This window comes from Nitrosopumilus sp. K4 (genome assembly GCF_018128925.1).
Lineage (GTDB): Archaea > Thermoproteota > Nitrososphaeria > Nitrososphaerales > Nitrosopumilaceae > HKST03.
Genome location: NZ_CP067007.1, coordinates 1071896 through 1126236, shown reverse-complemented (window position 1 = coordinate 1126236; position 54341 = coordinate 1071896). Strand labels below are relative to the sequence as shown.

Here is a 54341-nt window from a genome sequence, read left to right as displayed (position 1 = left end):
AAGTAATCTCCTGTATCCCATGATATGATTGGAGAGTCAATTACTGTCATTGCAAGTTCTGGATCTTCTCTGATGCCGCTGTACTGTATTGCTGTCTCAAAAGTTGTCTGGTACGAGTTTTCATTTGTAAATGATACAAAGAACAATTCATGGTATGGTGGCAAAAAGAATCCATTATGATCATCTGCTGCAAAAATTTCCACTGACTGGGAAATGTCATTTCCATTCTCATCAAAAATTCCCACTGACACAAATGGATCAGATACAAAGAGGCTTGTCATGTATGGTGTAGGTAACCAGTACTTTGATGTCTGTCCTGGTCTTAATGTAATGTCTGCCTCTAGCAGTCTTGCAACATTGTCTGGATAACTGGTAACTTCTGCGGTGTCTTCAGATGTTTTGACATCAAAGGAACCATCCAGATTCTCAATCATATGATGTGTGTTTAAAATAGAATAATCAAACAACTCTTCAATTAATGTTGGAACCTTGATCTTTGTAATTGTCTGATGTGGATCTGATGATTCTATTATTATTTTGATGTCCTCGTACTTGACGCCGACATTTCGGTCGTCTATTTCAGTATCTGGATTGTATGTTGGATTCCAGATAAAGTCAGGATGGGTTCTGGGATTCTCATCTATTGCCTGCATTGAAAATAAGTTTACAGCCTCTGTTGCCTTGCGAATTGCATTGTCAGCTGCCTGTTTGATCTTTCCTACTGCTTCCTGATATTCTGATTCTGTGTTGACTGAATCTATAGACTCTGATTCAAACTCTACTGGCATGTCTGCTGATTGCATGTAGGCATCATTTGCAGCCTCGGCAATATTGCTAATCTTGTTGTAGTTTTGGACTGCAGCTGCTGCCTCATCAGCTGCCTTTGCAGCTTTTTCTTTTGCCTCTAGTGCGCCTGAGAGGTATTGAGGCTCTTTTGTAGAGTCATACAATGAGAATAATTCATCAGATTTTTCTTTGTATATTTTTGACTCTCCGTCTTTGATCTTAAACAAAAGCGATGATGCAAGCTTGTTCCACTCTTGTGCTTCATTGATTGCAGAAATGGTTCCGCGTTTTAAAACGATATCAGTATACTTTGGAATGCCTGGCATCTTTCTTACTGTAATGTCTTCATCTCCATCACGGTACTCGATATCCTGCTCTTCAATTTCCAATCCTGAAATCTCTGAAAATGATGGAGTTTTGATGATTCCTTCACTGACTAGAAAACCAAGTGATGTTGCAATCTCTGTATCTGAAACATTTCCATCACTCCAGTATCCAAATACTGTTTTGATGTACTCTGGGATCTTTTTTGCAGGTTGCACAAACGTGCCGCCTTTCTCCATTCCTCCTTCATGTTCTATTCCTGGGTGCTTTTTTGTAAACTCCTCAAGTGAGATTACATTTTGTTTGATTAGTGTCTCAAGTGCATTTACAATTTCATCATCTGAGATTATTCCGTCTTTCCACCACTTTGCATTGTTTTTGAACCAATCAGGAATCAACATTGCAGTTTTTGGTTGAACTGCTGTATCACACTGGCCTGTGTTTTCAACTTCGTTTCTTAGAATCTTCATCTTTACTCCGATTGTTTCATCCTCATCTAGTTTCAGAACAACTTCTGCATCATAGTACCATCCTTCAGCTGAGCTTCCGCGAAGATTTCTTGTGTCAAATCCAATCCATTCGTCTTCTGACTCTTCAAACTCTTGCTCTGCCTCCAGTGGTCCTGTGGAAATGTCTCCGTTCTGGATTACTCTTTTCATGATTCTATCAGTGTCAAGAGTATTTTCCTGATCAGACTCTGCGCCCCATGCATACACTCTCAAGTCTCCTAGAGGCGTACACTCATCATGATCCATTATTGTTAGATCAAGTGGAATGATTCCACCATCATCCAAATCAAGATCATTTCTGGCATATGTGCCCGAACCTGTTGCATCCTCATGTCCTGATAATTGAGCACGCCATCCTAGGACTAGGTCCGCACCGCTTGTCCAGTCTTCTAGATAGTCTGCATCAGAATTGAATTCTATTCTCTCTACAATTACTGTAATGTGGTATGGCTCCCCGCTTGGAGGCGTATCCCAATGGGCATACACGTCTGAAAATGAGCTGATAGAGAACAACCCAGAGAATGCAAATAATATCACAAAGAAACTAAATCTGCGTTTCACAAATACCAAAAAAACTGACTTTACTTAAGGGTGTTCTTGATTATGGGTTTGAAAATTTGCTGATTAAAAATAGTCTGCCCATCCTCTTTTTAGCAGTACGTTTGCAGTGGCTTCGCTGACACACACTGCCTTTCCATTGGTGCTCTTCATTAGCAACTCTAGTCCCTCGTTGCACGTTACGTCGCCTGCATCAATTCCTTTTTTCATCTGCTTTAGTGGGGATTCAAACTCTTTTGGTGCAAGGCCGTATTCTATGCGCAAAAACAGGTTCTTTGCATCAGGACCTGTAATCTTTACCGTGTATTGCCCAAAGTCTCTTAGCACTCCGCTAGTAGAAATTGTATCTGAAAACTTTGTAGTGTCTGGAAGTGGAATGTTCTTGTGATACACGGTATTTTCTTTTGGACCTATGATGTCAAGTGAGATCTGGCTTAACTGTACTGGGTTTTTTATCTCACCTGATACTACAATGTCTTCGCCCATTGTGTAGAATTTTTTATCTGTCACGCCAAAAATCTGGTTTATCAAAACAATGTTTTCTGGAACTGCCTTGCCAATCACGCTGGTTCCTACAACCCTGACTTGCTCTGCAGAATCATTTAACAAAACTGAAAGCTGCGTCATTCCATTCATCTGTTTTAATTCAAAGTCAGTTGTCTGCTTGTCGTTTATCCATACTGACTGGGGATTTTTGATTAGTTTTTCATCTAGTCTTACAACAAAGTTGTCGTTGTTTACCTTGCCTTCAAAATTAAAAATCAACATGCTTCTTGTAGGATCAACTTGTATACTAACAAGATTTCTCTGTACTTTGTAGGCAACATCTACTGGAAAGTAAGACACATCAGAGCCAACGTTGTGAATTATCTGAAATTCTTTAGACAAGTCAACTACGTTTACAATTCCAAACATCCACGGATGAATTGTACAAAAGTATAGGTTCTCTCCTAGTTGCTCTTTTTGGAATATAACGTAAAACTTGGCACCTGGGCCCATGTGTCCGCTATCAAACAGTCCTGAAGGTCCTGCATACAAAGAACCCGAAGTTATAGTGTGTACAACTGAATCTGCGTTTCCCCACTCTACCTTGTCTCCTGGCCTGACAGAAACTTCTGCTGGCAGAAAGTGATTTGGAAAATTGGGGTCAGATGAGCCAGATGGGATTTGAACCTTGACTGTATCTGCATATGCAGAAGACAGGGGAACTAAAACAAGTGCAATTATTGCAACAAGCATGTATCTTTTCAAGCGTGATTAACTGAGCTATTTTTGGATATAAAGGCAGGATACCATTCTCAACTGTTGCAAAACACATGGGCACAAAACAATCTTGTCTCAAAAATGAGTTTTAGCGCAATACACAAAAAGGAATTTGCTCAAATCATGTCATGGCAACTTTGGATCAGCTGCGAATTTGCAAATCATGTGGAAATGTATTTTCAAAAAAGGCAGGCGCTACAAACATTACAGAATGTCCTCAATGCAAGGGAACAAGCTTTGACCAGATTGTGACTGAGACAGACTCTGAGGATGTTTACCTAGATGAACTAGATTAGTCCTTTGAAAAAAGTTATAGACAATACCTAAAACGTATCAATATGTCCTTTTTCAAAACAATTGAAAAGAGACGCTCATCAAGATCCTTTTCAAAAAAGGCTGTTGAAAAATCAAAGATATCTAAGATTCTCAAGGCAGCATGGATGAGCCCCTCGTCTATGGGAACGCAGAACTATCAGGTGTACGAGGTTGTCAGTGCGTCAAAAAAAGAAAAACTAGTCAAGGCAACACATGACCAGGGATATGTCGATGCACCGCTGGTTTTGGTATTTTGCACTGATCCAAAAAGAATCAAGGACATGGGAGCACGTGGAAAGAACCTGTTTGCAGTCCAGGATGCAACAATTGCAGCAGCATATGCACAGCTAGCAGCAACTGCACAGGGATTGTCAAGCGTATGGATAGGCCATTTCAAAGAAAAGGCAGTTGCTCAAACTCTAAAGACAAAACTGCGACCTGTGGCGATTCTGGCAATTGGATATTCTACTGAAAAGCCAGGACCAAAAGAATTTCAAAAGATGAAAGACCTGTTCAAAAAAGTCTAACCTGCTTGTGTTTGTCTAAAGCCATTATTTTTACTAAATTTGGATATTATTTGGAAATTCTACTTTATACTATCTTTTCATAGATTCTATATCGGGCCTCATCATACCTATCTCCTCTATGTTTAGACCTATTTTTTGAGGCCTGATAAAAAAATTAATTCATGAAAAGTTTGTGAAGGTTTTCTTTTGTCACATGCAATTTATGCAATTCGTCACCCTTTAGAATGAATATCTGATCATGTTGCACAAATAAATCCATAATGTCCTCAATCCCTGCACCCAATAATGTATTGGTATGATATAGACAAAACATCATCCCGTTTATTCGAAATTTGTTGTATGACTTTTCTATTAACAACGCATCTTTAAATGAAGAACGGGAAATGTCCTCTAAAATAAAATCAGTACAACAAACATTGTTTTCTTTTGATTCCTTGTCGATGTTTTGAATTATACTTCCGCAATATTTTGAGATATTCTTTTGGTCTGTCTTGTATGGTTTTATTGTTCCATCAAACCACTTGAGTTTTGATAGTAGTTTGACTGCACTATTTGTTGGAGGTCCACAAAATGCTCTAAACCAATTTCCTTCTTTTGCAAACCTGTCCATTGATTTTAGTAAGTTCTGGAGTGCTTTCTCATCTCCATAAATGATAAGATCGTGCTTTTTTGGCATCTCTGATCTGTGTTTTATCCATTTGTCAAGCGCATCTTTTGCAATGGAGTTTAATGAAACTCCCAATTCGTTTGCGATCTTGTTGAGTTGATTGTGTATTTCATCGTCTACTTCTCTTACTAGGATCTTTTTTGGCATGATGTTCTTAGAATGAATTAGTATAAAAATGTGATAGCATGCTAGCAATTTGGCATAATACTTATAATTGAAAGCATGCTATCATTTATAGGTCTAAATGAATACACTTACGCTTCGATCAATCCAAACAGAGTCTCATCCTGAGACAAAAATGACATTTTGGTACCTGTTTGCAACTTCAAAAGGTGCAAAAACACGAATTAAGATCATGCGTCTTTTGCAGAGTCATCCTTACAACACCCATAGGATATCTCAGGAATTGATGATGGATTACAAAGCAATAAAACATCATATGGACATTTTAGAGAAAAATAATCTCATTGACAAGTTTGATGCCAACTATGGAGCAACATTTTTCCCATCCACGATATTTGAAGAAAACAAAGTTCTCTTCGATGAAATTATCTCAAGAATGTCTGTATAATTTTTTTAAAATACAATTTGGGTATTACTCTGTATTTACTTGGTAAAATTGTCTTAAACAATTTTGTAATTTGATTTTACAATGACAAGAACAAAACTCATGGGAATACCAACAGCAATTCTATCAATAGCTTTGATGGCCTTGTTTGTTCCATCTTCAGCAGAACTATTACAAGATGTTTTTGCAGAACAAAATACTATGGAACAAAAAAACATGCAAATGACAACTCAGATTCAAACACAAGAAAATATTTCACTAGAATTCAATGTTCCTCAAACAATCACTGCAGGGAAATTAGTTCCAATTAATGCAAGAGTACTTGATTCAGATCTTGGTGCAAATCTATCTCATACTGATTGGGCATATTCTGTTAGCGGTCCAAATGGAGAGATTGTTCACAAATCAACTACGCTCCATGGACATTTTGGTGTAATGAACTTCAAAGATAGTTTTCCTGGATCTGGAACATATACAATAAAGTACACTGTTTCCTCATCAGGCTCCTTTATGCTTGGAATGCCAATTCCTGAGCTAGGTCAAACTAGAGCAGTAGTTTCAGGGGATATTTTGAAGTTTGAACAAGATCCAAAAAATAATTTTGGCACAAGAACCTTTGAATTTACAGTTGATGTGGTAAATCAAGAAAAAACTGTTGTTCTAAAAGGCTCTCAGCCAGACACTGAAGTTTTGGTGAAATTCACTACAAAACCTGAACGAATTGTTGTAGGTCAACCAACCACCATACTCATTGATGTGGATGATGCAAAAACTGGGGAAGACGCAACACATGTAGACGGTCAACTGACAGTACGTCGTGGATACTATCATTATCCATCTGCATCTGGAGAACAGCCTTCAGCTCCTATTCCGTTACATGGTGCATACCATGGTCACAAAGGTGCGATGGCAACTACCCACACATTTTCCCAGCCAGGAACCTACATAATTTCTGCAGATTTGAGCTCTATTCCGTACTCGGTTCCAAATTTTGGTGAGTCATCAGCAATTTTTGTAATCCAAGTACATGAAAACGAAATGCTCCAAAGCATGCAAAACATGAAACCTGTAGAAAGTACAAAAGAAAACACTGTGGGCATTGTAGGGCTAGAATCTCCATTTTATGTCCCAAATATGATCAAGGTGACTGCTGGTCAAACCATTACCTTTGACAACGTAGATGGAAATCAGCATACAGTTACATCTGTCAAGCAAGGAACTACCGAATTTGACGGTAGATTTGATAGCGGTCTTTTGCAGCATGGAGAAAAATTTGAACTTGCTCTCAATGAGAAGGGAACTTATGACTATTTTTGTGCATTGCATACTAGTATGCGAGGAACAATCATAGTTTCCTAATTTTTTTCTTTTAACAATAAAAAATTGCAAAAAATATTTTTTGAATGTCTAAAAATCCAATCGATGATTTTATAACAGGTTGCATGATAATGTTTTGCCAACATGGGCAAGACTAACATAAAATATTTTACAGATGTTTCTACTCGACATCTTCCTTTACCTCAACTACATAACACATTGAAGACGTATGCATCACATTGTGAATTGCTTGTTCTGGTATGAGTTCTCAGGACAAGACGTGTCTTAGGTGCGGAAAAAATTCCCTTGTGACTGACATAGAGTCCCAGGAGATTGTTTGCTCAAACTGCGGATTGGTAGTGGATGAAAAAGTTACTGACAGAAGACCTGATAGGACCTTTAGCGATTCTGTAAACAAATCTCACACAGGTGACAAATCCACCCTGATTCGACATGATCGTGGTCTGAGCACTGTGATTAATTCTGCTGATAAGGACTCTTCAGGAAATACCTTGTCTGCATCCATGAGATCTTCTATTGGCAGACTGAGAAAATGGGATAGTAGAAGCAGGGTTAAAACCAGCGACGATAGGAATCTTCGACATGCATTAGGTGAAATTCTAAAACTCAAGGAAAAACTTTCCCTCTCTGATGCAATAGCTGAAAAAGCAGCATACATCTACAGAAAAGCCTTAGACAAGAGCCTCATTAGAGGCCGTTCTATTCTGGCAGTGGTTGCAGCATCCATGTACGCTGCATGCCGTGAGTCTGAAACACCACGAACGCTTGATGAGGTAGCTGATGCTATTGGGATTAGAAGAAAGGAAGTCACAACAAGCTACAGATTGATTTTCAGAGAACTTGAACTTAGAATGCCTGTGGTGGATTCTGTTTCATGCATTTCAAAGATTGCAAGCAATGCAGATGTATCTGAAAAAATAAAGCGTGATGCAATAAAAATTCTAAAGAAAGCAGAAAAAGAAAACATTTTGGCAGGAAAACATCCGATGGGTGTTGCAGCATCTGCATTGTATCTGGCAGGAGTTTATGCAGGAGACATTCGAACTCAAAAAGACATTGCCGATGCAGCAGGAATTACAGAAGTGACTGTAAGAAACCGTTGTAAGAGTCTCAGACAAGTTGTCTAGTACAATGCTTAATAGATTTCAAATGTATATTGTATCATGGTAAAAGCTGATCTTAGAGTCTGTGCTGACTGTGGTTGTGTTTTTAATCGTGAAATTGGACTCAAACCAATATCTAACTGTCCAGCATGTGGTTCAGAAAACCGTGAACCTTTGGAACTATAAACATATTTTGTAATGTTCTGCATGCACAAACATGCCATGGTGCATTTTTGAATATTTTCTCACCGATGGCAAACAAGTCAGATTATTATCCATGTATGTTGCATTAGATTGATGGAAAAAATATGCTGGGATAATTCCCAATACGTTGACAGTGACGTTGTTATTATTGGAATTCCAGACGAGTCCCAATCACATTCTATGAGAGAGGGAACCTCAAAAGCTCCTGATCAAATTAGAATTGCGTCCAATCTCATGGACTCTTACACAAGAAATGAAAAGAAATCACTTGGTCTGCCTGTAAATGGAATTTCCAAACATGTTTGTGATTATGGAAATATTGCTAGAAATGAGATTCCACAAACATTTGAAAAAATATTTTCTGATTCTAAAATTCCGATATCGATAGGAGGTGATCATTCAATGAGCTCACAGATTATCCGACAACTCTCACACAAATCAAACAGAACATCGCTTGTGTATTTTGATGCTCATCCTGATTTTGTAACTTCAACTAAGAACTACTATGGCTCTGTTTTTGGAGATGTTTTGGATTGTATTGAACCCAAAACCAGCATTCAGATAGGAATTAGAACGCCTGAACAAGAAGAACTGGATAATCTGCAAGAGAACCAAATTCACGTGATAACTCCTTTTGAAATTGCTGAAAAAGGCATATCAAAAATATCACAACAGGTACTTGATATTCTTGGAGATGATGTCTATGTCTCATTTGATATGGACTGTATTGATCCGTCTTATGCACCTGGCGTCTCTGTACCTGTTCCAATGGGACTGTCTAGTGTAGATACCATGTATCTGCTCAAAAAGATTGCAGACCGTGGAATTTTGGGAATGGATCTGGTAGAGGTGTGTCCGCCATATGACATCAACAACAGAACATCGCATCTTGCATCTAGAATGATTGGTGAGGTAATATCCTCAATCAAATAGTATTGTGACTTTAAATTCAACAAATCCCAACTATAGGTATGTTTGAAAATGAATATACTTGGGGCAAGGCAGTTTCACAAGGAAAAGAAAATGAATTTCACAACAAGTTTGATGATGCCGTAGACCGTGTTAAAAAAAAATTTGGCAAACAATATCCTTGTATAATTAATGGCAAAGAAATTTTCTCAGAAAATACTTTTGATGTAAGATCCCCTTCTGATACTAGACTTGTACTTGGCACTTTTCCAAAACTAGATGAATCACAAACAAAAAAAGCAATATCTTCTGCAAAAAACGCCTTTGAAAAGTGGAGTAGCCTGCCATATCAAAAAAGATCTGATGTTCTTAAACAAACTGCTGATGAATTTTCTAAAATAAAGTTTGAACTTGCAGCCTGGATGTCTTTTGAAAATGGAAAAACTAGGGTTGAGGCAATAAACGATGTGGATGAGGCAATAGACTTTATGAGATTTTATTCATTTCAACTTGAGAAAAATGAAGGATTCTGCAAACAAACACCTCATCCAAACCCTCATGAAAAAACCAAGACTGTTCTAAAGCCTTATGGTGTCTGGGGAATAATTGCCCCGTTTAACTTTCCATCTGCAATAGCAATTGGAATGACTACTGGTGCACTGCTTACGGGAAACACCGCTGTCCTAAAACCGGCTAGTGCTACACCTCTTTCTTCATACTTTTTTGTAGATTCTTTAGTGGGCAAGATTCCCCAAGGTGCAATCAATTTTGTTACTGGTGATGGGGATGTTGTTGGAAAAACTCTCATTGAAAGCAATGATGTTGACGGAATTGCATTTACCGGCTCTCAAGCAGTTGGAATGTCTGGTTTCAAAAAATTTACCGAAAAAACATCAAAACCATACATTGCTGAAATGGGAGGAAAAAACCCTGTAATTATTACAAAAAATGCTGATTTGGACAAGGCATCTGAAGGCGTCATGCGTGCCGCATTTGGGTTTGGGGGACAAAAATGTAGTGCATGCTCTCGAGTTTATGTGCAAAAGGATGTTTCCCAAGAGTTTCTCAAAAAACTTGTCGAAAAGAGTAATTCGTTGAAGATTGGCATGCCGTGGAACCGTGAAACATTTTTGGGTCCGGTAATTAACAATGACTCTGTATCAAAATTCCAAAACGCTGTAAGTCTTGCAAAAAAAGACGGCAAAATAATTTTCGGAGGAAACAAAATTGCAGACTCTGAGCATCAAAACGGTTACTTTGTTCAGCCAACAATTGTCACTGATCTTCCAAAAGATCACAAACTTGTAACTGAGGAACTGTTCTTGCCTTTCTTGTGCATTGATACGTATGATGATTTTGATCAGGCAATTGCACTTGCAAACAAATCTGAATATGGCCTTACTGCAGGAATTTTCTCAGAGGACAAAAACCAGGTAAACGAATTCTTTGAAAAAATTCAAGCTGGGACTGTCTATGCAAATAGAGAGTCAAGTGCTACTACTGCTGCTCTTGTGCAAAGTCAGCCCTTTGTTGGTTGGAAAAGTTCTGGGATTACTGGCAAAGGAGCAGGAGGGGAATATTACTTGCAACAATTTATGAGATCTCAGACTCAAACCTTGTGCGATTGAATAAACGAACTTCCCAAAAGCAGTATGTTTCTCTTTCTTTCCTGCAACCTCCTGATTGAATATGGGAGCCAGTTTGTTCCATATGGGATGTAATCTGATACTATGAACCCTTGATTCACAAGTTCTGGTTTTAGTTCGTCTCTTACTCCTTTTAGCAACTGAAATTCAAATTTTTTCTGGTATTTTTTTGATAATGAAATGGCCTCGTCGATTAGTTTTGAGTCATGAGTAGCAACGCCAAACTCATTTGCATCTTTAAACAAAAGTCTCATGATTTTCAAAAAATTTTGATCTACTTCGTCTCTTGTCTTGTATGCTATTTTGCCATTTTCTCTGTATGCGCCCTTGACGATTCTGATTTTTGCTCCATGTCTTATGAGATCTTTTACATCATCAACACTGCGCTTTAGATTGGCCTGAATCGCAACACCTAGCCTTTCATATCTTGAAAACAAGTCGTAGTAAAGCTGAATTGTGTCATCTGTATGATCTGATGACTCCATGTCAATCCATACAAATACATGGGATTTTGAAGCCGAATCAATCAGTCTCTCAAAACTTTCTAGACATGTTTTTCCATTAATTGACATTCCAACCTGTGTGGGTTTTACAGATATTGCCCCTCTGACTTTCCACTTTCTAAATGATGAAATTATCTTCTCATACTCTGTGATGGTTTTTTCTATGGGTTCTCTTGTCTTGTGATACTCTCCAAGCTTGTTGACTATTGCATGTCTGCCATTTTCGTATGCCTCTTTTGCAGATTTTAACGCATCATCAATTGTGTCTCCTGCAATCCATTGTTTTGCAAATTTGAATAGAAATTTCTCCATCATCTTTGTTGCATCCACCATAGTTGTATTGTTGTCAAAGTATGATATTAGCTTGACACAAATGAACAATGTGCTAATCTGAAATTGCGGAAGTAATTGTCAGAGGGGAATCTGACATGGCAATAGTGGTAGCCTACTTCCGCCCTGAAAATTATTTCTCACTGAATAAAAACCCCCTGCGATCCAGTCATGCTCTGTGATTGAATTCTTACATTTCATTGATTCCCATCTTTTCTCCTAGCAGATTCTTGCTAAATGACAGCCCTGATTGCTCAAAACCAAGACCGCTGTAGAACTTGTGGGATTCTTTTCTCTGATTGCCTGACTCTAGACGTATTCTGTAGCAACTTTTCTTTTTGCCAATCTCGATGCACTTTGAGATTAATTTTTTGCCTACTCCTGAAAACCTGTGTTTCTTTTTTACAACTAGTTCTGGAATGTACATCTCAAACTTTGCATGATTTAGTCTCCTAAGAAGTATGATGCTTACCAGTCCTATGACTTCTGAATCTGTCTCTGCAACTAGGATAAATTTTGATGGATCTGAAAAATAATCCTTGACCTTGTTTTTGAACACTGCAATCTCCTTGTTGTCGATTGGCTCTGGTCTGCCAAGCTCGTAGAGAAGCTCTAAAATTGATGGAATGTCTTTTTCTGTTGCGTTTCTAATGTTCAATCTCATATACTATTGTCTTTGAAATTTTTAAACTGCTCCATTAACTCAAAAATTGGATTAAAAAACAAATTGCTATTTGGATTTGTTATCTACATGGATTGCCTTTATGATATCTGTCTTGCTTACTACTCCAGCTAGTTTTCCATTGATTCGCACACCTACTCCGTTGATCCTGTTTTGAACCATGCTCTCACATGCCACAACAAGGTCCTCTGTAAAGTCCACTGTCTCAAATGTTTTAGTCATCACATCTTTTGCCTTGATGGTTTTTCCAAACCCAGATTCTGATAGAAATCCCTTTCGTGTAAAAACTACAGATATTGCATCATCTGAGTTATCTAGCACTGCATCAGAATTTCCCTGCTCTAATGCAACATGAAACAAATCCCGAAACGTCATAATTCCTACCGGCTCGTTGTTTTCGTTTTTTAGAAATACTCTAGAAATTTTCTCTTCAATCATTTTTGCAACAACGTCTTTTAGATAGTCCTCATCGCGCATAGCAATGTAGGTTACAGTCATTAAATCCCCTACAGTGTGCTTGCCTGCACATTCTTGAATGTAATATTGTGCAATGTCTGTTTTTGTTATTATTCCAACAATTCCCTCATTGCTTTTTGTAACAGCTAAGGAGCCTATTCCTCTTTCAAGCATTATCTCAATGCATGTCTCAACATCCATTGCGTCATTGACAGACGTGATTCGATTCATTATTTGAGAAACTGGAATCTCATCTAGGTTCTTTTCAGATTCATCGCCTAGCAAGAATAACCCAATGTCTTTTTCAGTGATAATTGCGTGGTGTTCATTGCCTTTGATTATCAGCCTGCTGATGTTTTCCTTCAGCATCTTGGAAATGGCATGAGACAGCGATGCAGTATCTTCAATGAAGATAGGCGTTTTCATTATTGATCTTAGTTGAGTCATTTTATCAGGTAAAGCAACTTTCTGTCCCCTTAATATTAACAGTGTAATTAAAACCCACACAGGACATTGTGCTTTTGTAATCAAAAATAAGACATGAAATGAATTTATTTTTTATTTTGTGAAACCAACTTGTTAAACTGATCTAGATACTGTGTATATGACTCCATCATTGAAAGCAGGAATTTATCGTATGTTTTAATCCCAGATACTTGCATTTTTGTTAGTTCTTGCCTATATTTTGCATACATGTCAAGCTGTTCAATAACTGACTTTGAAAATACTTGTGATGTTTGTTGAAATAATTTAAGGGCATTTTGGTCAATGTCTAGACCCTCGAAGAATTTTTTTTCAGACAAGTAACAAGAACTAAACATTGTATCTAAAGTATGCAGATATGCTGAGTAAAGATCAGAATACTCTTGTATTCTTGAGGGGACTTGAGATTCCATTTTTTTTATTATTTGTGAAGTATTTGACTTCATGATGTCACATACAGAAATTTTTTCAGAAGAGTCCGACTCGGTTTCATCCATGATATTATATGCACTTGATAACTTTTAACCCCTGCTGAAATCTTGGCTTGATTATGATGCTGTATTGATTTGTTCAGTAGTGTTCTCTAAACAACACTTGCAATACCTGTCAAGCTTGCCGCATTTCTTGCAAAAAAACCTCTGGTAGTGCTCCATGTTTACTGTTCCCACTTGTAATATTATCACAAAATAATATTTTAGTTTGATCTTTGGATCTGTGAACATTTGTTTAGTTTGAACTTTTCAATCCTAGTTTCTATGCCTTTGTTGGATCGCCACTTAGAATATTGAGTACGTGTTCAATGATCTGCTTTTGTCCTCCTTCGTGAAGATCCATCCTAATTGTATCTGAACCTAAACTGACAAAAATTAGGTTGGTGTCTTCTAGTGGAAAAGTGATTCGGGTAATTTTTTCAAATGCAGCAACTGCATAAAGACCCCTTCCAATTTTTGGACTGAGTTGTTTTCTTGCCTTCCATGCACTAGCTGCTCTCTTCAATGATGCTGCAGTCTCCTCTGTAGATAGATAATTTGTGATTCCCTCACGATGATTCACTGCAATGATGTTTCCTTCCAAATCTGTTACAATACTGTGTCTGATGTTTACATCTGAATCCATGATTCGCTGCAACAGGTTTTCAAATGCCATGCTATGTGAATTCCATCATTTCGCCTTTCTCAATTTTTTCTTTTAGTTTTTCTTTCTCATCTTCTCTCTTGTCTTTCATGTGACATATTGTAGTTGATGACATTTATCATAGCTTATGCTTTTACTAAAAAATCATTTAGAAAAATTACGATAATTAAACAATCTTTTAGATCAAATAATTCGAGTTCTAATACAACTGTGTGTATCATATTGTATGGAAGAAATTCTAAGATGTGAATGTCCACCTGGTTCACAAGTATATGAAAATGAAGACGGTATGATGATCTGCGTTTCCTGTAACGGTTGGGTTGATCAATGAGGTTCTGTGATGAATATTTATGATACCAGGCCCATTAGATGTTCTAAATGTAAACAAACCATAGGTGAGGTAGATTATGATGCAGAGGTAGTAAATCCAAAATGTGGACAATGTGCAAATCCAACGCCTCATGTCAAAGACAAGATGAATTACCTAATGACACACTAGTGAGTTTTATTTTTGAAACCCTTGATTGCCTACAATATTCAGGGTCGTAGTTGATTTGATGTTTTTTATTTTTCTTATCTTGTTTGCGATCACTTCTGAAATTTCATTGTAGCTTGGTGCAACAACCTTGCAAATTATCTCAAATGAGCCTGTCAATTCACTTGCCTCAATTACCTCTGGAATATTTTTCAATTCTTCAATAACTTCTGATTCGTCTGAAGAGCTACAATGAATCATAACATATGCAACCACTGAGTGCATTTCTAGAATTTCATTTTCAACCTCGTTTGTTTTTCTAAATCCAACTCCGTTTACTTCTAAAGTTAACGTTGAGCGAACTTGGGGGATTTTTCGAATTTTGTTGGTTATGTCCTGCTCTGCTTTTGATTGGTTGTCTGATTCAATTTTTGCAATGACATCATACTGACCAAACGCACCATGTGCTGACTTGACAGTATCTATGTTTCTTAATTTGGATATTACCGAATCATCAGTTCCAGTTTCGTTTGCAAACAATATGTAATATTCAGACATTTTGCGCTAATTTTGTCCCTCTATGCCCATAAGAGTCAGTGTAGAACGTACGTCTTCCATTTTTCTAATACTCCATGTTACAGTTTCGCGTACCTTGTCTTTTTGGTCATTTTCAATTTTTGCAATAACATCATATGCACCAAACGTTCCATGTACTTCTTTTACAGAATCAATATGCTTCAAATTTTCAATTATGCACCCTTCTTTGCCTAACTGACAATTTATCAAAACATATGCTGTAGCCATCACCTAAAATGGTCATGAACATTATTTAAGATAATCCATAATTTTGATTAATACTTGTTCAAATTGTTTCCAATTTATTACACATATATATAGAAAACATTGCCATTAGTTTTTTCCATAGATGTATTTCCCAATAATGTATTTTTGATTTGTCTGCCCTATTTGATTTTCTCTGAACGCTTTAGTTCAATTACACAAGTGTTCATGTCTGGATTAAATGGTGTTTCATGTTCTTCAATGATTGTCTCTCCTGCATGTGTTTCAACTAGGATTGCCTCTTTGGATAACGGCTGATCGTTTTCGTCATTTAGTCCCAAGTGAATCTCTAATCTATAGTCTTCATCAAGTTTGTTTTCTATGGCAAATCCAAAAACTACTGTGTCTGATTCTATGGAGCATTGTATCGGATTTATCTTAAAATCATCTGGGGTGCTGCTTAGAACAATAATTGGCGGCGGCGACTTGGGATTGTATGAACCAAACTCGTTAGTTGGAATGAAAAACAATGCTACCATTACCCCTACGATGGAAATTCCAATTATTATTGAGGCTTTAGACTTCACTTCTTTTCTTATTTTCTAGTTGTATGTTTGGTATAGAATCTTGTTGAATTCTGCTTTAGCATTTGTGATTTGCTTTCTTAGCTCAACTATCTTTGAGACCTGGGCATCAAGTAATTCTTTAAAGTTGTCTGGTCTGTCTGAATTGTGAATCAATGCCTTTAGGCGTTGTTTTTCTTGGACTAGCTCGTTTTGAAGGCTTCCTATCATCATCTCAAGATTTGCAGCCTTGTTAGATGATTTCTCGTTTCCTGCCGGCATTACGCTAATTGATGACTTGTCATTGGCCTCAATTTTTGCTGATGTCATCTGGCAAGAGTTTGCAGATATCTTGTCTCCCAGTTTTATGTTGGCAGAATTTGTATCTGAAATTATTGTAACTACTGGTAATCTGACAGTTGTCTTTCCTGCGCATGCTTCAAAGACTACGTCATACAGTCCTGGTGTCTGTATTGATTCAGTTACTGAAAGAAGTGTTGAGGACTCTCCTTCAATTACCTTACCTGAAAAAGTATATTTTTCTAGCTTTTGTTTGTCTGTTTGTGGAGCATGAATCGTAAACAATAATCTGTGAAGTTCTTCTCTTTTATCGTTGACTTGTTTTCTCAGGTCTGCAATCTTTGTTCCTTGTTTTTGTGAGTCAGAACCTTGTCCGCCTTTGAATCCCTGTCTTGTTTCTGATAGCTGCTGCTTTAGCATGTTTAGCTCATTTTGCAAGTCCATTACTTTTTGTGAAACATCGCCTTTGTTTAGCAGTGTTGCAGTAATTGTACTCTTATCGGCTGCCTTTATTTTTGCCACTCCTAACTCACAAGAGTCTGCACCGATTGATTCTACCATTTCAATTCTTTTTGTCTCACTGTCTGAGCGAATAACAATGTCTGGTGCATAGATTGGTTTAGTTGCACAGACCTCAAAGACGATGTCGTATCCGGAAATTGGAGTGCCTGATGCAAGCTTGCCAACATTTACTCTGACTGGAACTTTTTCTAAAACGGTAATAGAGCCAACCTCTATGCTTTTTCTATTCATTGCATCTGAAAGTAATTTCTCATCTACTTTTTTTGCCCATCCTTTTGCAACTAGTTTAGACACGTTTGCAGGATCTACACATGCTACTGTGTTTGTTCTTTCTCTGATAACCTTGAATAACCCGCTATCACAAATGACATCTTCTGCTGGAATGCCGATTTTTTGTTGGTGTTTTGGCGGAACAATGTCAGCATATGATGAAGATGCAATTCCTGAAAACAACAATAATGATGCTGAAAATAATACAAAGAAAACACTAAGTGATTTCACGAAACTCGTTAATTTTTCAAGTAATTAAACATTGAGAAAAAAAAGTAAAGAGGCTTAGAAATAGTCACAGAATCCTACCATCATCAATCTCTCAACTGAAGATGGTTTGAGGCATACTGGTGCGCCGTTTGAGACTCTCATCATCAGTTCCATTCCGTTGTTGCATGTAACATCCGATGGGTTGATTCCGTTTCTTACCTGCATGTGTGGAGGGTAATGTCTCATTTCTTGTCCTTTATGCATCATTTGTCCCTGATGCATCATTTTTGATGATGTTTGGGATGGCTCTACTGTTTCTAAGATCTCTTCTATTGATTCAATTTTTTTCAAGATCAAATCTACTTTGGCATTTATCTCAGATGCAGGAGCATCAGTCTTTATCATGTTTCGAAGCTCTTCTCGAAGCAAGATCTCAACTTCATGCATTAGTTCTGCGTTGCCAGACTGTGCCAATGGTCCTTCGATAAACTCATAGTTGTCAAGATATGCTTTTGTAGCAAGACTTAGTGCGACATCAGAATTACCTGCACTGTACTCTGTTTTTGTCTCCTCTAGCAGATCCTCTATGGTATCAACATATGCTAGCAATCCCGACTCTTCGTCTTCAATTCCAAGAATCTCGTCAATTTCGTGAATTATTCCACCAGCCAGTGTTTCTACATCTACTGGATTTGCCTTGTTGTCATATGCTGACCAAAGTGATTCATACAGTTCGTCAATTTCTTCGACTTCGTGTTCTGGAAGTTCTGACTCTACCTCGTTGAATATTTGCTGAGATCTCCAGACAAATGCAGAACCGTCCTGAAATTCAGCCATCTCAGTTATCATTCCATCAGATACTGCTTCACCGTATTCTGCAATGGATGTCTCAAGAAGGCCCTTCATCAAAACTAGTTTTGTTTCTACGCTACTGCTTAGTTCCTCTCCGACAACTGCATTTCTAGCTGACTTTACTGCCTGCTTTGCATCATCAATTGCACTCTGAGCTTGCTCTCTTGAAACTTTGGTGTTTGCCTTGTTTTGCAAATCCAACAAAATTTCTTTGATTTGAGAATCCAGTTGAGGATCAACTGTCTGCAGTTGTGGCCTCATCAGGTCGTAGAGCTCTGCAATTGGATGTGTTGCATGAACTAAAGCCAGTTCTGCATTTTTGTCATCTAGGTTTTGCTCCAGTGCCCAGAAATGTCCAAGTGTCTCTTCTAAATATCCAGCAAATTCTATTTTTTCAGAATCAGCAAATGCAATTGGTGCTGTTCCTAAAACAATCATTCCGAAAAATATTGCTGTTGCTTTAATCATGTTATGAAAAATTTATGTTAGTTAATTTAACTAATGGGCAATTTTTGATTCTTGTTCTAGAATCCTAGAATGATTCCTTTTTTACATCTATTTCCTTTTATGTGATTTAGAAACTACATTTGATGTGTCTTTTAATTCAGGGGCAAAAAACTCTGGCAGAAGTTCGTTATATCTCATAGGTGGGGTGATTGGAGCAGGTGCGATTATTCTCTTTGCATATCTGATGTGGTATGTTGCACCCGAAGAAAATATGGAAAGAGTAAGAGTGATTGCAGTTACTGCAGATGGATGCATTGCTGAAACCATGGATGGTTTTGCCGTAAACATCGGCAGTTGTGATGCAGAACCTGATGAATACCTTGTAGTTCCAGTTGACAAAAAGGTCAGAGAGCGAGCTGCAATGATGAATCCGACAAGATGACTGTTTTTCACATCTTGTTTCTTTTTATCCTAAAATAACAGGCATCTTGCTGATTTAGGAAAATACTTTGTGCATGTTCCTGTACTGTGGCAAACAATGCATTTAATTTTTTTAATGTAATTCAAGATGTTGCTTGGAGATTATTGAATACGTCAAAGATTTTGATCCTCTCTATCTGGCAATTTTAGGAGGAATTTTTCTTGCATCGATGAATGTACTTGGTGCTACAAGTGTTTTTGTTGTAAAAAACATCTCATCTAGGATCATCAATGCATCACTGGGTCTTGCTGCAGGAGTAATGCTTGCTGCAAGCTTTACCAGCTTGATCATTCCTGCAACCGAGATGAGTGGATTTTTGCCTGTTTCTGTGGGGCTTGGATTGGGAGGTCTTTTCATTTTTCTAGGTGACAGATGGGTTGGAAAAGCAGGCGTTCATAGCTACAGCCCCACACACAAGTTCTCCCCACGACAAATGCATGGAATCATGTTGTTTGTGTTTGCAATAACACTGCATAACCTTCCAGAAGGATTGGCAGTTGGAGTGGGTTTTGGAGCTGAAAACATCGCAAACGCGTTGGTGCTAATGTTTGCAATAGGGATCCAAAACATACCAGAAGGGTTGGCAGTAAGCTTCTCTTTGCTGTCCACTGAAAAATATTCTAGGCGAAAATCTTTTTTTTATGGGTTTTTGTCAGGCGGAGTGGAGATTCCTCTTGCCATTATTGGTGCGATTTGGGTATCTGTATTTTCAACATTGTTACCTTATGCAATGGGGTTTGCAGCAGGCGCAATGGTCTTTGTTATTGCACACGAGATAATTCCTGAGACACGAAAGGAGAAAACAAGTTCATTGCCTACTGTCATGTTGATGATAGGCTTGATAGTCATGCTGATTCTTGATGTTTCTTTAGGATAATCAATTTCTTGTTTTGCCTTATCCAAATTGCAAAAAACTATTTTCTTTTCTTCTTGCCATAGATCAAATACACGACACAACCTGCCCCTATAATCCCTAAACCTACTACAACTATTTCAAATTCAAACTGAAACATCATGTATACTGTAATTGCTAATCCAAATAGTGGAAGTATTGGGAATCTCTTGATATTAAATGGGATCTTAAATGGTCTTTCGATGTCTGGTTCGGTATACCTCAACACAATAACTGCAAGATTAATCATTGCAAATGTAATGACTATGGCAAACACAGTGATGTTTGCAACAATAACAATATCTCCTACCAACGTAAAGATGGCAGATGCAATCATAATTCCGAGCACTGCTATCCAAGGTGTCTTAGTTTTTGAGTGTACCAATCCTAGTTTTGACGGTAGTGAACCATCTCTTGCCATACCATAAAAAATTCTTGCACCTGCAACCAATGTTATCAATACTGTATTTGTAGTAGCAAACAATGCGATAGACGACAGTAGGATGTTTCCTTTTTCACCTAGTGCCTTACTTGCAATGTCTGCCATTGGAGCTGCTGAAAGACCAAGTTCGTGCCAATTTACAACTCTAACTGCAGCCAAAGCAACTAGAATGTATATTGCTCCTGATATTACTACAGAAAGGATAACTGCACGTGGTAGATTCTTTTTTGGCTGTCTTACTTCTTCTGCAACATTTGCCATGTCCTCAAATCCGATAAAAGCAAAAAACACCAAGACAAAGGCAATGACAACTCCTGATAATCCAGTAGGACTGTCAAAGTAATCAACCGGTTCTGGAGATACAAATGTAAAACCAATAACTATGATCAAAATAAGGCCTGCGGCTTCAACTATCGTAAAAACAGTATTTGTCCAAGCAGACTCCCGTATCCCTATAAAATTTACAACAGATAACGCAACAATCAATCCTGCTGCAGACAAGATAATTGGGATGTCTATGAACTTTAACAAGTAACCGCCAAAACCTAATGCGACTACTGATGCAGTTATTACAGATGTGATGGCAGTTAACCACCCTATGAGGAATCCTAGAAAATTATTCTTGAATGCTCTTTTTACAAAAGTATATTCTGCAGCAGCTTTTGGAAATACAGATGTAAGCTCAGCGTAACTTAATCCTGCAAAGATTGCCACAATAGTTCCAAGCATAAAAGATATCCATACAGAATCCCCTGCAATACCTGCAGCCTCTCCAATCAGAACATAAATTCCAGCACCTAAAATTAGACCTACCCCATACATTGTCAGATGGAACAATCCCATATGCCGTTTTAATTCGGACATGAAATTTTCACCCTATGATGGAATATTATGTGATTCATGATTATCAAAGATGAAATATTCACAATACAAAAATCCCATATTGGATAAAAGATCATAATACAAAGTGATTAAAAATATTTTGCCTTGTTTTTTGAAGACTCTTAATTATTATATATGAAAATATGTATCATCTTAAAATATTACCAAGACAATACATGTCAATGACTAGACTTGTTCAAGTAATAATTCTAACAACTGTTCTGTTAACAAGTTCATTTGCGGGAACTTTTAGCTTGTTTGATGATTCCTATGCAATGAAAAGCAAAGGAAACCCAAATCCTGTGACTGGGTCTGACAAAGTTTGTGGAGATCGTTTGTGCTCTGAAGCAGGTGACACACAAACTAAAACAGAATCTAAAAAGAAAGAAGAGGTAAAAACTGAGAAAAAGGCTGAAGAGAAAATAAAATCTGAAATCACAAAATCTGAAAAATACACAGAACCCTCAGAATCTCATGAAGAAGAAGCAAAGCAGTATGCTGAAAAACGTCTGCAAGAGCCCGTATGGAAGACAATGTCTGGAACAATCACCTCGCAAAAAGATCCTGGAATAGGACATGAGATGCACCAACTTGCAATAATACTTCCACCTGGTAAAAATATCTACAAGGGACACTTGACATATACTGCATCTGAAAATGTTCAGCTTGTGGCATTACACGGTCCTCTGGCAAAAGGCGATGACAAGGGACAATTGTTTTGGACTACTGATGGAAAGACAAAGTATGGTCTGTCTCTGATTGATCAAAAATCTGATTCAGGAATATGGACATTTAATGGAAAAGCAGTTGCAATACATTCTATGAGTTCAGAACCATTCACTGTTACATACTCTGTTACATACAAGGAAATCACACCATCAAAGACAATACATTCTGCAAGCATGACTTCAAGTAAAAGCCCTGCATTAGGACATGAAGGACACCAGATTGCAATGATACTTCCACCTGGCGATGAATTCTATCGCGGAAGGGTTACATTTGTTGCATCCGAACCAATCCAGTTTGTTTCACTTATTGGTCCTCTGGGACCTGGTGATAACAAAGGACAGCCTACATGGACTGCAGATGACAAGACATACGGATTTACGTTCGTAAAAGCTGACAGAACTGGCGGAACTTGGGAATTTTCAGGCCATGGAATAGCATTTCATAGCATGAACACAAATCCATTTACTGTGTCCTATACAGTAGTACTAGAGCCTATTGAGAAATAGGTCTCCATATTTATTTTTCAATCTCGACAAAGATAAATTCTTTTTTTTGATTTGATTATTGTAATCTATTGTTTGAGTAATCTATGATGGAATATTTAGAGCGTTGTGCTGCGAGTTCTACTATGCATATTCATGATTTTAACAATAAAACTCCCAAAAGCATGCTTAATCCTACAAAAATAGTGATTGCAACTATCATGTGGTTTCGTGCTTTTTCCTTCTCGTAAAACTTTCTGGGTGAAATTCCGTCCATAAAAAATACCACCATCATTCCAAGAACCAGTCCTATGATGTTTGCAGCAGTCAGAGTCAACGCACTGGAAAAAATATCCAAATCCCAAAGTGCAATTCCGATGCCTGCAACAGTTGCTGGTGGAACCAACGCTGCAGCTATTGCAACTCCTACGAGAATCCCGGGAATGTCTGTAGACATTGCAATCCCACCTGCCAAACCCAATGCTATTGCCACACCCAGAAAAACAGGTGATATTACGGTTCTGGATAATATCTCATCGGTGAGGGGCAAGTCTGCAAACTGCAATGCGATAATTGTAATTAGTGCACCTGTACCGATAACTGCTACTAATAAAATCATGCCAGAGACTAACGCCTTTAACATCTTGTTTGTTTTACCTACTGCCGTATTGAAAGAGAAAGCAGAGATTGGACCTAACAGTGGTGAAATCAACATGGCCCCAATAACCAAAGAGGCATTGTTTGCAAACAAACCTACTACTGAAACTCCTGCAGCTATGACGATCATGAAGAGGAGATTTTTGTTAAAATCCACATTTGGATCTATCAGTGATTGATACTCTTCAAGTAATTTCTTCTTCTTTACCTTGATTTCTTTCTCAGAATATTCTTTTTCTAAATTTGTAAGATAGTCTGATAGTGTTGCCTCTATGATTTGGCTTGTTACGTACAGTTCTTTTTTTCTAGAATCAATTATTTTGTTTAACTCATTTGTAATTGAACTTGATATTGAATCGGGGGCAACTCCTATGTATCTTAACAGTTTCTGATCATCTGAAATTGCAAGCTCCATATGAAAGGGAATTTTGTATTTTTTGAAAATATACTCCGCACTTGCCCCTTGTTGTTCATAACACACAATCTCTATTCTACGCAAACTGTTGCTTTCCTCCTCTCTGAAATAATACTCTTTTGCAGAACTTCATGCTGTATTTGAGGTTCAGTAATTTGCCTTTCTGGTTTTGAATGTTTTATTTTATGATTAGAAGGGGGCATTTCAAACCTTTTGTGAGATAGTTTGCCATGCTCTCATGGTATTTTATATCTGATTTACTTAGTTGTGTCTGGCCTACGATTACAATGTCCATTTTGTTTTTTTGAGCATACTCAACGATGGTTTCAGGAGCAAAAGACGACTTTAAAATTACATGTTTTATTGGTCTTATCTCCTTAATCTTGGATTCTATTTTTCTTAATTCGTTGTCGATGATCTTTTTTTGTTCTATGAATTTTTCATTTTTCCCTTTTTTAAAAAATGACAGAATTGACTGGTTTTCAACACATGTGATTAATGTAATTTTCCCATCGACTTTTTTTGCAAAATCAACAGCTGCCTTTAGTCCTTTTTCAGCACCAAAAGTTGCATTGTATGGTACCAAAATCTGCTCAAAATCAAATCTTTCATTCATGATTTCAAATACCTTGTCATGAATTTAAACTAGATATTAAAATCAAAAATTCAATTTATTGGAAAAATCTAACCCTCTCTTATTTTTCAAATTTGTGAATTGCTTTGGTTTCTTATAATGTTCATTTGTTGCTTATGATTTTTGTTCTTGAATAATTTTTGCTTGTTTTGTTCTAACCTTGAGTGTATGAGAATTGTTTATGCAGGTGTGTAGTCTTTTGCCTGGCCTGCAAGTGATCTTGCCTGAGAGTCTGCCTTTTGCAATATCTGCTCTTTTGTTTCATCTGTCATGAATCCAGACTCTACTGATACAGAGCGTGCTGCTTGTGCTGCCTTTGCCAAGATTTGTGAGATGTTATCTGGTGTGACATATGCTGCCTCAATTGATAATGAGACTGCCTCTTGGTGTGCCTGTGCAAACTCGTTTGCAATCTTTTCAACATCGATGACCATCTCTTCTTGAGCATACTTGAGACCGTCCTCAAGTGCAGTGTATAGTGAAATTCCTGCCTCTACGGGCTTGATGTCTAATTTACCTAAAATTGATGCTAGCTTCTCATTGATTGCCTCTCCTTTCTTTACTGGAGTGGTGTCTTTTGCAATCCAGATTGTACCTTGGTCAATCTTTGTTGGAATGCCTGCTTCCTTGAATTCTGTAAGCATTGGTCCTGGGGCAATTCCTGTGTTCTTTGCTGGAACTACAATGTCAAAACTTGCAGTGTCTCCGCCTCTTGCTGCCATCATGATCTTGTTTTTGGCAAGCAATACGTTTAGCTTGAATGGTGACATGTTTGTAAACAAGAAAAGCAATTGTCCTTTTAGCTCATCTGTAATGTCTTTGATTCCTGGAACATCAAGTGTCTCCAGTGCTTTTTTTGCAATCTTGTCTTTGATGCTAAAAAACAATACGTCGTCTTTGAGCGTTTTTCTTAGTGGAAGAATCTGAGTTGATCTGACTTTGGTCATTTTTACAACAGCTAGAACTTTGTACTTTTTTGGAAGCTCTTGTAATTGCTGATACATCTGGGCTTTCTTTTTTGGATATTCTGTTCTGTTCTCATGCATGTTTCTTCTTGACCTCTTCTACTTGCTTGATTACTTTGCCCATTGTCGTTTTGATCATGACTCTTTTGATGTTTTTCTCGCCGTTTGGAAGCTTGTTTTTGATTGCATTGAGAACTGCATTTGCATTGATTGCCAAATCTGAATCTTCCATTGACTCGTCTCCGATCTTTACAGAACATGAGAGTGTTGCTCTTGCTCTGACTTTGATTGATGATCTAAATCTTGAAAGGAATGAATCAATTGGTGCGTTAAATGGAACTGGTGTTGGCATCTTTCCTCTAGGGCCCAAAAGCTGACCTAGTGTCTTACCAACTACTGGCATAACTTGTGTGTCTGCCAAAAAGAAATCATATTTGTTAATGAATTTTCTAGATGCTCTTTTGTCTGATGCAAATTTATCAAGTTCATCTGTTCCAATGACTGCATCTGCATTTGCTTGTTTTGCCTTTTGTCCCATCTCACCTGTTGCCATTACGCAAACAGTAGCCGGTGAACTAGTCTTTGGAAGCTGAACTACTTCATTGAGGGCAAAGCCTTTCTTGACATCGATATCCTTGAAGACTGTAATCAATTCAATTGACTGTTTGAACTTTCGTTGCTTTGTAGCCTCCTTGGCAGCTTTTATCATGTCTACGAGCTGAACCTCAGTAATCATTACGAACAATTTTCGAGAAAGCCTACTTAAAATCGTTTAGAGATCGACGACTGTGATTTTGATTTAATTTTAAAAAATTACATGTTTTGATGCAAATTTTTATAATTCCCTGCCTATTTTTGGTCTAAATCTACATTTATTAAATCGCAGACATGATTTTTCATCGCATTGCATCGTTTTGATGATTTGGATATGAAATTACTTTTTGAATTGACAAAAGACGGCTCAATTTCTGTCCCTACCCTGTCAAAAAAACTGGGAATCAACGCATCTGTTCTGTATAGCAGAATCAAGAGACTGATGAAAAAGAAGCTTATCAAAAAATTCACCATTGTGATTGATGATTCTTTGTTGGGCATTACTGTAAAGGCCTCAGTTGGAATAAACCGTGATCCAAAGTCAAAAGAGGTAATCTACAAAAAACTCATGGATACTCCTGAGGTAGTTTCAATATCTGAGGTCACTGGAAGATTTGATATGATGATAAAGATATTCACTGAGAATCTGGAGACTTTGCATGAAATTGTAATTGAAAAGATTGGAAAAATTGAAGGAATCCAAAATACAGAGACCTTTGTCGAATTGCAAAGAACCGACAAAGACCCCGTATATCTGACCAAAAAACAATAAGGGATTTTTTGGCAGAAATGCCTTTATGGTGTCTGCCAAACCCCTAGCATGTCATTTATTTTTCAAGTGACATGTTAATTGGAGTGGGTCTTGAAATTGTGTTTGCAACTGGTGAGACTTTTTTTGCAATCTCGACTAGTTCCTCAAGTTCTTTCTCTGTTGCATCTGCCTTGATCTTAAAGGAGATGTTTATGCCCCTGTATCCTGGGTTGACATTTTCATCTATTTGAAACAGTCCTTGAAGATCAATGTCTCCTTCAAGTTTTGACTCTATGGAGTGAATCTTGATTCCTTTTGCAGCAGCATGGCACACTATGCTAGTTGTCACACATCCTGCCAGTCCTGCTAGGAGGTATTCCACTGGGTTTGCACCTTTGTCTGTTCCCAGCAATGATTCTGGCTCGTCTTTTACAAAGACATGCGGTTTTTTCCTTGAAAATGTCTTACATGCACCGTAGAAATCATTTACAGTAGTGTGGTTTTCTGTCCCGCCAATCCACTTGTTTGTTGCACGGAAATTGTATTTTCCAACCTCTGGCTTTTCCTTGATTGTCTCTATTGTTTCAAAAAGACCTGTGACATTTACCCCGTTTACGATTTTTTCTGTAACTTGTGCCATCTTTTTCACCTCATGCTACTCCTAGATGCTGTCTTGCTCTGATTTCTGCACTAAGGCCAGTTATCAGACTGGCAAGAATTCTTGCATCCTTGTTTTGAGAATCTTCCATCGAATAAAATGCCGACTTCCATTCTATGATTTTTTTACCTGGTAGGGCTGTGTTCATAGAAGTGGTACCATGGTACCATAATATAAGTATTAGTAAAACGGTACCGCGGTACCATTAGATTATATACTAGGCACGTTCAATGTACTTGTGGGAAAAGATCTACACATCAGAGACATTGATGAAAAGGAACATTCTGATCTGACAAAGATTGCCGATGATATGGGGGTGTCAATCAACTCTATTGTCAAAGACGCAATTGACAAGTGGCTATTGCAAAAATCACAAATTCCAAAAAAACACATTCTCTTGATTTATGATGATGACAAGGCAGTAGTCAACCTGCTAAAGTCAGTTGACAAGATTGCACAGGAACAAGGATGGTTCAGAGCATTTTGTTCTTCACCTGATCATGTTTCTAAAAAGTCACTACCAAAACTTGGATGGTTTGATGGAACCGTACTGCCTTTTGCACCTGAAAAAAACCCAATAAAGTATTGTACCCAGATAGGTGAAAAAATTGCCAAAGCATCAAAACAGAAACCGTTGTTTGCAATTGATTTTGTCTTGGCTGATGTTGCATCCTCATCAATTGATGATGCACTAAAGATAGAGCGGGCATATGACAAGGATCCACTTCCTGGAATATTCTTCTGTCCTTACAAAGCCGAAGACGTAATGTCTTCTTCAGTCAAGGATGCAATGGAGCTGTTTTTGATGCATGATCCGTTTTACATTCTAAAAGAAAATGAACTGTACAAGTTCCATGTTACAAAAGAGAGTCCTCACAAGCTTTTCTTAGACTAGGTTGTTTTTGCAGTATCGTTTACTAGATGCTTTTCTTGCTCTTGGATTACATTTAGCGTCATACTTGTTCTGATGTTGGGCAAAGTTCTGATTGCCTTGGTAATTACATGGTCTAATGTTTTTTCATCTTGGGTCTCTACCTTACATATTACATCATAATATCCGAAAACAACATCTGCTTCTTTTACTTCTGGAATGTGACTGAGGTTTTTTAGTGTGGAGTATTCCTGGCCTTTCTCACAGTACATTACAACATAGGCCTTTGCACTGTTTTGTCCAAGCATGCTTCCTATGAATTTCTCAGATGCCTCAAACAATTCCCCTGATTCTGAGCGTGTTAGGGTCATTGTTGTGTGTATTTTGGGCATTTTACGGATAACTCCCGTGACTGTTTTTTGAATTTCTTCCTCAGATGGTGATTCAATTTGGGCAACAATGTCGTACAGACCCAATGTTCCGTGAGCATCTCGTATGCCCTTGATTTTCTTTAGTGATGAAATTACCTCGCTTTCAGAACCTACGTCACAGCACATCATGACATAAGCTTTGGCCATATGCTATCTCACCTGCTTTTCGCGTTTTGGTTTTGAATGAGCCTTTATCATATGCTTTTTTGTTCTCTCTGGATTTGGAAACTCCATGTCGCAAATTTTGCATTTGTTTGAAAATTCTTGTTCTTTTTTGAAGATGTTCTTTGTCAAGCTCTTCTTTATTGATAGCCTTGCTTTCATACATCCCTAAGCAATTTCAGATTATAAGCAGTTGCTTAACATTGTTAATGCCCATAACTGTAATAATAGTAAAATATCATAATTTCAAGTATTATTATTGGCAGTTTCCAAAAAATATAGAGATAGAATCTATATCATAAAAGACATTATTCTTACTCTTTCTGAATACGGTGAACTTAACCAGACTGCCTTGTTTAGTTTTTGTGGATTAAACATATCAAAACACAAAGCTATCTTAGATAACCTAGAAGAAAATGAAATGATCCAGAGAATAGAGAAAATAGATGGAAAAAGAACAATTACTATCTTCAAGGTTACAAACAAAGGAATGGATTTCTGCCATGAGATACTGGAGCCATATGAAAAACTATTCCCACGTGATGGAAAACGAGGACCTTCGCTAAATCTTGGATGTCTATTCTTCGTCTAGATGAAATTTTGATGAAATGTCTTTGTCAAGATCTTCTTTTCTCTTGATGTAGTTGTAATACCTCTTATTCCAAGAGCTAAGGGATTTGAATTGCTGGAGTCCTGTAACAAGCCAAACACCTGATGTAACCAAAACCACTGTTAGAAGAACTATGAGCAATGATGCAAACTCGTATTCGTTTTCAACTATATGATAGAATCTTGGGTGGGTGATAAGGTAAATTGAAATTCCTATTGCCAAGGGTGCCAAAATAAGCGCAGACAGTGAAACCCCCAGCATGACTCCTTTAAGGTGCTGAATCTTTTCAATGAAAAGATCCATGGAGCTTAGAATGTCTCTGCCAATATCAGACATGAAGTTTTACCTCCGATTCTAAATCTTGAAAGCACATCAGTTTCATCTTTTTTCCTTCTCTGATTTGGTATTTATCCGGTACTTAACATTGTTAATGGTTTTACTCTGCATGTTTTCTGTTCCTTGATTTAGTTCTAAGACGTACGCCACAACATGGACAATGACGATTATCTGTCTCTAAAAAAACAGAACACAATGTACAGCGTTTTTGCCCATTCTCATATTTTACATTTGTAGATAATCGCCTTGTTTTATGATATTCACAAACTCCGTGACAAGTAAATGTCATGATTATGAAAATTTCCTCCTTCCTATCTGGGATTTCTCCAATCTCCACCAGTCTTCATTTTTTTTATCTGCAAGATTCTCATCTTCTTTCTCCTCTTTCTTCTTCTTCATGAGATCAGACCCGTTGAATTTCTAATAAAACTAAATGAACATTGTTAAGTTTCTCCTAAATACCAAAAATACTCTGATTACGTAATGCAGAAGCAATCTACTCCAATAGGAAATATGGATACACATCTTACGTTTTCAAGTCATCCTAGGTTTCATTTTCTGCCAATAGACGCTTGGCATATTTCCTTTGCTTCTGCATTAATTGAATTGCCACTGAAACTTTAGTTAACAATGTTAACTGAACTATATTAGCCGGAATTTGGGAAAAAAATTAGACTTGATAAAATTACGTTGCAATGACTATGGTTTTGAGTGTGACTTTGAAGCAGAAGGTGAAGTTGACCAAGTCATTCAAGATTTTGGCAAACACACCGAAGATGAACATGGAATTGAATATCAAAGAGAAGCTCTAATGCAGTTTATTCTGCGAAAGACCCAGTAACTTAATCTTGTTGGCGAAATGACCACTTGATCTCTTCTTTATTGCTTACAAATTCTTCAGGATGTGCTTTGCTGTGGCTATCCTTGATGTGTAACGTATAATCTAAAAGTGAGGAAAAGTCCTGCTTGCAAACTGGACATGTTTTGGAAAATGCCATGATTGTACTTGGAAATTACTTGTATTAGAAGTACCTTAACAATGTTAATTATTCTATATATCCACTAAATGCATTTTTTTTACGTGAACAAAAAACGCAAAAAAACTTCCAAATATTCTAAAGGAAATGTTATTTCTATTGGTGTGGTGTTTTGTGTCTTTGTCTTGATAGGCTTTTTTGCGTTAAAATCATTTAGTCCCGTCAATTCAGAGGGGCTTGTGTTTGCACCATCTACTAACATATCTCTAAAGGCAGTAAAATCATCTCAAGGGAATTATCACTATCAAACTACCAGGGGAGGAAAGTCTCTTCCGTTCTCTGAAGGCCTGTCTCCTGAACTTACTGCAGCTAAAGGAAACCTTGTCCAGATTCATCTTATCAATGAGGAGAAAAATTTACCAAACAAACTCTCCAAACACAATCTAAACATCGATGCATTCAATGTACACACAAAAGATCTGAGCTATTTCCAGTCTGACTCGATAATTTTTTTGGCAAACCAAACTGGTACTTTTGATTACTATTGTTCCATTCATCCTGACATGAAGGGAATCATAACCATTGTAGAGTAGTTATAAAATTGAGAAAAGATTGAAAATTCTATTGGAATTTTTCGTCCCACTTGCCTTCGTTTACCTCGGCAGTGATCTCTTTTGGAGTCTTTCCTTCTACTTTGACTCCAAGTGCAAGACAGGTTCCAATGATTGTCTTTGCAACTGACTTTAGTGATGTTGCATATGATTTTTCTAGTTTGGTGTTTGCTACTTTGACTATTGCATCCATTGATACATCTCCTGCCCACTCTGTACCGGAAGCGCCAGAGCCTTTCTGGATTCCAGCCTCCTTCATGATTAGTGCAGCAGCTGATGGGATACCAATCTCGATTTCATATTTCTTGGTATCGCTATCTACAATTACTGTAACTGGAACTTTCATTCCCTCAAAGTCTTTTGTCTTGTCATTGATTGCGTTGATTACTTCCATGATGTTGACGCCAAGAGGACCTAGTGCTGGACCCAAAGGTGGACCTGCAGATGCTGCTCCTCCTGTTACCAATGATGAAATTTTTTGTTCTCCCATGTTGATTCGTCTCTATATGAAAAATTTAATCCTTCCTAAGCCTCAGTTGATAGTTTGAGATAGTTTGCATCTACTGTGACTGGCAATTGGTATGATGCATCCAAAAGAACAACTGTTGCTTCTTCTTTTTCTGCATCAATTCTGGTGATTGTGGCTTTCATTCCCTTAAATGGACCGCCTGTGATTTCTACTACGTTATCTACTGCTAATTGTGATACTGTGGATTTCTTTATTAGGTATCCTTCAATGTCTTTGAATTCTAACTCTCCTCGTAGTTGACCGCGAATGTGTCTGACTCCTTCTACTGCCATGTATGCAGCGCTTGGATCGATTGCCTCAATTACTACATATCCTTTGAGATTATCTACAAGTAAAACTGATTGAATGTTAAGCTGACCGGCATTTGCCTTTTGTTCTAATAGTCTCATGACTACTTTCTCTTGACCTCCTGTGGTTCTTATTGCAAATAGATGTGATTTTACTTCTTCAGACAATTTTTACCTACCAAATGTAATTACCGAAAAGACAAACTGGATAGTAAATCCTATAGCTCCTACTCCTGCTATACCTAACAGTACCAATCTAAGATGTTGTTGATATTCATCTTTGTCTGGCTTTTTTGCCATCTTTAAGGTATTGGCCATGTTCTTCAAAGTCTGTCTTGGGTTCATTGCTCAAAATTAATAGGGTGTCCTTATATCTCTTATCTCATGGATCTGCTAGTTGCTTATCGTGATGACCCTGCTGGGTACAACATGGCAAAGTTCCTTTCTGAAAAAATGAAAAAAGACGGTGATATTTACCGTGGAGAAAACTATGACCTGATAATAATTCCGACTCCTGCAATATCTGCAGATTGGTTAGAAGAGAAATATGATTATGATGGATTTGTCTTTCTCTCAAAACATGCAGCTGAATCTGGTGTCTTGGCATTAACATGCCACAGTACCGGAAATTTTGCAGATGCAAAGTTTGGCGGAAACAAAAGACAACTGGCAATACCTTATCCTGATCTACAAAAGGCATACCTCCAAAAATTATATGAAAACAAAGAACAGTTCTCTGAATTTGATATTACTATAGAGGCAACACATCACGGGCCTACTGCCCTGAAAAAGCCTTGCATCTTCATTGAGATTGGAACTACTGAAAAACAGTGGACCGATGAGTCATTATGTGTGTCTGTTGCAAAATTGGTAGATGATGTAATGCAGACAAAATTGGAATCAAATCCTGTTGCAATCTGCTTTGGCGGAACCCACTATCCAGAAAAATTCACAAAAGAATTACTGCATGGAAAACATGCACTTGGAACTGTAATGCCAAAACATGCACTTGACAGTCTCGATGATGAGTTATTCTCGCATATCTTAGGGCAAAACAAAACGGCAACTGTCGCACTGCTTGATTGGGCAGGGCTTGGACCAAACAAACAGAAAGTTCTTGATCTTTTAGAAAAAACAGATCTTGAGGTAATCAAGCTTTGAGTGTTGACAAAGAAATTTTCAAAAAACTGTGCCAGGTTCCAAAAGGCAAAGTTACAACTTATGGTGAGCTTGCAAAGGCCGTTGGAATGAAAAATGGACAACGTGCAGTCGGAAAAATTATGAACAAGAATCCCTACCCTGTGATCATTCCTTGTCACCGTGTTGTAAAGTCTGATGGCCAAGTCGGTGGATATGCATATGGCCAGAAAATAAAATCAAATATGTTGTCTCAAGAAGGAATCAAAATCAAAGATGGTAAAATCTTAGACTGGGAAGATAGAGTTTATCGATTTTAATTCTGCAGAAAATTATTAGAGATTTTTCTACTTGTTTCTCTTTTCTTTAATCTCATCCATTAATTGCCTGAGGTGGGCCTTGTTTCTGACTGTGTTACCACCTACTTTCTTGTAGAGAGACCAAAATTCTGGGTTTGTCAAGTCCTTTCTGTCTTTTGCAATCTTTAAGAGTCTTCTAAGTGAGCGAACCTTTGCAACATAGACTTCCTTTTTGCCTTCTCTTGCACCTTTTCGTCCTTGCTTGGAACCTTGTTTTGTTCCTCTTTTGTTCCTCTGGGCTTTCTTTGTGTTTGAACGGCCTTTAGAAGTTCCAACAATTGGCTTGAACTTGATTGTGTTTGCAGTGATTAGGCTTCTGATGTTTTCTCTAGTGATTGCATCTGCAATATCATCTAGATGATCAGAATCAAATTTAATTCTGTGAACGCCTACTCCTGTAACTCGTGAGACGAGTCTTTTTTTAGCTTTAAGATTTACTACCACTTGCACTCACTCTTGCATTGAAAATTTTGAACTTGTTTTCGACTGCCTTTGCAACAATCTCTTTTCTCTTTTTAGTACCAACACTATGACCAAATCTGATTCCGTCTTTCTTTGGATCTAGTTTCTCTAAATCACTTAATGAATAAACTAAGTTATCTGTAAATCCTGATGGGTGCAGTCCTCTTGCTTCTTTTGGTCCTCCGTATCCTACTTTGACGAGTCCGGGACGACCTCTGCTCTTTTGTTTTCTCTGATGATTATCGATACCTTTTGGTTTTCTCCATGTTGTTTGGAGTCTAACATAACGCCAGCTCTCTTGTCTGATAAATTCTGGGTTGTGTTCTTTAGCTTCTTTTCTCTTTGCTAGCTTTTCTTTGTTGATCGGCATCAAATTCACTCTTGAAATTTTACATAAATACGTTCCTAGAGAAAAAATTTCTAATCTCTGGCAAAGAGATAATAAGGAAAATCAAGGCGGATCGAAATATCTCATGACTGCATTTGGGATTTATCAATACACAATTGGAGGATTTTCTGTATGACTCAAGTGGTAGGCACATCTACTACTGAGAAATTTGCCTCTCAACTCAAAGACTTTGGAATAAACCCATCAAAAATCCACAGAAACTTGAGCGTCGATGAGATGGTCAAACTAGCAGTTGAGAGAAAAGAAGGAGTCATAAACTCTACAGGTTCGCTTTCTGTAAATACCGGAAAGTATACTGGCCGTTCTCCTGATGATAGATTCATCGTATATGACGACAAGACCCATGATACAATAGACTGGGGAAAGGTTAATCACCAATTTCCATCTGGCAAGTTTGAGAAATTGCTTGAAAAGATGAAGGCATTTGTAGAAAACAAGGAACTCTTTGTCTTTGATGGCTTTGTAGGAGCTGACAAGAATAATCGCTTACCAATTAGAGTTATCAATGATCATGTTTGGCAAAACCTATTTGCAAGAAATCTGTTTATTCGTCCCACACAAGATGAGCTAGAAAACCACGAGCCAGAATTTACTGTAATGTGCATTAATGACTTTGAAGCAGTTCCTAGCGAAGATGGAACCTCATCTGATGTTTTCATCCTTATTGACTTGACAAGAAAAATTGTCTTGATTGGCGGAACACAATATGCAGGTGAAATGAAAAAGTCAATGTTTGGAGTAATGAACTTCATTTTGCCTGATAAGGGAATATTTCCGATGCACTGCTCTGCAAACATCGGCAAAGACGGCGACACTGCATTGTTCTTTGGATTGTCCGGTACTGGAAAGACAACTCTTTCAGCAGATCCTAACAGACAATTGATTGGTGATGATGAGCATGGTTGGTCTGATGATGGAACTTTTAACTTTGAAGGTGGATGTTATGCAAAATGTATCAACCTTAGCCAAGAGGCAGAACCAGAAATCTGGAACGCAATCAAACCCGGTGCCGTATTAGAAAATGTTGTACTAAATGATAACAAACCTGATTATGATGATAACACCATTACAGAAAACACACGTGTTGCATATCCTCTTGACTTTATTCCTGGTGCTGTGATTCCAAGTGTTGGTGGACATCCAAAAGTAATTGTCTTTTTGACTGCCGATGCATTGGGAGTCTTGCCACCTATCTCTAGATTGACAAAAGAAGGTGCAATGTTTCATTTCATGTCTGGATATACAAGCAAACTAGCTGGAACAGAGCGTGGGATCAAGGAACCAAAATCAGTTTTCTCTGAGTGTTTTGGAGCACCATTCATGCCTAGACCTGCATCCGTTTATGCCAAGTTGCTTGGTGAAAAAATCAACAAACACAACACTGTGGTTTATCTTGTAAACACCGGTTGGTCTGGTGGCCCATACGGGGTGGGAAAGAGAATCAAGATAAAGTACAGCAGGGCAATGGTAACTGCAGCACTAACTGGTGCACTAGACATTGTAAAGTATGAGCACAATGATTTGTTTAACTTGGATATCCCAACTGAAGTACCCGATGTGCCTTCAGAGGTTTTGGATCCAAAAAACACATGGATTGATAAAGATGCCTATGACTTGTCTGCAAAGAAACTTGCACAGATGTTCATTGAGAACTTTAAGAAGTTTGACGATGTGAATCCTGAAATCACTCAAGCAGGTCCTAAACTTCCACAATAGACTTTCTTCTAATAGCTAATCCTACAACCCCTACAATTGCAACAATCACTGCAATGATTCCAACTTGTTTTTGAGGAATTTTAAAAAGTTCAAACTGTTGTTTTTCATTTGTAACTGAATTTACTTGAATTACATTAAACGCATCAAATGTTTCACCGTTTACTCTGATTTTTGCATCGACCCAATATTCCGCATTCTCAAACACATCAATTAATGCATCTCTTGTTGGTGTTGCAGTTGTCACATCGATACGTCCATCTCTGCTGTTTGTAATTGAAATCTTTGCAAAGTTCCATTCTTCTGGATGGTACACATCAAAACTCAACTTGCCGTCCTGCTGAGTTACAGAAACAGAACCCAAAGTGTAATGCATCAAAAATGGAACAACATATGTAATTCCATTATGTTTGATTATCATTTTTCCTTCATGGTCTCCGTACTCTTCTCCATTTACGTTGAGTTTTGCCTGCAAGGTGTTTCCTTCAATCACATGTGCAAACTGGATAAATTCTGGTCCCTCAAATGCCACATCTATTTTATCAAATATTGTGTCTGATCCCCCAAGCAACTTTAGATCAAACTCTTGCTTTGCAGTAGGGTTGTCTGATGATACATTTACCACAAAATTTGGTGGCAAAATAACCAAGTCTGCCTCAAAGGCCTTTGCTATGTTTAGCCTGCCTGAGCCTGCATCACTAAGGGAGAACTGCTTCCCATATGCATCTGAAACAGGCTCTGATGTGGTCATTAAAAGCGACCTTATCTCATGATGATGGATTTGCGGATTCTTTTCTAAAAGTAATGCAGCTGCTCCGCTAACATGTGGTGCTGCGTAGCTAGTACCGCTTGTAAAGTTGTAAGCAGAATTGCTTTGTGTAGTGTTAATGTATGCCCCCGGAGCTACCATGTCGGGCTTTATGAAAAATGGCGATACTGGCCCCCTTGAGCTAAAATGAGCAACAAAGTCTGGATTGTAAAACAAGTGAAGGCTGGCATCTTTGTCTTTTGATTCTTTGATTTCTAGTCCGTCATCTCTGTCAATTGATACTACTGGAATTCTTGGTGTGTATCCTGGTTTTGTAAAGTTATGAGTTAATTCGCCAAGAAAGATTCCTGGTTCGTTGTTGTACACAATCATTGCTTTTGCCCCTGCGTTTGCAGCATTTTCTTCTTTAATTGAAAAATACAACAACTCTCCTTTGACGTCGCTTCCTCTTTCTACCAACAAGATGGAATCCTTTACGTCTTTGTCTTTGAGGTCTGATTCTTTTCCGTATCCTCCGAAGATTATCTTTCCCTGGACAGGATCATCAAGTTTTGTGGATCCCACCATTGGAATTACAGTGTATGGTTTTTCTCCAACATCAAGTGTCGCAACCAAACTTGATGTCAAGTTGTTGTATGTTGCCCCAACAGTTACAGAACCTAAAGTTTTTCCTGGACTTCCAATTGTTTTGTATGATGGTCCATCGTTTCCTGCAGCAGCTACTACAAAAATCTCTCTATCTAAAGCCCTACTTACTGCACTGTCAATACTTGCATTTGTTTTATTGACTCCTAAACTTATGTTGATTATGTCTGCGCCATCTTCAATTGCCATATCTATTGCCTGTATGATCAAATCCGAAGACACTCCTTCTCCGTCTTCTGAAACCTTGTAAGCTAGAATCTTTGCCTTTGGTGCAACTCCTTTCACTTTTCCATCTGCTGCAATTATTCCTGCAACCTGGGTACCGTGACCGTTTGTGTCCAACGGCAGCTGATCTTCGTTGATAAAGTTGTATCCTCCAATCACTTTGCCATCAGGGCCCCATCCTAAAAGATCAGGATGGTTAAAGTCTACGCCTGTATCAATCACTGCAATCTTTACTCCTTCTCCGAATATTCCTTGGTTTCTTGGAATCTCTGTTCCGACAAATGGGACGCTCTTGTCAAGATAAACTCCAATATGTTCTGATTCTAAAAATTGTGAAACAAGTAAAATTGATGAAACCAGTATGATTAAAGAAAAAATTACAACTTGTTTCATGATTTGTGAAATATTTCAGCAAGTAAAAACCAATTGTCTAGTAAAGCAATAAATGGCATAAACACACTGTTGCTTTTATGGGAAAATACACACTTCCTGAAATGCCCTATGCTTATGATGCACTAGAGCCTCACATTGATGCAAAAACAATGGAGATTCATCACACAAAGCATCATCAAACATACACTGACAAACTAAATGCAGCTCTTGAGAGTTGTCCTGCAGAAATTCAAGATAAGGATATTGTAGATATCTTGTCTGATATCAATTCTGTGCCGGAAGCTCAAAGAGGTGCAATCAACTTCAACGGTGGTGGATTTGATAACCATAGGCTATTTTGGAACAACATGAAACCAAATGGAGGTGGAGAGCCAGGAGGATCAATTGCTGATGCAATTAATGCATCCTTTGGAAGCTTTTCAGACTTCAAGGAGAAGTTCTCATCAAGTTCTGCAGTTATTCAAGGCAGTGGTTGGGGATGGTTAGTATACAATCCTTCTTCAGGAAAGGTTGAGTACAAAGCTATGCCAAATCAGACTAGCCCAAGAACTGAAGGATTGATTCCGTTACTTGGTTGTGATGTTTGGGAACATGCATACTATCTCAAATATCAAAACAAGAGACCAGACTACATTTCAAATTGGTGGAATGTGGTAAACTGGGATGAGGTAGAATCAAGATTCTCCAAAGCAAAATAAAGATCAAACCTTTATTTTTTTATTCACTTTTCATTTTGACTATTGATTTCACTAATCCCATGAATGAATTTATAACCATCTGAGAGAGGTTTGTTGTAAATGAGTGAAGAACAGGCCCAGCAATTATTGCAACAGATGCAAATGCTTGAATCTTATTTTGGTGAATTATCCCAAAGAGAAGGAACACTGTACAATATTCTTCGAGAAGCAACATCTGCAATAGAGTCTCTTAAATCATTAAAAGAAAAACCGACCTCTGAGACACTTGTTCCACTTGGGATGGGGACTTTTGCTCAGACAAAGATTTCATCTGCTGACAAAATTGTTTTGAACATTGGTGCTGGCATTTCTATGGAAAAGGATGTTGATTCTGCAATAAACTATCTTGAAGCACGACTAAAAGAAATTGAAGTTGCACTACAAGATACATCTGCAAAGAAACAAGATGCATCAATGAGACTTGAACAAGGAAAAGAACAGATGAATCAGTTGATGATGGCATCTAGATCATCTTCAGGTTAAAACAATGTTTGATAAATTACGCAATGCATTTTCTAATGCTGCAAAAAGTCTTGGTGAAAAAGAACTCAATGAAAAAGATATTGAGGATATTTTATTTGAATTAGAAATTTCTCTTATGGAATCTGATGTTGCAAGTGAGGTAATTGATTCTATAAAATCAGACCTAAAAGAGAAATTAATTGGTTCTAAGGTACCAAAAAATGAAATTGAAAAATTTGTCAAAGACAGTTTAATTTCAAGCATATCTGATCTGTTTGATGAAGCAGGAACGATAGACCTTTTTGCAAAAATTGATGAGAAAAAAGATGCAGGTCAGCCTTTTGTTGTTTTGTTTGTTGGAATTAATGGAACTGGAAAAACAACCTCACTTGCCAAAGTTGCATATATGTTATCACAAGCAAAGTATTCAGTAGTGGTTGCAGCAGCTGACACATTTAGAGCAGGTGCAATTGAACAACTACGTGGGCACACAAATAGACTAAATCTAAAACTAGTTGCACAAAATTACAATTCAGATCCTGCTGCAGTAGCAAGAGATGCTGTATTGTATGCAAAATCCCACAAAACTGACTGTGTTTTGATTGATACTGCTGGAAGAATGCAAACAAGCAAAAATCTGATGGAACAAATTGCAAAGATTACCAAAGTTGTAAATCCTGATTTCAAAATTTTTGTTGGCGATTCATTGGCTGGAAATGATACTGTCAATCAAGCAAGAGAGTTTTTTGAACATGTGAAATTTGATGGTTCCATTCTAACAAAGAGTGATGCTGATGCCCGTGGTGGTGCAGCACTGTCTATTGTAAAAATTACCTCTACTCCTGTTCTCTATGTTGGAGTTGGCCAAGAATATCCTGACCTTAAACCGTTTAACAAAGAAACATTCCTAGAAACTGTATTTGGTTCACTAGAGGATGTTGAAATCAAACAAACTCCCTCCAAGGAACCAGAACCAACCAAGGAACCAGAACCAACCAAGGAACCAGAACCAACCAAGGAACCAGAACCAACCAAGGAACCAGAACCAACCAAGGAACCAGAACCAACCAAGGAACCAGAACCAACCAAGGAACCAGAACCAACCAAGGAACCAGAACCAACCAAGGAACCAGAACCAACCAAGGAACCAGAACCAACCAAGGAACCAGAACCAGAACCAACCAAGGAACCAGAACCTGCAAAAGTTGTTGCAAAAAGTGATGATCCGTTTGAGGGAATCAGTGATAATGACATTGCAACTTTTTCAGACCTATATGATATTCCTCCCCCTGAAACTGATGATGAAGCATTCAATCTAGGTGGAAAAATTAGAAAATGGATTGAACAAGGAAGACCAGAACCTGGCGAGTCACCAAAACCAGAACCCGAACCAGAAAAATCAGAACCTGACAAAGAAGAGATTGAAGAGCAAAAACAAGATAAAGAAGAAGAAAAACCTAAAAAGAAACGGGGCTTATTTGGATTCTTCAAGAAATGAAACTCAAAACAAAAAATTTACTCACTTTGGCGGAACTATCCCCAAAAGAATTTGCGCAGTTAATTGATCTTTCAATCAAACTAAAAAAAGAACTAAAAAAAGGAAACAAACCCGTTCTGAAAAACAAAACACTTGCAATGATTTTTCAAAAACCGTCAACTCGAACTCGCGTAAGTTTTGAGGTCGGAATGTTTCAACTAGGTGGTTATGCAATCAATCTCTCATCTGATGATACGCAACTGTCTCGTGGGGAATCTGTCGAAGACACTGCAAAGACTTTATCTAGATACACAAATTGTATCATGGCACGTGTATATGATCATGACTTGCTAGAAAAATTATCTGAACATGCGACAGTTCCTGTGATCAACGGACTCTCAGATACGTTTCACCCGTGTCAGATTCTAGCTGATTTTGTTACAATAAAAGAAAAGAAAGGAAAAATCAAAAATCTAAAAATTGCATGGATTGGCGATGGAAACAATGTTTGTAATTCTATGATTATTGGTTGCGCTTTGGCAGGTTCGGACATCTCAGTTGCAACGCCAAAGGGCTTTGAACCAGACAAAACCGTTGTAAATGAGGCAAACAAATCCATCAAGGTAGTGTTGACTACCGATCCGATCAAAGCAGTTTCTAATGCAGATGTTGTTGTAACTGATACGTTCACATCAATTCATAACCGCGATCCAAAACGAACTAAAAAATTCCTTCCAAAATACCAAGTAAACTCTGCATTGATGAAAAAAGCAAAAAAGAATTCTATCTTCATGCATTGCCTTCCAGCAAAACGGGGAAGTGAAGTCACTGCATCTGTAATTGATGGACCTCAGTCTGTTGTTTGGGATGAAGCAGAAAACCGTCTGCATTCGCAAAAAGCATTATTGGTATCGCTAATTCGCGCTTAACGTATATAAGAGCAGATTCAAACTCGAATCCTATAGATGGCCTATTCAAAAATATTGAGAAGACTTAGGGAAGAGAAGACCAATTACAAGAAAAGAGGCACAATGCTAATGGGCAAGCGTGACTTTATCACTGTAAATATTACTAATGAAAACACCCAAGTCCAAATACTCAAGCCTGGAATGGCAGGAGACAAGGTTATCGCATCAGCACATTCACGTTATTTACTTGATAAAGGCTGGAAGGGTTCAAGAAAGAACGTCCCAGCCGCATATCTTACTGGTTATATTGCAGGAAAGAAGGCACTGGGACAAGGAGCAAAGGATGCTATCTTGTATACTGGTACTAGAAAATACACCCAACGAATGGCAGCAGCACTCAAAGGGGTAGTTGATGCCGGTGTTGAGGTACCTGCAGATGAAGAAACATTTCCACCTGAGGAGAGAATCAACGGTGAACATCTTACAGTAAAAAACGACGTATCAAAAATAAAATCCGCAATTGATGGCGAGGTCAAGTAGATATGAGTCAAGCAACACAAAGTCGTACAGGAGGTCCTGGAGGGCAAGGCCGTGGTGGCGGAGGTCAGAGAAGACCAAGAAGAGAACCAGAAGAAGAGGTTTGGATTCCAAAAACAATTTTAGGTAAAAAAGTAGCAGCAGGTGAAATTACTTCTATTGAAGATATAATCTCACAAGGTCTTAGAATTCAAGAAGCAGGAATTATCAAAAAACTGCTCCCAGACTTGAAAAGCGAAGTAGTTGATGTTGGAATTATTCAAAAGATGACATCAAACGGACAATCAACTAGATTCAAAGCAATCGTAGCTGCAGGAAACGAAAACGGCTATTTGGGAATTGGCCAAGGTAAATCAAAACAAATGAGAATTGCAATTGAAAAAGCAACAAACCAAGCAATGCTTAATGTCAATCCAATCAAGTTAGGGTGCGGCAGTTGGGAATGCAGATGTGATCAAAAACATTCTGTTCCATTCAAGATTAAAGGAAAGGGTGGAAGTGTTACAATTGAAATTATTCCAGCACCACGTGGATTAGGTTTGGTAGCTGGTGGTAAGATTAAACGATTATTGGAATTAGCAGGACTAAAGGATGCCTGGACTACAGCAAAGGGCTCTACTCCTACAATGAACTCAACTTCAAAAGCAATTTTGGCATGTCTACGACAGACATTCAGTCAGGGATGAATGGGAAATGGCAAGTGCATACCTCGTAGTTAGAATCAAAGGGCAAGCAGATGTTCCTCACTGGGCAACAACTACTATGGAACTACTCAAACTAGAAAAGAAATACCGTGCAACAATTCTTCCTGCCAAGGACAACACACTAGGAATGCTAAACAAAATCAAGCACTACATCTCCTGGATTGAACTTGATGCAGGATTGGCAAAAGAACTCTTGGACAAAAAAGGAAGAAAGTCTGGATATCAAAAAATTACATCTGATGATCTTAAAGAATTAGGATTTGCAAGTACTGATGAGCTTGGAAAGGCTCTATCTGAAGGCAAAGCAACTCTTTCAAAATTGAAACCTCTGAAACCCTGGTTTGCATTGGCTCCACCACGATATGGATTCAAACGCAGTACCAAAAGACTGTATGGTCAGAAGGGTGTTCTTGGAGAAAACAAAGATCTTGGAACTTTAGTGAGGAACATGATGTAAGATGGCAACTCGACTAAGAAAAACAAGAAAACTCAGAGGCGGACGTAACATGGGATGGGGCCAAGTTGCTCAACACCGTGCAAGCGGTCACAAAGGTGGTCTTGGAGTTGCTGGTATGATGAAGCATCATTATAGTACTTTGTTAAAAGATGAACCAAATCATTTTGGCCATGAATCTACTCACCCACCTCATCCAAACATTACCAAAAAATGGGCTAGTGTCCGCGATCTAGATGATCTATTCTCAAAATTCGGAAAAGAAGATGGAGGCAAAAAAGTCATTGACCTAGAAGCTGCAGGTATTGAAAAGCTTCTTGGTGGCGGTAAGGCATCAACTGCTTATACTGTCAAAGTGAACCGATTTACCGCATCAGCCGAAGAGAAAATCAAAGCCGTAGGAGGAGAGGTGTTAGATAACAATGGCTGAGGGTACACTAACTAACATTATCAGAAAGGTCGTTTTCAAAGCAGAACCATACCTTCCTCAAGTTCCTAAACCAAAAAAGAAAATCCCCTTATCGACTAGATTGCTTTGGTGTGGAATCGCACTTTTGATCTATATGGTAATGGGACAGACTCCGCTGTTTGGAGCAACAGCACCAGAGTTTGACTTTTTGCAGTTTGCAAGAGTCATCTTTGCATCACAACAAGGAACTCTAGTGGAGCTAGGAATAGGGCCGATAGTAACTGCTGGTCTCTTGATGCAATTGCTTAGGGGTTCTGAGATTTTGAGATTTGACTTCAAAAAACCAGAAGAAAGAGGCATCTTTCAAACTGCTACTAAATTAGTAACTTATGTTGTAATTGTTGCCGAATCAATCGTATACGCAGCAGCAGTCTATGGCCCAGGAGTTCCTGAACCATACGTCTTGTATGTGATGATTGGTCAGTTGATGGCTGCATCGATAATTATCATGTTCTTAGACGAGCTGATACAGAAGGGATGGGGTCTAGGCTCTGGCATCAGTCTGTTTATCATGGCAGGTGTTGCTCAGCAGATTCTATGGAGTATGTTCAGCCCGTTGCCTGCAGGTGATGGTGGAACAATTGGTATTATTCCATATATTGGCCAGTCAATTATGGGCGGTGATCTATCCAACATCTTATTCCGTTCAAACCAACTTCCTAGCATATTCGGGCTTTGTCTTACGGCGGGTATCTTGCTGATACTGGTATTCACACAAGGTATGAAAATTGAGATTCCAATCGTATCTACAAAGTATAGAGGATTCTCTGCAGTTTACCCAATCAAAATGATGTATGTCTCTAACATTCCAGTTATCTTGGCATCTGCACTTACTGCAAATGCTGTATTCATTGGACAGATGTTCTGGGCAAACTTTAACCCGCGAAACAATAATGCGTTTATGAACATTATAGGGCAGTTTGACCCGACAAGTCCTTCGACTCCAATTGGAGGTCTTATCTACTACATCACTCCTCCAAGAGGTCTTGATGTTGCAGCACTAGATCCTGGAAGAGCTGTAGGATATGTTTTGTTTATGATTGGAATTGTTGTTGTCTTTGGTAGACTTTGGGTCGAGCTTGGTGGTTTGTCCCCAAAGAGTGCTGCTCAAAACTTACTTGATGCAGATGTACAAATTCCAGGATTCAGAAGATCAAACAAACCTGTTGAAGCACTGCTAAACAAGTACATTCCATCTGTAACGATAATTGGTTCAATGATTTTGGGTGCATTAGCAGGTGTCTCTGATGTACTGGGAGTATTTGGTTCTGGTATCGGAATTTTACTTATGGTGGATATTCTCATCAACTATTACACTCAACTAGTAAGAGAACAAGTCGAAGTTGTTATGCCACGGCTGGGTGCTTTACTTGGTAGAAAATAAGAAGGTTGTAATGGTAGGAATTCCTGGCGTAGGAAAGACCTCTTTACTAAAACGAGTAGTTGAAATGCTAAAAGAACAAAACAAAACAGTTAACGTTTACAGCTTTGGTACTTTGATGTTTGATGTTGCCAAAGAAAATGGACTAGAAGACCGCGATGATCTAAGAAAACTAGCAGTTACAGAACAACAAAAACTGCAAAAGATTGCAGCTGAGAAACTTGCAAGCATGACTGATGATGTGGTAATCATTGACACTCATGCATTCATCAGCTCCCCTGAAGGATACTATCCGGGATTGCCAGAACATGTTTTAAAAATTATCAAACCCACAAACTTTGTATCTGTTTCAGCAAAACCTGAAGAGATCTATAGCAGAAGAATCAAAGATTTTACTAGAAACAGAGACAAAATCACCCTTGCAAATGTCAAAAAAGAACTTGACTTTCAATCTGGAATAATCTCAGCATGTGCGGTGATTTGTGGTGCTCCAATCAAATACGTGCTCAATAGGGAGGGAAAGATTGATGAAGCAGCAGAAAAGATCATTAATTCATTAGGACTGTAAAAAATGGACGTTAATTTTATCTTCTTATTTCTTGATTCTTTCTTTTACAACCTGGACTCTCTAGTCCTCCAGTTTGACTTTTTTGGAGGAGATAGAGGGGCACTTGGAAGCGACGACCCTATAGTGAAAGGAATGGTTCCAACACTATTTGCAGTTGCCGGGTTTGGAATAATGCTGAACTTGTTTAACTCTGCTGTTAGAAAGAAGATGGTAGATCAAGTCAAGCTAAAAAGAATCATGAAAGAGACACGCGCATTCCAAAAAGAAAGAATGGCAGCAATGAGAGCAAAAGACCAATCAAAGATCAATGAACTCAACAAAAAATCTGCATACATGAACAAGATGTCAATGGAAATGATGCAGATGAATATGAGACCAATGATGATTACATTTGTTCCTTTAATTTTGATTTTCTATTTTGTGTTGCCACATCTGTTTGCATACACAGTTGCAGTTTCTCCAATTCCATTAAATGTCATACCTGGTGACTTTTTCCAACTAACTTGTACTGCTGAACAGGCAGCAGATCCTGAACATGTCTGCCAACAAGAAAATGCATTATTCCTTTGGGCTTGGTATTTTCTTTCATCAATCGCTTTTAGCGGTATAATTATGAAACTAACCAAAACTTCAATGGATCTAGGTTGACAAAATCAATTGTAATTTCTGGCCCTCCTGCAGTCGGAAAAACCACTGTTGCCAAAGGACTAGCCGAAGAATTCAACCTCAAGTATCTTAGTGGTGGTGATGTCCTAAAGGAGATGGCAAAAGAACACGGATTCAATTCTGATGGTGATGACTGGTGGGATACAAAAGAAGGTATGCAGTTTTTATCTCAAAGAGAACAAAACGATGAGTTTGACAAAAAACTAGATGAGAAATTAACCAATCTTTTCAATGAAGGTGGGATGGTAATTACAAGTTACACATTGCCCTGGCTTATCACAGATGGCATCAAAATATGGCTTGAAGGCTCTCATGCAAGCAGCACAAAAAGAATGCAGACCAGAGACAACATGAGCTCAGAGGAGGCATATGAGGTAACAAAGGAAAGATTTGACAAAAACAAAGCATTGTACAAAAAACTATATGATTTTGATTTTGGTGATGACAAGTCAGTTTTTGATGTAATTATTAATACTGATCATCTTACAGCACAACAAGTAATTGATGTTGCAAAAGAAACTGTGAGAAAACTACTATGACGCTAAAACAATTAGAAAACCTAATAGAAATTGATCAAGACATCACAGATGATGCATATGGCACATACTATGACAAAAGAACATTAGAACAGCTTCTGAACTATGGAATCATCCTTCTTGACAAACCTCCGGGCCCTACTAGTCATGAAACGGTTGCTTGGGCAAAACGAATTTTGAAAATTCCAAAGATTGGTCACAGCGGAACACTTGATCCTCAGGTGTCTGGAGTATTGCCGCTCGGATTAGGCGAGGCAACAAAAGCCTTAGGCGTCTTACTGTATGGTCCAAAGGAATATCATGCACTTGGCAGAATCCATTCTCTTCCATCAAAAGAAAAACTCAAAGAAGTTTTAGACATGTTTGTTGGAGAAATATATCAAAAACCACCACAACGTTCTGCTGTTGTTAGAAAAACAAGAACAAGAACTATCTATGAACTAGAAGTATTAGAGCAAAAAGAGAGACTGCTCCTGATGAGAGTTTTGTGTGAGGCAGGAACGTACATTCGAAAATTATACTACGACATTGGTGAAATTTTAGGCCCGGGAGGCACAATGATTGAGCTGAGGAGAACTAGGGTTGATCAATTCCGAGAGACTGATGGACTCGTTACGATGCATGAGCTTGCAGATGCATATGCTCAGTGGGAAGAGAAAAAAGACGACTCTAAACTAATGACGATGATAAAACCAGTTGAGGTTGCACTAAGCGAATTAAAATCAGTTGTAATTCGAGATTCTGCCGTTGATGCATTGTGTCATGGTGCACAGCTTGCAATACCTGGAATCTTGAAAATTTCCCCTAATTTGAAAAAAGGTGACATTGTTGCAATCTATACTCAAAAAGGAGAGGCAGTTGCACTAGCTGAATCTCAAATGTATGAAGAAGAAATCAAAGAGGCAACAAAAGGCTATGCATTTGAGACTAGACGAATAATCATGGCTCCCAACACATATCCAAAAAAATGGAGAACAAAACCTACCCAAAAAGAATAATCTTATTTGAAAAATGCTAGCAAAAAGTCTTGTAATCTTTATTGGCGTAGGTATCTTATCGGGATTCTTTTATGGGATTTATCTGATTGATATTAAAGATCCTAATCAACTAGAATATGAAATCGGACCTTCTCTTTCTGTATTGACTGAAAAATCTGATTACAAAAAAGGCGAACAAATCAAAATAAGAATTGTAAATTCTGGAACTGTTCCACTGATATTTTCAGACGCGTCATATGGCCTAAGGGTTACTGGACTTTCTGGCATGTTGATGTATTCTCCAACATCTACTCAGGTCATTTCTACTCTTGAGCCTTACGAAGAAGTTGAATTTGTTTGGGATCAAATAAAAAATGATGGGGATGCTGCATTGGAGGGATTGTACAAAATTCATGCAGGAGGAATTGATGATCAAGGAAGCAAGATAGAAAGATCAATACCAATCAACATATGGAAATGATCTCATTTTATGTAACATAATATATAATCAAATTTCCCCGAGTTACTTTGTCGTAAGACTGTGCCGGGGTCGCCTAGCCTGGTAGGGCGCGCGCCTGGAAATAATTAACCATAAAGCGCGTTCTCGCAAGGGAACGGGAGTTCAAATCTCCCTCCCGGCGCCATTTTATACTCATATTGTAAATTCCATCAAAACACGTGGGATGAATCATCATAATGCAAAATACACCATAGTGAAATTTTCAGGATGTAAAGCAATATCGCACGTAAATGATCAAACAGGCAGGGTGCTATTCGGCCAATCTCTGCGTGTGTGATTTTGATTTTGCAATTGCATCTGCAAGTTTTTTTTCTAGTCTTTTCACGTCTGATTTAGATAATGTGGGTTTTTGATTTGTGACTATCTTACATTCAACTGTAATTGGAAGTTCTTTTAGATTCGAATATTGCTCATAAGTTAAATTTGCAATTTCTGATTTTTTATCTCCATCAAATCGAAATCTTACTAAAACTGAAGAAAGAGATTTATGTTTCACCATATGTGATTTTATGAAAGTATTACTATAAATTCTTTATCACATATAAAGAAGAATTTTCAAACATGTAATGGACAAATTATATTTGAGTGACCATCTTGTTTGATTTTTGAATCTCTCTTAACACGTTTAGAATTTTGTCCATGTTAAATGGCTTGTGAATAATTGTATTTGCCCCGATATCTTCTAAAGTGGTCACCAAGTCTGATGAAAGATCTCCTGTAACCATGACTACTGTGGATTCTGGTGATTCTTTTTTGATTCTTTTAAGTGCTTCAATCCCGTTAAGTTTTGGCATGTGTACATCCATGAAAACAATAGATGGTGATTTTTGAGAAAACAGGTTAATTGCGTCTACTCCGTTGTATCCTATTCCGAGTATTTCTATTCCCTGTAAACTAAGCAATTCTGAAAATACATCTGCAATATCTGGATCATCGTCTATCACAATTGCAGTTCCCTGCATCATCATTTCCAAATTTGGAAATAATAGTATTTAAAATTATTATCTTCGTGTATCCTGAATAAAATGACACAATCAGAGAAAGAATTGATTTTGTCTGTCATTTACGCATGAATTTCCTATTTTACTATGATGCTGAAAACTATATTGCCAAAATTGGGAATAAACTGTTACTTTTAGTTGTATTACCTTGATTTTACATATATTAATAAACTATTACTAGATACAAAAAACATGGTCGGTTTTGATCATCTTCTTGCAAAGTCATTAAATGAAGTAATAAGAACTCATCTTGGAGATAAGGCCATAAAAAAAATTGAAGATAGGTTATTTGAAAAATTTGGAATTTCTCTTACCCAGTCAATTGAACAATTTGAAAAGTTTGATCTTGTATTACGAGAATTTTTTGGAAAGGGTGCAGATGGTGTTGAAAGAAAAATCTTTGAAGATATTTTTCAAACCAACTCAAAAAAATCCAAAGGCAATTGGCATACAATAAAGTCCTCACAAATCAGCTCTACGATCTTGCAAAATTTTGGCGATCCTGAAAAAAAGAAAATTATAGAATCTGTTTTAGACAAACCAAAAATAATTGCAGATATTTTAGATGATTGCAATTTACCTCAAACTTCGGGATATAGGAAGATTAACAGTCTAATTGATGATGGGTTACTGGTAAGTGTGGGCCAGATAATAAAAGACAATAAAAAAATCAACAAGTATGTTTCTGTAATAAACAATGTCAAGATTAACATAGAGAAAAACAATGTTGTCGTTGAATTGCAGTTAACAGAACATCAGCAACAAAACAGTTCCATACTTCAAACCATTCAACAGTTATAACAAAATTTTTCACAAACTATGTTTTATTGAACATTAAAGAAACATACATCAATGAGTAATTTGTGAGATTTTTATGGGCGAACCTGATGTAGTTCCTGAAATTCTTTCAAACCCGCTTAATCTCTATGTAATAATAGCAATTTTGGTGGCAGGTGCTGCGATATTTACATCAATGCAATTTTTGTCTGAGGATGATGTTGGAATCTTTGCATTCTCACTTTCTGTGGTTTTTGCTGGAGGTGCAGCAGTTGTTGCATTTTTTGTATCTAAACAGTATCAAACAGGCGTGCTGGCAAAAGCCTACTTGTTTCTGGGCTTAGGATTTACCTCTTATGTAACAGCTGAGTTGTTGTATTATTCATTTGAATTGGTTTTCAATATAGAACCATACCCTTCAATTGCCGATGTTTTCTTTTTTGCTTTATACCCTTTAGTTTTAGGACATTTGTTGCTAAACATCCGCTTCTTTAATTCGGGATTTTCAAAAACACAAAAACTTTGGATTCCTGCAATTCCTGTTTTTGCAATTGTAGTCTATGTTACAATGTCTCTTGGTGTTCCAGATGCTGAGGCAAATTTTGACTTTTACTATGGACTGATTTTTGTTAGTGGTGCATCAGTTACCTTGTCTTTTACTATTGTTGGCGCATTGACATTTCGCCAAGGAACGTTGGGTACTGTGTGGTTGCTTTTGGTGATTGGTCTGATGATAAACGCTGCAGGAGATGTATGGTACTATCACCTGGAGATATTTGGAGAATATTCTGATGCACATCCTGTAACCACAGTATGGTTTGTAGCAAACATGTTTGTCATCTATGCACTATGTAAGCACATAAAGACAATCTAGATTGAAACCCATTCAGATTTTGCATCAAACTGTGATTTGTATCTCTTCATTCTTTTTAGGACAAGCTCAGCTGTATTTCTGACACTTTCGTTTTCATCTTTAAGGGATCTCTCGATTGCTGATATTTGATCAGTTGCCCTGATGATCATCAAACACTCTGTTGCCTCATGGCGCACAAGGGGACTTGGATCATAATTTGCAGCATGCGCTAACTCTGGGATTATCCTCCTCATGTTTCTAGCTGCAATTTGATAGCATACTTCGTGACGCACAACATCATTTGGATCGTTTTTTAAAACCCATGCAAACAAATCGGTCATTTTTTCAAACAATGGTCCCTGTAGGTTAACTTCGACAGGAATTTCCCCTCCTAGCCAAACTGCATCCCATCTTTCAGATTCATCCTTTGACGTCTTGAAAATCTCTTCAAGTTTCCTGAATCTCTCTTCTAGTGGTAGCTTTTTTATCGTCTTGTCAAACTCGTCTGGAATATTTACCGTACTCATCTTAATCTATTATGATGATATTCTCATATTATTTCAATTTTTGGAAACATATCAAGTATGAAATTTGTATTATTTCCAAAACTGGTATTAGGATCCTTTACTAGTAATGATCACTATTGTCTAATAATCTTGAATCCAAACATCGGACTTATTTAAAACAGAAATTTACCGTATTATCAAAATTTAGAAATAAAACTGTAGGGGCTGGATTTATTTTTGCAATATTTGCAGCAGCATTTTCTGCTTTACCTAACGTACTTCCAAAATCAATTTTGATTGAACATTCGGTTGATGATACAATAATACCAAATCCTATGATGCTGGTATTTGTAATCTATGTTGCAAACAGCTTGCTTTTTGCCCCTTTTAGAAAATCTTCGAGAAAAACTGACAAGAAAACCGGAAAAACTACTTTTGTTTTATTGATATTGCTGGGACTAGCTGAAGCTTCAGGTACCCTCAGTTACACAGTGGGACTTGAGGAGACAACTGCAACTAATGCATCAATTCTTGTAAACTCTGAAACCGTCTTTGCAATATTGCTCGGAGTTATGATTTTTCGTGAAAAAATCGGAAGACAAGAGATGTTCCCCCTTTTTCTAATTGTAATTGGTTCTATCCTGATTCCTGTTACAACTGATATCTACAATAATGATTGGCAGTTGTCTGATTTTATGATGGGTGATTTTCTAATTGCTCTCTCGGGATTTTTTTATTGTCTTGATACTTTTATTGCAAAAAAACTTGATGATTCCATAAAGACTCGACATCTTGTCCATGTGATGTCTTGTACAGGAGCAGTAATGACATTGGGATTGATGCTGTTATTCCAAATCCCGTTTGATATTTCACTTGAAGAGTTTTCATTAATGTCTGTTGTTGGATTTTTAGGTATTGGTATAACTATGGTGTTTTTTGTTATGGCCTTGAGGTTGATTGGTGCTGTAAGAACTGTTTTGATATATTCTACAACAACTGTCTTTAGTATTGTTTATTCTGTATTGGTCTTGTCTGAAAGCATAACAATTTTGAATATTGTATCTGCTGGAAGTGTTATGTTTGGACTCTTTGTACTTAGAAATAGAATCAGTGCAGATTGAAAACTTGTAACAGGTTTTCTTGACACGAAGAAATTATCCATAACAGGGGTTCGTAATTGCTTTTTGCTGGAAATTACGCCATAATGAAAAATGTAAAACTATTTTCAGCCTTGACAATTGTATTTGTACCTGCAATTGATGCCTTTGCCCAATTTGATATTTCTGCTGAAAACCCTCGAAAAACCAACAAAGACGATGTAAAAGTGATACTAGTTATTCTAAAAAACTATCAAATAAACAACTAGGAAAAGATCTATTGTTTTGATTTCTTATCACAATTCTCACATAATACGGGTTCATTTGTTCTAAAGATCAATTTACAGTCTTTTTCTTTTGCCCCGCATTTGAAACATTCGTCTACTCTTACCATGTTACTAACTCACATTTTTGATTTAAAAAGATTTGAAACTATTTTGATTGTTATTTTGTGATCTCTATAGTTTCAATGTATTTTGCAGCAAATGGTCTTAACAATTTTACAAGTTTTCTGATTGTTACAGTGCTAATGTTGTTCTTCTTTGACAGTTTGGCCATTGAAACATTTTCGCCACATCCTAATGCTGAAATGTAAACTGAAGCCACAGACATTCCAATGGGATTTTTTCCAACATGTATTTTTTCTTTTTTTGCGTCTTCAAATATTCTGTTTGACAACCTTGCAGTTTTTTCACTTAGTTCTACTGCATTTGCTATTTTGGAAATATAGTTTAATTTTGTTGATGTTGTATCTAACTCCAATTTCTGGATTATGCGCCTGATGGTTCGTGAAAGAGTCTTTCTCTTGAGATTTGCTGCCTTTGCAACTTCGTCAATACTTCTTGGTATTCCTGATTGCTTACAAGAAACATAGATTGAAGCTGACAACATAGAATTGATTGAATTTCCACGAATGATTTTTTTTTCTAATGCCTTCCTGTAAATGTACGCTGATTGTTCTTTTGTATTTTCAGGAATGTTTAGTTTGGTTGTAATTGAATCTAGAATTGTGAATGCCTCGACTAGGTTCCTCTCCTTGTAATTTTTCTTACTTCTAGAATCCCATAAACGCAAACGCGAAAAATGTGACTTGTTTTTTGATGGGATAAATCTGCCTGTCGAATCTATGTTTTGCTTGTTAATTATCGATGAATTTCCCATGTCAAACATTGAAATTTTTGATGGTGTGCCTGTTCTTGATTTACTAAAATACTGCTCTTTTGTGTATATTCTTGATTCGTTTGCTCTATCTTCTATTTTGTCTCTTAGAACTTCACCACAAGAACTACAAAAAATCTCCCCTGTGATCTCATCTGTAATCAAAACAACTTTGTTTTCATTACATTTGTGTAAAATTTGATTCATGCTCATTTGACATGCACAAACGTACATGGTGCGTTATCAAAAACTTTGTCGACGGTGCTTTCGCTATACATTTTTTCTGCTGCTGTCCCATGCTTGGTTTTACTCATAGTTATA

The 54341-nt window shown here is 37.6% G+C and carries 73 protein-coding genes and 1 tRNA gene (2 of these 74 running past the window's edge); 39 read left to right on the top strand and 35 right to left on the bottom strand.

Annotated features, from left to right (window positions below; translation table 11 throughout):
* Window positions 1-2180 carry the 5' portion of a phage tail protein gene (locus NsoK4_RS06835; protein WP_211686415.1) on the bottom strand. Its footprint begins 778 nt before the window's first position, so the window shows 2180 of its 2958 coding nt (coding positions 1-2180); its start codon is at window positions 2178-2180; its stop codon lies beyond the left edge, outside the window.
* 63 nt (window positions 2181-2243) lie between these two features.
* Window positions 2244-3428, bottom strand: a complete 1185-nt coding sequence (locus NsoK4_RS06830; protein WP_211686413.1) for a hypothetical protein — start codon at window positions 3426-3428, stop codon at window positions 2244-2246.
* Window positions 3429-3568: 140 nt separating this feature from the next.
* On the opposite strand from NsoK4_RS06830, the gene NsoK4_RS06825 reads away from it, so the two are divergent.
* Together NsoK4_RS06825 and NsoK4_RS06820 are read left to right on the top strand one after the other, a co-directional pair.
* Window positions 3569-3736, top strand: a complete 168-nt coding sequence (locus NsoK4_RS06825) for a hypothetical protein (RefSeq protein ID WP_211686412.1) — start codon at window positions 3569-3571, stop codon at window positions 3734-3736.
* 42 nt (window positions 3737-3778) lie between these two features.
* Window positions 3779-4282 carry a nitroreductase family protein gene (locus tag NsoK4_RS06820; RefSeq protein ID WP_211686410.1) on the top strand — a complete coding sequence of 168 codons (504 nt, stop codon included), beginning with the start codon at window positions 3779-3781 and terminating at the stop codon, window positions 4280-4282.
* Window positions 4283-4436: 154 nt separating this feature from the next.
* Here NsoK4_RS06820 and NsoK4_RS06815 read toward each other — a convergent pair whose 3' ends face one another.
* Window positions 4437-5096, bottom strand: a complete 660-nt coding sequence (locus NsoK4_RS06815; RefSeq protein WP_211686408.1) for a hypothetical protein — start codon at window positions 5094-5096, stop codon at window positions 4437-4439.
* Between the two features lie 97 nt (window positions 5097-5193).
* On the opposite strand from NsoK4_RS06815, the gene NsoK4_RS06810 reads away from it, so the two are divergent.
* From NsoK4_RS06810 to NsoK4_RS06790, 6 genes are all read left to right on the top strand, one after another.
* Window positions 5194-5520: a winged helix-turn-helix domain-containing protein gene (locus tag NsoK4_RS06810; RefSeq protein ID WP_211686406.1), complete on the top strand. Its 327-nt coding sequence runs from the start codon at window positions 5194-5196 to the stop codon at window positions 5518-5520.
* A gap of 81 nt (window positions 5521-5601) precedes the next feature.
* Complete coding sequence (locus NsoK4_RS06805; protein WP_211686404.1) at window positions 5602-6876, top strand: plastocyanin/azurin family copper-binding protein; 1275 nt, start codon at window positions 5602-5604, stop codon at window positions 6874-6876.
* 218 nt (window positions 6877-7094) lie between these two features.
* Window positions 7095-7982: a transcription initiation factor IIB family protein gene (locus NsoK4_RS06800; RefSeq protein WP_211686402.1), complete on the top strand. Its 888-nt coding sequence runs from the start codon at window positions 7095-7097 to the stop codon at window positions 7980-7982.
* Between the two features lie 36 nt (window positions 7983-8018).
* Entirely contained in the window at window positions 8019-8144 is a 126-nt protein-coding gene (locus tag NsoK4_RS10145; protein ID WP_256438673.1) for a hypothetical protein, read from the top strand.
* 111 nt (window positions 8145-8255) lie between these two features.
* Complete coding sequence (gene speB / locus NsoK4_RS06795; protein WP_211686400.1) at window positions 8256-9095, top strand: agmatinase; 840 nt, start codon at window positions 8256-8258, stop codon at window positions 9093-9095.
* 38 nt (window positions 9096-9133) lie between these two features.
* Complete coding sequence (locus tag NsoK4_RS06790; protein WP_211686398.1) at window positions 9134-10699, top strand: aldehyde dehydrogenase family protein; 1566 nt, start codon at window positions 9134-9136, stop codon at window positions 10697-10699.
* Here the strand turns inward: NsoK4_RS06790 and NsoK4_RS06785 are convergent.
* The 5 genes from NsoK4_RS06785 to NsoK4_RS06765 form a co-directional block, all read right to left on the bottom strand.
* A complete protein-coding gene (locus NsoK4_RS06785) occupies window positions 10681-11553 on the bottom strand; it encodes a proline dehydrogenase family protein (protein ID WP_211686396.1) in 873 nt (290 codons plus the stop codon). The two genes, NsoK4_RS06790 and NsoK4_RS06785, sit on opposite strands and share 19 nt — an antisense overlap.
* A 187-nt stretch (window positions 11554-11740) precedes the next feature.
* Window positions 11741-12214, bottom strand: a complete 474-nt coding sequence (locus NsoK4_RS06780) for a GNAT family N-acetyltransferase (protein ID WP_211686394.1) — start codon at window positions 12212-12214, stop codon at window positions 11741-11743.
* 66 nt (window positions 12215-12280) lie between these two features.
* On the bottom strand, window positions 12281-13219 hold the full coding sequence (locus NsoK4_RS06775; protein WP_249111033.1) for a CBS domain-containing protein: 939 nt from the start codon (window positions 13217-13219) through the stop codon (window positions 12281-12283).
* Window positions 13220-13239: 20 nt separating this feature from the next.
* Window positions 13240-13668: a hypothetical protein gene (locus tag NsoK4_RS06770; protein WP_211686392.1), complete on the bottom strand. Its 429-nt coding sequence runs from the start codon at window positions 13666-13668 to the stop codon at window positions 13240-13242.
* A gap of 256 nt (window positions 13669-13924) precedes the next feature.
* Window positions 13925-14317, bottom strand: coding sequence for a hypothetical protein (locus tag NsoK4_RS06765; protein ID WP_249111032.1), 393 nt, complete (start codon window positions 14315-14317; stop codon window positions 13925-13927).
* Between the two features lie 328 nt (window positions 14318-14645).
* Between NsoK4_RS06765 and NsoK4_RS06760 the strand changes: the two genes are divergently transcribed.
* Window positions 14646-14804: a hypothetical protein gene (locus tag NsoK4_RS06760; RefSeq protein ID WP_211686390.1), complete on the top strand. Its 159-nt coding sequence runs from the start codon at window positions 14646-14648 to the stop codon at window positions 14802-14804.
* Between the two features lie 6 nt (window positions 14805-14810).
* On the opposite strand, the gene NsoK4_RS06755 is transcribed toward NsoK4_RS06760, so the two are convergent.
* From NsoK4_RS06755 to NsoK4_RS06735, 5 genes are all read right to left on the bottom strand, one after another.
* Entirely contained in the window at window positions 14811-15338 is a 528-nt protein-coding gene (locus NsoK4_RS06755; protein ID WP_211686388.1) for an Lrp/AsnC ligand binding domain-containing protein, read from the bottom strand.
* Between the two features lie 6 nt (window positions 15339-15344).
* Window positions 15345-15584 carry an Lrp/AsnC ligand binding domain-containing protein gene (locus tag NsoK4_RS06750; RefSeq protein WP_211686386.1) on the bottom strand — a complete coding sequence of 80 codons (240 nt, stop codon included), beginning with the start codon at window positions 15582-15584 and terminating at the stop codon, window positions 15345-15347.
* Window positions 15585-15742: 158 nt separating this feature from the next.
* Window positions 15743-16147, bottom strand: coding sequence for a hypothetical protein (locus NsoK4_RS06745; protein ID WP_211686384.1), 405 nt, complete (start codon window positions 16145-16147; stop codon window positions 15743-15745).
* 15 nt (window positions 16148-16162) lie between these two features.
* Entirely contained in the window at window positions 16163-17446 is a 1284-nt protein-coding gene (locus NsoK4_RS06740) for a hypothetical protein (protein WP_249111031.1), read from the bottom strand.
* Between the two features lie 54 nt (window positions 17447-17500).
* Window positions 17501-18745, bottom strand: coding sequence for a PEFG-CTERM sorting domain-containing protein (locus tag NsoK4_RS06735; RefSeq protein ID WP_211686382.1), 1245 nt, complete (start codon window positions 18743-18745; stop codon window positions 17501-17503).
* 124 nt (window positions 18746-18869) lie between these two features.
* Here NsoK4_RS06735 and NsoK4_RS06730 point away from each other — a divergent pair, with 124 nt between their 5' ends.
* Entirely contained in the window at window positions 18870-19166 is a 297-nt protein-coding gene (locus NsoK4_RS06730; protein ID WP_249111029.1) for a hypothetical protein, read from the top strand.
* Window positions 19167-19299: 133 nt separating this feature from the next.
* A complete protein-coding gene (locus NsoK4_RS06725) occupies window positions 19300-20082 on the top strand; it encodes a ZIP family metal transporter (protein WP_211686380.1) in 783 nt (260 codons plus the stop codon).
* A 37-nt stretch (window positions 20083-20119) separates the two neighbouring features.
* Here the strand turns inward: NsoK4_RS06725 and NsoK4_RS06720 are convergent, their stop codons facing one another.
* Window positions 20120-21403 (bottom strand): APC family permease, encoded by a 1284-nt coding sequence (locus NsoK4_RS06720; RefSeq protein ID WP_211686378.1) that lies wholly within the window; start codon window positions 21401-21403, stop codon window positions 20120-20122.
* A 200-nt stretch (window positions 21404-21603) separates the two neighbouring features.
* Here NsoK4_RS06720 and NsoK4_RS06715 point away from each other — a divergent pair, with 200 nt between their 5' ends.
* A complete protein-coding gene (locus NsoK4_RS06715) occupies window positions 21604-22656 on the top strand; it encodes a hypothetical protein (protein ID WP_249111027.1) in 1053 nt (350 codons plus the stop codon).
* A gap of 130 nt (window positions 22657-22786) precedes the next feature.
* On the opposite strand, the gene NsoK4_RS06710 is transcribed toward NsoK4_RS06715, so the two are convergent.
* The 4 genes from NsoK4_RS06710 to NsoK4_RS06695 all read right to left on the bottom strand — a co-directional run bounded on the left by NsoK4_RS06710 (window position 22787) and on the right by NsoK4_RS06695 (window position 26039).
* The gene (locus NsoK4_RS06710) at window positions 22787-23788 is read right to left on the bottom strand and encodes a TIGR00341 family protein (protein WP_211686375.1); all 1002 of its coding nucleotides are present in this window, start codon (window positions 23786-23788) and stop codon (window positions 22787-22789) included.
* 94 nt (window positions 23789-23882) lie between these two features.
* Entirely contained in the window at window positions 23883-24320 is a 438-nt protein-coding gene (locus NsoK4_RS06705; RefSeq protein WP_211686373.1) for a universal stress protein, read from the bottom strand.
* 197 nt (window positions 24321-24517) lie between these two features.
* Complete coding sequence (locus NsoK4_RS06700; protein WP_211686371.1) at window positions 24518-25384, bottom strand: 50S ribosomal protein L10; 867 nt, start codon at window positions 25382-25384, stop codon at window positions 24518-24520.
* Window positions 25377-26039, bottom strand: a complete 663-nt coding sequence (locus NsoK4_RS06695) for a 50S ribosomal protein L1 (RefSeq protein WP_211686369.1) — start codon at window positions 26037-26039, stop codon at window positions 25377-25379. The genes NsoK4_RS06700 and NsoK4_RS06695 overlap by 8 nt, the downstream gene beginning before the upstream one ends.
* Before the next feature lie 168 nt (window positions 26040-26207).
* Here NsoK4_RS06695 and NsoK4_RS06690 point away from each other — a divergent pair, with 168 nt between their 5' ends.
* Complete coding sequence (locus NsoK4_RS06690; protein ID WP_371815999.1) at window positions 26208-26669, top strand: Lrp/AsnC family transcriptional regulator; 462 nt, start codon at window positions 26208-26210, stop codon at window positions 26667-26669.
* 55 nt (window positions 26670-26724) lie between these two features.
* On the opposite strand, the gene NsoK4_RS06685 is transcribed toward NsoK4_RS06690, so the two are convergent.
* Window positions 26725-27288 (bottom strand): OsmC family protein, encoded by a 564-nt coding sequence (locus tag NsoK4_RS06685; RefSeq protein WP_211686367.1) that lies wholly within the window; start codon window positions 27286-27288, stop codon window positions 26725-26727.
* 10 nt (window positions 27289-27298) lie between these two features.
* Complete coding sequence (locus tag NsoK4_RS06680; RefSeq protein WP_211686365.1) at window positions 27299-27454, bottom strand: hypothetical protein; 156 nt, start codon at window positions 27452-27454, stop codon at window positions 27299-27301.
* Between the two features lie 90 nt (window positions 27455-27544).
* Here NsoK4_RS06680 and NsoK4_RS06675 point away from each other — a divergent pair, with 90 nt between their 5' ends.
* Entirely contained in the window at window positions 27545-28201 is a 657-nt protein-coding gene (locus NsoK4_RS06675; RefSeq protein WP_211686363.1) for a hypothetical protein, read from the top strand.
* Here the strand turns inward: NsoK4_RS06675 and NsoK4_RS06670 are convergent.
* Both NsoK4_RS06670 and NsoK4_RS06665 read right to left on the bottom strand, forming a co-directional pair.
* On the bottom strand, window positions 28198-28755 hold the full coding sequence (locus NsoK4_RS06670; protein WP_211686361.1) for an Lrp/AsnC ligand binding domain-containing protein: 558 nt from the start codon (window positions 28753-28755) through the stop codon (window positions 28198-28200). The genes NsoK4_RS06675 and NsoK4_RS06670 overlap by 4 nt on opposite strands.
* Window positions 28756-28758: 3 nt before the next feature.
* Window positions 28759-28932, bottom strand: coding sequence for a hypothetical protein (locus NsoK4_RS06665; RefSeq protein WP_211686359.1), 174 nt, complete (start codon window positions 28930-28932; stop codon window positions 28759-28761).
* A gap of 97 nt (window positions 28933-29029) precedes the next feature.
* On the opposite strand from NsoK4_RS06665, the gene NsoK4_RS06660 reads away from it, so the two are divergent.
* The gene (locus NsoK4_RS06660) at window positions 29030-29362 is read left to right on the top strand and encodes a winged helix-turn-helix domain-containing protein (protein WP_211686357.1); all 333 of its coding nucleotides are present in this window, start codon (window positions 29030-29032) and stop codon (window positions 29360-29362) included.
* On the opposite strand, the gene NsoK4_RS06655 is transcribed toward NsoK4_RS06660, so the two are convergent.
* Entirely contained in the window at window positions 29348-29716 is a 369-nt protein-coding gene (locus NsoK4_RS06655; protein ID WP_249111024.1) for a hypothetical protein, read from the bottom strand. The two genes, NsoK4_RS06660 and NsoK4_RS06655, sit on opposite strands and share 15 nt — an antisense overlap.
* A gap of 676 nt (window positions 29717-30392) precedes the next feature.
* Between NsoK4_RS06655 and NsoK4_RS06650 the strand changes: the two genes are divergently transcribed.
* The gene (locus NsoK4_RS06650; RefSeq protein ID WP_211686355.1) at window positions 30393-30557 is read left to right on the top strand and encodes a DUF1059 domain-containing protein; all 165 of its coding nucleotides are present in this window, start codon (window positions 30393-30395) and stop codon (window positions 30555-30557) included.
* Window position 30558: 1 nt separating this feature from the next.
* Here the strand turns inward: NsoK4_RS06650 and NsoK4_RS06645 are convergent, their stop codons facing one another.
* Window positions 30559-30714, bottom strand: a complete 156-nt coding sequence (locus tag NsoK4_RS06645) for a hypothetical protein (protein ID WP_211686353.1) — start codon at window positions 30712-30714, stop codon at window positions 30559-30561.
* Window positions 30715-30797: 83 nt separating this feature from the next.
* Here NsoK4_RS06645 and NsoK4_RS06640 point away from each other — a divergent pair, with 83 nt between their 5' ends.
* On the top strand, window positions 30798-31286 hold the full coding sequence (locus NsoK4_RS06640) for a cupredoxin domain-containing protein (RefSeq protein WP_211686351.1): 489 nt from the start codon (window positions 30798-30800) through the stop codon (window positions 31284-31286).
* Window positions 31287-31314: 28 nt separating this feature from the next.
* On the opposite strand, the gene NsoK4_RS06635 is transcribed toward NsoK4_RS06640, so the two are convergent.
* The 3 genes from NsoK4_RS06635 to NsoK4_RS06625 are packed head-to-tail and all read right to left on the bottom strand — an operon-like array spanning window position 31315 to window position 32465.
* A complete protein-coding gene (locus NsoK4_RS06635) occupies window positions 31315-31794 on the bottom strand; it encodes a 50S ribosomal protein L11 (RefSeq protein ID WP_211686349.1) in 480 nt (159 codons plus the stop codon).
* 35 nt (window positions 31795-31829) lie between these two features.
* The gene (locus NsoK4_RS06630; protein WP_211686347.1) at window positions 31830-32288 is read right to left on the bottom strand and encodes a transcription elongation factor Spt5; all 459 of its coding nucleotides are present in this window, start codon (window positions 32286-32288) and stop codon (window positions 31830-31832) included.
* Between the two features lie 3 nt (window positions 32289-32291).
* Window positions 32292-32465: a protein translocase SEC61 complex subunit gamma gene (locus tag NsoK4_RS06625; RefSeq protein WP_211686345.1), complete on the bottom strand. Its 174-nt coding sequence runs from the start codon at window positions 32463-32465 to the stop codon at window positions 32292-32294.
* A gap of 39 nt (window positions 32466-32504) precedes the next feature.
* Between NsoK4_RS06625 and NsoK4_RS06620 the strand changes: the two genes are divergently transcribed.
* Complete coding sequence (locus NsoK4_RS06620; RefSeq protein ID WP_211686343.1) at window positions 32505-33281, top strand: D-aminoacyl-tRNA deacylase; 777 nt, start codon at window positions 32505-32507, stop codon at window positions 33279-33281.
* Entirely contained in the window at window positions 33278-33577 is a 300-nt protein-coding gene (locus tag NsoK4_RS06615) for an MGMT family protein (RefSeq protein ID WP_211686341.1), read from the top strand. Before NsoK4_RS06620 ends, NsoK4_RS06615 begins: the two co-directional genes overlap by 4 nt.
* Before the next feature lie 27 nt (window positions 33578-33604).
* Here the strand turns inward: NsoK4_RS06615 and NsoK4_RS06610 are convergent, their stop codons facing one another.
* Window positions 33605-34060: a 50S ribosomal protein L19e gene (locus NsoK4_RS06610; RefSeq protein WP_211686339.1), complete on the bottom strand. Its 456-nt coding sequence runs from the start codon at window positions 34058-34060 to the stop codon at window positions 33605-33607.
* Window positions 34044-34448: a 50S ribosomal protein L32e gene (locus NsoK4_RS06605; RefSeq protein ID WP_211686336.1), complete on the bottom strand. Its 405-nt coding sequence runs from the start codon at window positions 34446-34448 to the stop codon at window positions 34044-34046. Before NsoK4_RS06605 ends, NsoK4_RS06610 begins: the two co-directional genes overlap by 17 nt.
* Before the next feature lie 150 nt (window positions 34449-34598).
* On the opposite strand from NsoK4_RS06605, the gene pckA reads away from it, so the two are divergent.
* Window positions 34599-36203: a phosphoenolpyruvate carboxykinase (ATP) gene (gene pckA, locus NsoK4_RS06600; RefSeq protein WP_211686334.1), complete on the top strand. Its 1605-nt coding sequence runs from the start codon at window positions 34599-34601 to the stop codon at window positions 36201-36203.
* Here the strand turns inward: pckA and NsoK4_RS06595 are convergent.
* Entirely contained in the window at window positions 36187-38232 is a 2046-nt protein-coding gene (locus tag NsoK4_RS06595) for a S8 family serine peptidase (RefSeq protein WP_211686332.1), read from the bottom strand. The two genes, pckA and NsoK4_RS06595, sit on opposite strands and share 17 nt — an antisense overlap.
* A 77-nt stretch (window positions 38233-38309) precedes the next feature.
* Here NsoK4_RS06595 and NsoK4_RS06590 point away from each other — a divergent pair, with 77 nt between their 5' ends.
* The 15 genes from NsoK4_RS06590 to NsoK4_RS06520 all read left to right on the top strand — a co-directional run bounded on the left by NsoK4_RS06590 (window position 38310) and on the right by NsoK4_RS06520 (window position 48752).
* Complete coding sequence (locus NsoK4_RS06590) at window positions 38310-38930, top strand: superoxide dismutase (RefSeq protein WP_211686330.1); 621 nt, start codon at window positions 38310-38312, stop codon at window positions 38928-38930.
* 99 nt (window positions 38931-39029) lie between these two features.
* Window positions 39030-39452, top strand: coding sequence for a prefoldin subunit alpha (gene pfdA, locus NsoK4_RS06585; protein WP_211686328.1), 423 nt, complete (start codon window positions 39030-39032; stop codon window positions 39450-39452).
* Window positions 39453-39456: 4 nt separating this feature from the next.
* The gene (ftsY, locus tag NsoK4_RS06580; protein ID WP_211686326.1) at window positions 39457-40929 is read left to right on the top strand and encodes a signal recognition particle-docking protein FtsY; all 1473 of its coding nucleotides are present in this window, start codon (window positions 39457-39459) and stop codon (window positions 40927-40929) included.
* A gap of 26 nt (window positions 40930-40955) precedes the next feature.
* Window positions 40956-41837, top strand: a complete 882-nt coding sequence (gene argF, locus NsoK4_RS06575; RefSeq protein WP_249111022.1) for an ornithine carbamoyltransferase — start codon at window positions 40956-40958, stop codon at window positions 41835-41837.
* A gap of 36 nt (window positions 41838-41873) precedes the next feature.
* A complete protein-coding gene (locus NsoK4_RS06570; RefSeq protein ID WP_211686322.1) occupies window positions 41874-42356 on the top strand; it encodes a 50S ribosomal protein L18 in 483 nt (160 codons plus the stop codon).
* Window positions 42357-42358: 2 nt separating this feature from the next.
* Window positions 42359-43039 (top strand): 30S ribosomal protein S5, encoded by a 681-nt coding sequence (locus tag NsoK4_RS06565; protein ID WP_211686320.1) that lies wholly within the window; start codon window positions 42359-42361, stop codon window positions 43037-43039.
* 7 nt (window positions 43040-43046) lie between these two features.
* On the top strand, window positions 43047-43514 hold the full coding sequence (locus tag NsoK4_RS06560; RefSeq protein WP_211686318.1) for a 50S ribosomal protein L30: 468 nt from the start codon (window positions 43047-43049) through the stop codon (window positions 43512-43514).
* A gap of 1 nt (window position 43515) precedes the next feature.
* Window positions 43516-43941, top strand: coding sequence for an uL15 family ribosomal protein (locus tag NsoK4_RS06555; RefSeq protein WP_211686316.1), 426 nt, complete (start codon window positions 43516-43518; stop codon window positions 43939-43941).
* Window positions 43934-45364 (top strand): preprotein translocase subunit SecY, encoded by a 1431-nt coding sequence (gene secY / locus NsoK4_RS06550; RefSeq protein WP_211686315.1) that lies wholly within the window; start codon window positions 43934-43936, stop codon window positions 45362-45364. The genes NsoK4_RS06555 and secY overlap by 8 nt, the downstream gene beginning before the upstream one ends.
* Window positions 45342-45929: an adenylate kinase gene (locus NsoK4_RS06545; protein WP_249111020.1), complete on the top strand. Its 588-nt coding sequence runs from the start codon at window positions 45342-45344 to the stop codon at window positions 45927-45929. Before secY ends, NsoK4_RS06545 begins: the two co-directional genes overlap by 23 nt.
* A gap of 3 nt (window positions 45930-45932) precedes the next feature.
* Window positions 45933-46577 (top strand): EMC3/TMCO1 family protein, encoded by a 645-nt coding sequence (locus NsoK4_RS06540; protein ID WP_211686311.1) that lies wholly within the window; start codon window positions 45933-45935, stop codon window positions 46575-46577.
* Complete coding sequence (locus NsoK4_RS06535; RefSeq protein ID WP_211686309.1) at window positions 46574-47134, top strand: AAA family ATPase; 561 nt, start codon at window positions 46574-46576, stop codon at window positions 47132-47134. Before NsoK4_RS06540 ends, NsoK4_RS06535 begins: the two co-directional genes overlap by 4 nt.
* Complete coding sequence (locus NsoK4_RS06530; RefSeq protein WP_211686307.1) at window positions 47131-48129, top strand: RNA-guided pseudouridylation complex pseudouridine synthase subunit Cbf5; 999 nt, start codon at window positions 47131-47133, stop codon at window positions 48127-48129. Before NsoK4_RS06535 ends, NsoK4_RS06530 begins: the two co-directional genes overlap by 4 nt.
* A 13-nt stretch (window positions 48130-48142) precedes the next feature.
* Complete coding sequence (locus NsoK4_RS06525) at window positions 48143-48589, top strand: hypothetical protein (protein ID WP_211686304.1); 447 nt, start codon at window positions 48143-48145, stop codon at window positions 48587-48589.
* Between the two features lie 62 nt (window positions 48590-48651).
* Window positions 48652-48752, top strand: a tRNA-Ser gene (locus tag NsoK4_RS06520).
* 126 nt (window positions 48753-48878) lie between these two features.
* On the opposite strand, the gene NsoK4_RS06515 is transcribed toward NsoK4_RS06520, so the two are convergent.
* Together NsoK4_RS06515 and NsoK4_RS06510 are read right to left on the bottom strand one after the other, a co-directional pair.
* Window positions 48879-49127: a hypothetical protein gene (locus NsoK4_RS06515; RefSeq protein WP_211686302.1), complete on the bottom strand. Its 249-nt coding sequence runs from the start codon at window positions 49125-49127 to the stop codon at window positions 48879-48881.
* A 76-nt stretch (window positions 49128-49203) separates the two neighbouring features.
* Window positions 49204-49596 carry a response regulator gene (locus NsoK4_RS06510; RefSeq protein WP_211686300.1) on the bottom strand — a complete coding sequence of 131 codons (393 nt, stop codon included), beginning with the start codon at window positions 49594-49596 and terminating at the stop codon, window positions 49204-49206.
* A gap of 225 nt (window positions 49597-49821) precedes the next feature.
* Between NsoK4_RS06510 and NsoK4_RS06505 the strand changes: the two genes are divergently transcribed.
* The gene (locus NsoK4_RS06505) at window positions 49822-50430 is read left to right on the top strand and encodes a hypothetical protein (protein ID WP_211686298.1); all 609 of its coding nucleotides are present in this window, start codon (window positions 49822-49824) and stop codon (window positions 50428-50430) included.
* A gap of 73 nt (window positions 50431-50503) precedes the next feature.
* Window positions 50504-51280, top strand: a complete 777-nt coding sequence (locus tag NsoK4_RS06500) for a histidine kinase (RefSeq protein ID WP_211686297.1) — start codon at window positions 50504-50506, stop codon at window positions 51278-51280.
* On the opposite strand, the gene NsoK4_RS06495 is transcribed toward NsoK4_RS06500, so the two are convergent.
* Window positions 51277-51786: a HEAT repeat domain-containing protein gene (locus NsoK4_RS06495; RefSeq protein WP_211686295.1), complete on the bottom strand. Its 510-nt coding sequence runs from the start codon at window positions 51784-51786 to the stop codon at window positions 51277-51279. The genes NsoK4_RS06500 and NsoK4_RS06495 overlap by 4 nt on opposite strands.
* Window positions 51787-51902: 116 nt before the next feature.
* Between NsoK4_RS06495 and NsoK4_RS06490 the strand changes: the two genes are divergently transcribed.
* Window positions 51903-52886, top strand: coding sequence for a DMT family transporter (locus NsoK4_RS06490; RefSeq protein WP_211686293.1), 984 nt, complete (start codon window positions 51903-51905; stop codon window positions 52884-52886).
* Between the two features lie 83 nt (window positions 52887-52969).
* Complete coding sequence (locus NsoK4_RS06485) at window positions 52970-53131, top strand: hypothetical protein (RefSeq protein ID WP_211686291.1); 162 nt, start codon at window positions 52970-52972, stop codon at window positions 53129-53131.
* Window positions 53132-53306: 175 nt separating this feature from the next.
* Here the strand turns inward: NsoK4_RS06485 and NsoK4_RS06480 are convergent, their stop codons facing one another.
* A complete protein-coding gene (locus NsoK4_RS06480; protein ID WP_211686289.1) occupies window positions 53307-54227 on the bottom strand; it encodes a transcription initiation factor IIB family protein in 921 nt (306 codons plus the stop codon).
* Between the two features lie 2 nt (window positions 54228-54229).
* Window positions 54230-54341, bottom strand: partial view of a universal stress protein gene (locus tag NsoK4_RS06475; protein WP_211686287.1) — the end only. 329 nt of this gene lie beyond the right edge of the window; 112 of the gene's 441 nt are visible here — the last part of the coding sequence; the start codon falls outside the window, past its right edge — the gene reads right to left on this strand; its stop codon occupies window positions 54230-54232.

Bases quoted from the DNA above. Each gene is read 5' to 3' on its own strand.
- NsoK4_RS06825 (WP_211686412.1), top strand. From the start codon at position 3,569: ATGGCAACTTTGGATCAGCTGCGAATTTGCAAATCATGTGGAAATGTA.
- NsoK4_RS06820 (WP_211686410.1), top strand. From the start codon at position 3,779: ATGTCCTTTTTCAAAACAATTGAAAAGAGACGCTCATCAAGATCCTTT.
- NsoK4_RS06815 (WP_211686408.1), bottom strand. From the start codon at position 5,096: ATGCCAAAAAAGATCCTAGTAAGAGAAGTAGACGATGAAATACACAAT.
- NsoK4_RS06810 (WP_211686406.1), top strand. From the start codon at position 5,194: ATGAATACACTTACGCTTCGATCAATCCAAACAGAGTCTCATCCTGAG.
- NsoK4_RS06805 (WP_211686404.1), top strand. From the start codon at position 5,602: ATGACAAGAACAAAACTCATGGGAATACCAACAGCAATTCTATCAATA.
- NsoK4_RS06800 (WP_211686402.1), top strand. From the start codon at position 7,095: ATGAGTTCTCAGGACAAGACGTGTCTTAGGTGCGGAAAAAATTCCCTT.
- NsoK4_RS10145 (WP_256438673.1), top strand. From the start codon at position 8,019: ATGGTAAAAGCTGATCTTAGAGTCTGTGCTGACTGTGGTTGTGTTTTT.
- speB (WP_211686400.1), top strand. From the start codon at position 8,256: ATGGAAAAAATATGCTGGGATAATTCCCAATACGTTGACAGTGACGTT.
- NsoK4_RS06790 (WP_211686398.1), top strand. From the start codon at position 9,134: ATGTTTGAAAATGAATATACTTGGGGCAAGGCAGTTTCACAAGGAAAA.
- NsoK4_RS06785 (WP_211686396.1), bottom strand. From the start codon at position 11,553: ATGGTGGATGCAACAAAGATGATGGAGAAATTTCTATTCAAATTTGCA.
- NsoK4_RS06780 (WP_211686394.1), bottom strand. From the start codon at position 12,214: ATGAGATTGAACATTAGAAACGCAACAGAAAAAGACATTCCATCAATT.
- NsoK4_RS06770 (WP_211686392.1), bottom strand. From the start codon at position 13,668: ATGGATGAAACCGAGTCGGACTCTTCTGAAAAAATTTCTGTATGTGAC.
- NsoK4_RS06765 (WP_249111032.1), bottom strand. From the start codon at position 14,317: ATGGCATTTGAAAACCTGTTGCAGCGAATCATGGATTCAGATGTAAAC.
- NsoK4_RS06760 (WP_211686390.1), top strand. From the start codon at position 14,646: ATGAATATTTATGATACCAGGCCCATTAGATGTTCTAAATGTAAACAA.
- NsoK4_RS06755 (WP_211686388.1), bottom strand. From the start codon at position 15,338: ATGTCTGAATATTACATATTGTTTGCAAACGAAACTGGAACTGATGAT.
- NsoK4_RS06750 (WP_211686386.1), bottom strand. From the start codon at position 15,584: ATGGCTACAGCATATGTTTTGATAAATTGTCAGTTAGGCAAAGAAGGG.
- NsoK4_RS06735 (WP_211686382.1), bottom strand. From the start codon at position 18,745: ATGATTAAAGCAACAGCAATATTTTTCGGAATGATTGTTTTAGGAACA.
- NsoK4_RS06720 (WP_211686378.1), bottom strand. From the start codon at position 21,403: ATGTCCGAATTAAAACGGCATATGGGATTGTTCCATCTGACAATGTAT.
- NsoK4_RS06715 (WP_249111027.1), top strand. From the start codon at position 21,604: ATGACTAGACTTGTTCAAGTAATAATTCTAACAACTGTTCTGTTAACA.
- NsoK4_RS06705 (WP_211686373.1), bottom strand. From the start codon at position 24,320: ATGAATGAAAGATTTGATTTTGAGCAGATTTTGGTACCATACAATGCA.
- NsoK4_RS06700 (WP_211686371.1), bottom strand. From the start codon at position 25,384: ATGCATGAGAACAGAACAGAATATCCAAAAAAGAAAGCCCAGATGTAT.
- NsoK4_RS06695 (WP_211686369.1), bottom strand. From the start codon at position 26,039: ATGATTACTGAGGTTCAGCTCGTAGACATGATAAAAGCTGCCAAGGAG.
- NsoK4_RS06685 (WP_211686367.1), bottom strand. From the start codon at position 27,288: ATGGCACAAGTTACAGAAAAAATCGTAAACGGGGTAAATGTCACAGGT.
- NsoK4_RS06680 (WP_211686365.1), bottom strand. From the start codon at position 27,454: ATGAACACAGCCCTACCAGGTAAAAAAATCATAGAATGGAAGTCGGCA.
- NsoK4_RS06670 (WP_211686361.1), bottom strand. From the start codon at position 28,755: ATGGCCAAAGCTTATGTCATGATGTGCTGTGACGTAGGTTCTGAAAGC.
- NsoK4_RS06665 (WP_211686359.1), bottom strand. From the start codon at position 28,932: ATGAAAGCAAGGCTATCAATAAAGAAGAGCTTGACAAAGAACATCTTC.
- NsoK4_RS06655 (WP_249111024.1), bottom strand. From the start codon at position 29,716: ATGTCTGATATTGGCAGAGACATTCTAAGCTCCATGGATCTTTTCATT.
- NsoK4_RS06645 (WP_211686353.1), bottom strand. From the start codon at position 30,714: ATGGCATTTTCCAAAACATGTCCAGTTTGCAAGCAGGACTTTTCCTCA.
- NsoK4_RS06635 (WP_211686349.1), bottom strand. From the start codon at position 31,794: ATGGGAGAACAAAAAATTTCATCATTGGTAACAGGAGGAGCAGCATCT.
- NsoK4_RS06625 (WP_211686345.1), bottom strand. From the start codon at position 32,465: ATGAACCCAAGACAGACTTTGAAGAACATGGCCAATACCTTAAAGATG.
- NsoK4_RS06620 (WP_211686343.1), top strand. From the start codon at position 32,505: ATGGATCTGCTAGTTGCTTATCGTGATGACCCTGCTGGGTACAACATG.
- NsoK4_RS06605 (WP_211686336.1), bottom strand. From the start codon at position 34,448: ATGCCGATCAACAAAGAAAAGCTAGCAAAGAGAAAAGAAGCTAAAGAA.
- pckA (WP_211686334.1), top strand. From the start codon at position 34,599: ATGACTCAAGTGGTAGGCACATCTACTACTGAGAAATTTGCCTCTCAA.
- NsoK4_RS06595 (WP_211686332.1), bottom strand. From the start codon at position 38,232: ATGAAACAAGTTGTAATTTTTTCTTTAATCATACTGGTTTCATCAATT.
- NsoK4_RS06590 (WP_211686330.1), top strand. From the start codon at position 38,310: ATGGGAAAATACACACTTCCTGAAATGCCCTATGCTTATGATGCACTA.
- pfdA (WP_211686328.1), top strand. From the start codon at position 39,030: ATGAGTGAAGAACAGGCCCAGCAATTATTGCAACAGATGCAAATGCTT.
- ftsY (WP_211686326.1), top strand. From the start codon at position 39,457: ATGTTTGATAAATTACGCAATGCATTTTCTAATGCTGCAAAAAGTCTT.
- NsoK4_RS06570 (WP_211686322.1), top strand. From the start codon at position 41,874: ATGGCCTATTCAAAAATATTGAGAAGACTTAGGGAAGAGAAGACCAAT.
- NsoK4_RS06565 (WP_211686320.1), top strand. From the start codon at position 42,359: ATGAGTCAAGCAACACAAAGTCGTACAGGAGGTCCTGGAGGGCAAGGC.
- NsoK4_RS06560 (WP_211686318.1), top strand. From the start codon at position 43,047: ATGGCAAGTGCATACCTCGTAGTTAGAATCAAAGGGCAAGCAGATGTT.
- NsoK4_RS06555 (WP_211686316.1), top strand. From the start codon at position 43,516: ATGGCAACTCGACTAAGAAAAACAAGAAAACTCAGAGGCGGACGTAAC.
- secY (WP_211686315.1), top strand. From the start codon at position 43,934: ATGGCTGAGGGTACACTAACTAACATTATCAGAAAGGTCGTTTTCAAA.
- NsoK4_RS06540 (WP_211686311.1), top strand. From the start codon at position 45,933: ATGGACGTTAATTTTATCTTCTTATTTCTTGATTCTTTCTTTTACAAC.
- NsoK4_RS06530 (WP_211686307.1), top strand. From the start codon at position 47,131: ATGACGCTAAAACAATTAGAAAACCTAATAGAAATTGATCAAGACATC.
- NsoK4_RS06525 (WP_211686304.1), top strand. From the start codon at position 48,143: ATGCTAGCAAAAAGTCTTGTAATCTTTATTGGCGTAGGTATCTTATCG.
- NsoK4_RS06515 (WP_211686302.1), bottom strand. From the start codon at position 49,127: ATGGTGAAACATAAATCTCTTTCTTCAGTTTTAGTAAGATTTCGATTT.
- NsoK4_RS06510 (WP_211686300.1), bottom strand. From the start codon at position 49,596: ATGATGATGCAGGGAACTGCAATTGTGATAGACGATGATCCAGATATT.
- NsoK4_RS06505 (WP_211686298.1), top strand. From the start codon at position 49,822: ATGGTCGGTTTTGATCATCTTCTTGCAAAGTCATTAAATGAAGTAATA.
- NsoK4_RS06500 (WP_211686297.1), top strand. From the start codon at position 50,504: ATGGGCGAACCTGATGTAGTTCCTGAAATTCTTTCAAACCCGCTTAAT.
- NsoK4_RS06495 (WP_211686295.1), bottom strand. From the start codon at position 51,786: ATGAGTACGGTAAATATTCCAGACGAGTTTGACAAGACGATAAAAAAG.
- NsoK4_RS06485 (WP_211686291.1), top strand. From the start codon at position 52,970: ATGAAAAATGTAAAACTATTTTCAGCCTTGACAATTGTATTTGTACCT.
- NsoK4_RS06480 (WP_211686289.1), bottom strand. From the start codon at position 54,227: ATGAATCAAATTTTACACAAATGTAATGAAAACAAAGTTGTTTTGATT.